This is a genomic window from Enterobacter cloacae complex sp. 385G4, assembly GCF_057320665.1.
Window position 1 is genome coordinate 1 of record NZ_JBXWDD010000017.1, and the last position, 40,618, is coordinate 40,618.

At 50.0% G+C, this 40,618-nt stretch carries 46 protein-coding genes and 1 pseudogene; 8 read left to right on the top strand and 39 right to left on the bottom strand.

Going from position 1 to position 40,618, the window contains the following annotated elements; translation table 11 throughout:
- Window positions 1-92: 92 nt before the first annotated feature.
- Window positions 93-527 (bottom strand): annotated as a pseudogene (locus tag AC2FAJ_RS22495) (CPBP family intramembrane glutamic endopeptidase); the annotation flags it as partial.
- Window positions 528-606: 79 nt separating this feature from the next.
- Here AC2FAJ_RS22495 and AC2FAJ_RS22500 point away from each other — a divergent pair.
- From AC2FAJ_RS22500 to AC2FAJ_RS22520, 5 genes are all read left to right on the top strand, one after another.
- Window positions 607-990, top strand: a complete 384-nt coding sequence (locus AC2FAJ_RS22500; protein ID WP_019725042.1) for a DUF1496 domain-containing protein — start codon at window positions 607-609, stop codon at window positions 988-990.
- Window positions 991-1,214: 224 nt separating this feature from the next.
- On the top strand, window positions 1,215-1,490 hold the full coding sequence (locus AC2FAJ_RS22505) for a lytic transglycosylase domain-containing protein (protein WP_004206888.1): 276 nt from the start codon (window positions 1,215-1,217) through the stop codon (window positions 1,488-1,490).
- A gap of 44 nt (window positions 1,491-1,534) precedes the next feature.
- The gene (locus AC2FAJ_RS22510) at window positions 1,535-2,797 is read left to right on the top strand and encodes a secretion/conjugation apparatus DotM-related subunit (RefSeq protein WP_004206887.1); all 1,263 of its coding nucleotides are present in this window, start codon (window positions 1,535-1,537) and stop codon (window positions 2,795-2,797) included.
- A 10-nt stretch (window positions 2,798-2,807) separates the two neighbouring features.
- Complete coding sequence (locus AC2FAJ_RS22515; RefSeq protein ID WP_004206886.1) at window positions 2,808-3,758, top strand: DsbC family protein; 951 nt, start codon at window positions 2,808-2,810, stop codon at window positions 3,756-3,758.
- A 12-nt stretch (window positions 3,759-3,770) separates the two neighbouring features.
- Window positions 3,771-5,858: a P-loop NTPase family protein gene (locus AC2FAJ_RS22520; protein ID WP_004206885.1), complete on the top strand. Its 2,088-nt coding sequence runs from the start codon at window positions 3,771-3,773 to the stop codon at window positions 5,856-5,858.
- A gap of 50 nt (window positions 5,859-5,908) precedes the next feature.
- Here the strand turns inward: AC2FAJ_RS22520 and dqlB are convergent, their stop codons facing one another.
- The 16 genes from dqlB to AC2FAJ_RS22600 form a co-directional block, all read right to left on the bottom strand.
- Window positions 5,909-6,004, bottom strand: a complete 96-nt coding sequence (gene dqlB / locus AC2FAJ_RS22525; protein WP_004206884.1) for a DinQ-like type I toxin DqlB — start codon at window positions 6,002-6,004, stop codon at window positions 5,909-5,911.
- Window positions 6,005-7,226: 1,222 nt separating this feature from the next.
- Entirely contained in the window at window positions 7,227-8,282 is a 1,056-nt protein-coding gene (repA, locus tag AC2FAJ_RS22530) for a plasmid replication initiator RepA (protein ID WP_015060006.1), read from the bottom strand.
- Window positions 8,279-8,329, bottom strand: a complete 51-nt coding sequence (gene repB / locus AC2FAJ_RS22535) for an IncL/M-type plasmid replication leader peptide RepB (RefSeq protein WP_011154478.1) — start codon at window positions 8,327-8,329, stop codon at window positions 8,279-8,281. The genes repA and repB overlap by 4 nt, the downstream gene beginning before the upstream one ends.
- A 248-nt stretch (window positions 8,330-8,577) precedes the next feature.
- Window positions 8,578-8,820 carry an IncL/M type plasmid replication protein RepC gene (repC, locus tag AC2FAJ_RS22540; RefSeq protein ID WP_023893611.1) on the bottom strand — a complete coding sequence of 81 codons (243 nt, stop codon included), beginning with the start codon at window positions 8,818-8,820 and terminating at the stop codon, window positions 8,578-8,580.
- A gap of 68 nt (window positions 8,821-8,888) precedes the next feature.
- Entirely contained in the window at window positions 8,889-9,542 is a 654-nt protein-coding gene (locus AC2FAJ_RS22545) for a hypothetical protein (protein ID WP_015060005.1), read from the bottom strand.
- Window position 9,543: 1 nt separating this feature from the next.
- The gene (locus tag AC2FAJ_RS22550) at window positions 9,544-11,739 is read right to left on the bottom strand and encodes a DotA/TraY family protein (RefSeq protein ID WP_015062834.1); all 2,196 of its coding nucleotides are present in this window, start codon (window positions 11,737-11,739) and stop codon (window positions 9,544-9,546) included.
- Window positions 11,732-12,328 (bottom strand): hypothetical protein, encoded by a 597-nt coding sequence (locus AC2FAJ_RS22555; RefSeq protein WP_015060003.1) that lies wholly within the window; start codon window positions 12,326-12,328, stop codon window positions 11,732-11,734. Before AC2FAJ_RS22555 ends, AC2FAJ_RS22550 begins: the two co-directional genes overlap by 8 nt.
- The gene (gene traW, locus AC2FAJ_RS22560) at window positions 12,325-13,533 is read right to left on the bottom strand and encodes a conjugal transfer protein TraW (RefSeq protein WP_011091082.1); all 1,209 of its coding nucleotides are present in this window, start codon (window positions 13,531-13,533) and stop codon (window positions 12,325-12,327) included. Before traW ends, AC2FAJ_RS22555 begins: the two co-directional genes overlap by 4 nt.
- The gene (locus AC2FAJ_RS22565; RefSeq protein ID WP_031942490.1) at window positions 13,530-16,580 is read right to left on the bottom strand and encodes a plasmid transfer protein; all 3,051 of its coding nucleotides are present in this window, start codon (window positions 16,578-16,580) and stop codon (window positions 13,530-13,532) included. The genes traW and AC2FAJ_RS22565 overlap by 4 nt, the downstream gene beginning before the upstream one ends.
- Window positions 16,577-17,071, bottom strand: a complete 495-nt coding sequence (locus AC2FAJ_RS22570; protein WP_011091080.1) for a hypothetical protein — start codon at window positions 17,069-17,071, stop codon at window positions 16,577-16,579. The genes AC2FAJ_RS22565 and AC2FAJ_RS22570 overlap by 4 nt, the downstream gene beginning before the upstream one ends.
- Before the next feature lie 45 nt (window positions 17,072-17,116).
- A complete protein-coding gene (locus AC2FAJ_RS22575) occupies window positions 17,117-17,506 on the bottom strand; it encodes a DUF6750 family protein (RefSeq protein ID WP_011091078.1) in 390 nt (129 codons plus the stop codon).
- Between the two features lie 16 nt (window positions 17,507-17,522).
- Window positions 17,523-18,053, bottom strand: coding sequence for a conjugal transfer protein TraQ (gene traQ, locus AC2FAJ_RS22580; RefSeq protein ID WP_104011266.1), 531 nt, complete (start codon window positions 18,051-18,053; stop codon window positions 17,523-17,525).
- Window positions 18,054-18,076: 23 nt separating this feature from the next.
- Window positions 18,077-18,781, bottom strand: a complete 705-nt coding sequence (gene traP / locus AC2FAJ_RS22585; RefSeq protein ID WP_031942491.1) for a conjugal transfer protein TraP — start codon at window positions 18,779-18,781, stop codon at window positions 18,077-18,079.
- An 11-nt stretch (window positions 18,782-18,792) separates the two neighbouring features.
- On the bottom strand, window positions 18,793-20,142 hold the full coding sequence (gene traO / locus AC2FAJ_RS22590) for a conjugal transfer protein TraO (protein ID WP_004187474.1): 1,350 nt from the start codon (window positions 20,140-20,142) through the stop codon (window positions 18,793-18,795).
- An 11-nt stretch (window positions 20,143-20,153) separates the two neighbouring features.
- Window positions 20,154-21,305 carry a DotH/IcmK family type IV secretion protein gene (locus AC2FAJ_RS22595; RefSeq protein ID WP_004187471.1) on the bottom strand — a complete coding sequence of 384 codons (1,152 nt, stop codon included), beginning with the start codon at window positions 21,303-21,305 and terminating at the stop codon, window positions 20,154-20,156.
- Between the two features lie 8 nt (window positions 21,306-21,313).
- Window positions 21,314-22,027, bottom strand: a complete 714-nt coding sequence (locus tag AC2FAJ_RS22600; protein ID WP_004187467.1) for a DotI/IcmL family type IV secretion protein — start codon at window positions 22,025-22,027, stop codon at window positions 21,314-21,316.
- A 67-nt stretch (window positions 22,028-22,094) separates the two neighbouring features.
- On the opposite strand from AC2FAJ_RS22600, the gene AC2FAJ_RS22605 reads away from it, so the two are divergent.
- Together AC2FAJ_RS22605 and AC2FAJ_RS22610 are read left to right on the top strand one after the other, a co-directional pair.
- Window positions 22,095-22,505 (top strand): H-NS family nucleoid-associated regulatory protein, encoded by a 411-nt coding sequence (locus AC2FAJ_RS22605; RefSeq protein ID WP_004187465.1) that lies wholly within the window; start codon window positions 22,095-22,097, stop codon window positions 22,503-22,505.
- Between the two features lie 28 nt (window positions 22,506-22,533).
- Window positions 22,534-22,689 carry an Hha/YmoA family nucleoid-associated regulatory protein gene (locus AC2FAJ_RS22610; RefSeq protein ID WP_172693602.1) on the top strand — a complete coding sequence of 52 codons (156 nt, stop codon included), beginning with the start codon at window positions 22,534-22,536 and terminating at the stop codon, window positions 22,687-22,689.
- Here AC2FAJ_RS22610 and AC2FAJ_RS22615 read toward each other — a convergent pair whose 3' ends face one another.
- From AC2FAJ_RS22615 to mobA, 8 genes are read right to left on the bottom strand one after another with little or no spacing between them, the layout of a single operon-like run.
- A complete protein-coding gene (locus tag AC2FAJ_RS22615) occupies window positions 22,690-23,202 on the bottom strand; it encodes a hypothetical protein (RefSeq protein ID WP_011091071.1) in 513 nt (170 codons plus the stop codon). It abuts the gene before it with no gap.
- Window positions 23,168-26,515 carry an LPD7 domain-containing protein gene (locus AC2FAJ_RS22620; protein WP_223807062.1) on the bottom strand — a complete coding sequence of 1,116 codons (3,348 nt, stop codon included), beginning with the start codon at window positions 26,513-26,515 and terminating at the stop codon, window positions 23,168-23,170. Before AC2FAJ_RS22620 ends, AC2FAJ_RS22615 begins: the two co-directional genes overlap by 35 nt.
- Before the next feature lie 24 nt (window positions 26,516-26,539).
- Window positions 26,540-26,800: an IcmT/TraK family protein gene (gene icmT / locus AC2FAJ_RS22625; protein WP_004187310.1), complete on the bottom strand. Its 261-nt coding sequence runs from the start codon at window positions 26,798-26,800 to the stop codon at window positions 26,540-26,542.
- On the bottom strand, window positions 26,790-27,953 hold the full coding sequence (gene traJ, locus AC2FAJ_RS22630) for a plasmid transfer ATPase TraJ (RefSeq protein ID WP_004187313.1): 1,164 nt from the start codon (window positions 27,951-27,953) through the stop codon (window positions 26,790-26,792). Before traJ ends, icmT begins: the two co-directional genes overlap by 11 nt.
- Before the next feature lie 10 nt (window positions 27,954-27,963).
- The gene (locus tag AC2FAJ_RS22635; protein ID WP_004187315.1) at window positions 27,964-28,743 is read right to left on the bottom strand and encodes a type IV secretory system conjugative DNA transfer family protein; all 780 of its coding nucleotides are present in this window, start codon (window positions 28,741-28,743) and stop codon (window positions 27,964-27,966) included.
- Complete coding sequence (locus tag AC2FAJ_RS22640; RefSeq protein WP_004187320.1) at window positions 28,740-29,240, bottom strand: DotD/TraH family lipoprotein; 501 nt, start codon at window positions 29,238-29,240, stop codon at window positions 28,740-28,742. Before AC2FAJ_RS22640 ends, AC2FAJ_RS22635 begins: the two co-directional genes overlap by 4 nt.
- Window positions 29,241-29,253: 13 nt before the next feature.
- Entirely contained in the window at window positions 29,254-31,233 is a 1,980-nt protein-coding gene (gene traI, locus AC2FAJ_RS22645; RefSeq protein WP_004187323.1) for a TraI/MobA(P) family conjugative relaxase, read from the bottom strand.
- On the bottom strand, window positions 31,220-31,747 hold the full coding sequence (gene mobA, locus AC2FAJ_RS22650) for a plasmid mobilization protein MobA (protein WP_172740549.1): 528 nt from the start codon (window positions 31,745-31,747) through the stop codon (window positions 31,220-31,222). Before mobA ends, traI begins: the two co-directional genes overlap by 14 nt.
- A 34-nt stretch (window positions 31,748-31,781) precedes the next feature.
- Between mobA and AC2FAJ_RS22655 the strand changes: the two genes are divergently transcribed.
- The gene (locus AC2FAJ_RS22655) at window positions 31,782-32,177 is read left to right on the top strand and encodes a hypothetical protein (protein ID WP_019725163.1); all 396 of its coding nucleotides are present in this window, start codon (window positions 31,782-31,784) and stop codon (window positions 32,175-32,177) included.
- A gap of 501 nt (window positions 32,178-32,678) precedes the next feature.
- Here the strand turns inward: AC2FAJ_RS22655 and AC2FAJ_RS22660 are convergent.
- From AC2FAJ_RS22660 to AC2FAJ_RS22725, 14 genes are all read right to left on the bottom strand, one after another.
- A complete protein-coding gene (locus AC2FAJ_RS22660) occupies window positions 32,679-33,215 on the bottom strand; it encodes a hypothetical protein (RefSeq protein WP_004187332.1) in 537 nt (178 codons plus the stop codon).
- A gap of 132 nt (window positions 33,216-33,347) precedes the next feature.
- On the bottom strand, window positions 33,348-33,659 hold the full coding sequence (locus AC2FAJ_RS22665) for a DUF5983 family protein (RefSeq protein WP_004187333.1): 312 nt from the start codon (window positions 33,657-33,659) through the stop codon (window positions 33,348-33,350).
- Between the two features lie 55 nt (window positions 33,660-33,714).
- Window positions 33,715-34,149, bottom strand: a complete 435-nt coding sequence (gene ssb / locus AC2FAJ_RS22670; RefSeq protein ID WP_019725164.1) for a single-stranded DNA-binding protein — start codon at window positions 34,147-34,149, stop codon at window positions 33,715-33,717.
- Window positions 34,150-34,220: 71 nt separating this feature from the next.
- Window positions 34,221-34,442 (bottom strand): hypothetical protein, encoded by a 222-nt coding sequence (locus AC2FAJ_RS22675; RefSeq protein WP_004187336.1) that lies wholly within the window; start codon window positions 34,440-34,442, stop codon window positions 34,221-34,223.
- 154 nt (window positions 34,443-34,596) lie between these two features.
- Window positions 34,597-34,881 carry a hypothetical protein gene (locus tag AC2FAJ_RS22680; RefSeq protein WP_004187337.1) on the bottom strand — a complete coding sequence of 95 codons (285 nt, stop codon included), beginning with the start codon at window positions 34,879-34,881 and terminating at the stop codon, window positions 34,597-34,599.
- A gap of 43 nt (window positions 34,882-34,924) precedes the next feature.
- Complete coding sequence (locus AC2FAJ_RS22685) at window positions 34,925-35,365, bottom strand: antirestriction protein (protein WP_015059999.1); 441 nt, start codon at window positions 35,363-35,365, stop codon at window positions 34,925-34,927.
- A 200-nt stretch (window positions 35,366-35,565) separates the two neighbouring features.
- The gene (locus AC2FAJ_RS22690; protein WP_004187339.1) at window positions 35,566-35,871 is read right to left on the bottom strand and encodes a hypothetical protein; all 306 of its coding nucleotides are present in this window, start codon (window positions 35,869-35,871) and stop codon (window positions 35,566-35,568) included.
- 61 nt (window positions 35,872-35,932) lie between these two features.
- Window positions 35,933-36,343 (bottom strand): DUF1380 family protein, encoded by a 411-nt coding sequence (locus AC2FAJ_RS22695; RefSeq protein WP_004187342.1) that lies wholly within the window; start codon window positions 36,341-36,343, stop codon window positions 35,933-35,935.
- Between the two features lie 84 nt (window positions 36,344-36,427).
- The gene (locus AC2FAJ_RS22700) at window positions 36,428-36,664 is read right to left on the bottom strand and encodes a hypothetical protein (protein ID WP_011154457.1); all 237 of its coding nucleotides are present in this window, start codon (window positions 36,662-36,664) and stop codon (window positions 36,428-36,430) included.
- Window positions 36,665-36,961: 297 nt separating this feature from the next.
- The gene (locus tag AC2FAJ_RS22705) at window positions 36,962-37,192 is read right to left on the bottom strand and encodes an Hha/YmoA family nucleoid-associated regulatory protein (RefSeq protein WP_004187345.1); all 231 of its coding nucleotides are present in this window, start codon (window positions 37,190-37,192) and stop codon (window positions 36,962-36,964) included.
- A gap of 97 nt (window positions 37,193-37,289) precedes the next feature.
- Entirely contained in the window at window positions 37,290-37,628 is a 339-nt protein-coding gene (locus AC2FAJ_RS22710) for a hypothetical protein (RefSeq protein WP_004187354.1), read from the bottom strand.
- 189 nt (window positions 37,629-37,817) lie between these two features.
- Complete coding sequence (locus tag AC2FAJ_RS22715) at window positions 37,818-38,678, bottom strand: DUF4942 domain-containing protein (protein ID WP_015059998.1); 861 nt, start codon at window positions 38,676-38,678, stop codon at window positions 37,818-37,820.
- A gap of 72 nt (window positions 38,679-38,750) precedes the next feature.
- Window positions 38,751-38,930: a hypothetical protein gene (locus tag AC2FAJ_RS22720; RefSeq protein ID WP_004187364.1), complete on the bottom strand. Its 180-nt coding sequence runs from the start codon at window positions 38,928-38,930 to the stop codon at window positions 38,751-38,753.
- Between the two features lie 607 nt (window positions 38,931-39,537).
- Window positions 39,538-40,533 carry a DGQHR domain-containing protein gene (locus AC2FAJ_RS22725; RefSeq protein ID WP_228146417.1) on the bottom strand — a complete coding sequence of 332 codons (996 nt, stop codon included), beginning with the start codon at window positions 40,531-40,533 and terminating at the stop codon, window positions 39,538-39,540.
- Window positions 40,534-40,618 lie beyond the last annotated feature (85 nt).

The following is a 40,618-nucleotide window of genomic DNA, read 5'->3' on the forward strand; positions in this document are numbered from 1 at the left end:
GAGAAAGAATTGCTGGCGGCCTGGGTATTATTCGCCAATCAGTTGCTCAAATATGGCTATGCTATGGCTGATTTATGAGGGGATCCTTCAGCGTTCAGCATGACACCACGGAACAGGATTTCCTCATTCAGCGGGGCAAGGATAAAGACGGCCAGCAACGTCAGGATCACATCGGGTATGGACTTATCGGCAAAAAGTTTCGTCATAAATGGCTCAGCGGGCAGGTCCAGCACTTTACCCAGCAGAAATTCACCGACATACACCACGGCCATCGCGCCAACCAGCCACAGTGCGCCAACGTTGCTCAGCTGGCCAACGACCGGTAGCGGAGCAACCCAGCGGCGGTATACCAGGAAAACACACAGGAGGTACACCAGTACAGCACCATGACTGAAGAACAGCGTATTTTTCCCCAGCCCATAGAGCAGAACAGCCTGCCCCATGACAAACATGGCCCCCCAGGCTATGGCCCAGGCTGCCAGCAGAACCAGCATAAACTGCAGATATTTATTACGTGACTGAATCATTTTATCCCCTGTTAATTTTTAAACAGAATCGGCTTGACACTCAGGCCGGTTTTCAGACCTAATTTAAATGATACAGAAAATGATTGCCGATTTTTTTAATGGAGAAAGTGAAATGAAATTCAACACGAAGATTGCTCTTATTCTGGCTGCATCCGTAATCAGTTGCAGTGCCTTTGCTCAGAGCGTATCCGCGCCGAAAACCGATTCTTTACTGAGCAGCATTCTGGGTGAGCAGGTACAGACAAACCAACATCTTGTACAACTGCTGGCAAAGGATCAGGATGCCGGTATTACACTGACCCCGGAACAAAAGAAAACCTCTTGCCTGTATGAAAGTCATTACTACAGCAGTGGCGCACCACTTACCGTCGGAAAAGAAACACTCCGCTGCACGCTGAGTGGCGAAATCCCGACATGGGAAAATGTGAACGAGGGCAATATTGTCTCTGTCGAAGGCAAATAAAATCCCTTTGACAGCCTCTCAATTATCCGCACCAAAATGATTTAAAAAAATCTCCTTTTGATGGTATATTTTTTACTCGAAATAGAAATCATTAGGAGATTGTTATGGTTGATGCCCCGCCCTCAATCCCGCTGCCAACTTGCATGGTTGAAGCAGCACAGATTTATCACATTCCTCTCCGTGGATTCCTCGCCTTGTGGCTGACTGAAGGCGGAAAACCGGGAATGAAAAATAAAAACAAAAACGGCACTTACGATTACGGCGCATTCCAGATAAACACCATCTGGGCGAATAAGCTGGCGTCCGATTTTGGCGTGAAAGCGGAGCAGCTGCAGCATGACTTCTGCGCCTCTGCAATGGCCAGTGCCTACATCCTCAAATACAACATCATTCTCGAAGGGGGGGATTTCTGGCAGGGTGTCGGCCGCTATCACTCCAACACGCCGGCGCGTAAGGCCTGGTATATCGGGAAGGTTTACCAAAATTCTCTGAGGTTCTGATGCAAAACCAGCCACAACGGAAAGGGGGAGGGGATGATGGCCTGATGATTATCGGGGCCCTTCTCATCATGATCACAGTGATGTGGTTTGGCTTTCGTGATTATGTGATTTACGGAGTCTGTCGCCTGCTTTACTGGATCTACGGTGTACTGCCGGACGCCATTACGCCGGGTAATGCGGCCGAGCGCCGGGACATGCTGCTGTCGGCGGCGCGGTATAACCACCAGGTTTCGCTGTGGGACTTTATCAGCGTGATGAACGACACGGCCAGCGTGCTCTTTCCCCTGTTCATTTTAATCATCGGGTTGTTCGTCTGGGTTATCTCGCGCAATCCTTACTACCGTCTGACCCGTAAACTGACCATCCGGAACCTTCCCTGGGTGATGGTAAAAAACTATCCGGGGATAGCTCATATCCTCGCCCGGTTTGGCCACCTCGATCAGCTGCTGCTGAATGAAGATCCGGAAGAAGCACGCAGCGCGCAGTCACCCGTTGAGTTTGCCCAGGAACATAACCTGATTGATACCGCTAAGCGCCGCCTCCGTAAAAAAGCCGCACATAAAGTCTTCCTGTCACAGGTAAACCTGGCCCCCGAAGGGGCGGCCCTTTCCCTGGCGCCCTGGGAAAAAGCGCTCGCAGCCTCGTTTGTACATCTGCGGTTTATGGGCGACCGGCCAACGGCTAAATCCATTCTCGACGATCTCAACCGTTCCTGCCTGCGGACTAAAGACGGTTTCCCTGATTATTCGCTGGCCGCCGGGTTCTGGACCGTCGCCAGCCAGTGTGAAGCGTTCCGAGAATTTGCAAAGGGGCGCCGCAGCTCCCGTTCGCTACTCTACGCGCTGTTCGATGATGACCTGCAGCTGCCATCCGCTAATTTCCGGTGGCTTAAAGGTGTGGACCGCACGTTATGGTATGCACTTTCAAGCGCCGGCCGCGGGAAGTTCTTCATTGAGGGAGGTGGTGTTATTGCCTGGAGTCAGTGCGAAAGTTACCGGCTGACGCTCGATGAAGAAAAGGCGGCGAAATTCCCGCCGACCGTGCGGGCGGCCGTGCTGGGCCTTGAGCTGGATCTGCTCCATTACCGCCATATTGACCGCCGCGATCCCGCCATTCCGGTCGCTCACTGGCAGGAAGACGTTATACCGCCATTTGCATTTGAATCTGACGCTGAAGCGGAAGACGAGCCGGCTACGCCGCCTGCAGCTCCGCACGACACCCCGAACAACAGTCTGCGACTGACAGACGATGAACCGACGCCGGCTAAACCTCAGCCGGCAACCCGACCCGATCACCTGGAACTCTAAGCGAGGAAGTATGAAACTCACCGTAAAAACCGATCGCAACACACTTTATCTTTCCGCTGACGGAAACTACCAGGAACAAGCCCTGCACTCCTTCCCCCTGTCAGCCTGTCATTTTGGACTTGGCCATGATGCCGGCAGCGGCCACATCCTGACGCACAATACGTTTTCTGGTGAAGCGGTGCAGCTGTTCCGCTTTGAAAACGAATATCAGGCCATCGAGGCGCTGAACAATATCCGTAAAAAGCTGAAACAGCAGCGCGGACTCAATGCCGTGCGCCGGCTGTCTAACTTTATCTTCTGGCCAGTCGCCGCGCTGGGCTTTATCGTCTCCATCAACGGCGCGTTGATGAATATGCATCAGCCGGCACAGCCACTGCAGGCAAACTCGTATGCTCCCGCGCCGGGTCTGCAGCAGCCTGCCACTGCGCCGGAGCAGCTGCAGGTTCAGGCAGCACCTGAAGCCCCTAAAAAACTGGCTGATAACGACTTGCTGTCACTGAAAGATGCCGTCACCAGCGGACGCTTTACAATCTCGCTTTCAACCGGGCATAAACACACCCTGTATGTGTTTTCCGATCCGATGTGCCCGCACTGCCGCGCGCTGGAACCCCGACTGCAGGAACTGAGCAAACGCTATAACGTCGAGATTTTCCCCGTGTCCGTTTATGGCGACCTGCGCTCGATGGTCCGCGCCGCTCCTGTACTCGATACCGGGAAAGATACCCGACTGAAAAGCTGGGAAGACACGATTAACATGGGATACACCACCATGAACCCGAAAATTGACGATCCGAAAACAGCCCCGGATACCACCGGCGCCCGCCTGGTTGACGCGAACAATATGGCATTTGCGAAATTCGGGTTTATCGGTACCCCGTCCATCGTTGCCGATTCGGGTGATGTGATCCCGGTTTCCGTCGTCAAAGACGATGCCCGCCTGCAGCAGGCAATAGGAGAATAACCCGGAGCCGCTATGCAACAGGAATCTGTAGACAGTAAAAAAGTCCTCCGCCCGGATGGTTCGTTCATGGAGTGGTTCCTCACTCCGAACGTACAGTTTGGCCTGCTGGCCATACTGACCGTGCTGGGTCTGTTTCTCCCCTTTACCATGCTGCTGAGCATCCTCATCCTTCCGCCGCTGATGGTGGCATTCACGGATCGTAAATTCCGGCCACCGCTGCGAATGCCGAAAGACTGCGAAATGTTCGACGACACCCTGACCACGGAAACCCAGGCGGAATACCGTCTGGGGCCCATTCGCATCCCGCATAAGGTCCGGGAGCGAAAGAAAGCGAAGGGAATTTTATATGTCGGGTATGAGCGGGGACGCCTGTTCGGCCGCGAGCTGTGGCTGAACATGACGGACCTGCTGCGCCACATGGTATTTTTTGGTACCACCGGGTCGGGTAAAACCGAAACCTTCTATGGGTTTATCGTTAACTTCCTGCTGTGGTGCCGTGGCTACTGCCTCTCAGACGGTAAAGCAGATAACAAGCTGGCCTTCGCCACCTGGTCGCTGGCGCGCCGTTTCGGCCGTGAGGATGATTATTACGTTCTCAACCTGCTGACCGGCAGTATTGACAGGTTCGTGAACCTGGTGAAGCAGGAAAGCATCCCCGCGCAATCCAACTCAGTCAACCTCTTCAGCGTTGCCCCGCCGACCTTCATCATCCAGTTGATGGAATCCATGCTCCCCCAGGTGGGCGGGGATTCGGCACAGTGGCAGGATACGGCAAAAGCCATGATGTCGGCGCTGATCAATGCCCTGTGTTATAAGCGCGCCCGCGGCGAACTGCTTTTGTCACAGCGCACTATTCAGAAAAACATGTCGCTGCCGGCAATGGCCGCGCTGTACGTGGAGGCAAAGAAAAACGGCTGGCACAGCGAGGGTTACGCCGCGCTGGAAAGTTATCTGGAAAATACACCAGGCTTCCTGCTGGCCAACGCGGAATACCCGGAAACGTGGGAAGCCCGCGCCTTCGAACAGCATAACTACATGAGCCGTCAGTTCCTGAAGACGCTCTCCCTGTTCAATGAAACTTATGGCCATGTTTTTCCGGAAGACAGCGGCGATATCCGGATGGACGATATTTTCCACAATGACCGCATTCTCATCGTCATGATCCCGTCGCTGGAGCTGTCACGCGGTGAAGCGGCCACGCTTGGCCGTTTATATGTGACGCTGCAGCGAATGACCATCAGTAAGGACCTGGGCTACCAGCTGGAAGGGAAAAAAGAGGAAGTCCTGCTCACTCACGCGCTGAATAATCAGGCGCCATACGGGCTGATTTATGACGAGCTGGGCCAGTATTTCACCAGCGGTATGGATACGCTGAGTGCGCAGATGCGTTCACTGGAAAAAATGGGCGTATTTTCCTCCCAGGATCACCCGTCGCTCGCCCGCGGCGCGAACGGCGAGGTGGATTCGCTGATCGCCAACACCCGCGTGAAATATTTTGAGTCGATTGAAGACCGGAAAACCTTTGAAATACTGCGCGAAACCGTCGGCCAGGATTATTATTCTGAGCTCTCCGGGCAGGAAGCCGAACACGGCACGTTTTCCAAAACGGTCCGGGAAGGGGATCTGTACCAAATCCGTGAAAAGGACCGCGTGAACATTCGTGAGCTACGTAAGCAGACCGAAGGTCAGGGGGTAATTTCTTTCCAGGATGCCCTGGTACGCAGCGCCGCGTTTTACATTCCGGACAATGAGAAGTTTTCCAGCGAACTGCCGATGCGGATAAACCGCTTTATCGAGGTATTGCCGCCATCGCCGGCAACGCTGTACAGCATTTATCCGGAACGCAAGGATGATGAACTGGCGGAAACCAACCCGGATGCAATGCGATTCCCGCCGATCAAGCTGTTCGGCTACGACAAAGCGGCCAACAGCCTGCTGGAAAAAATTGAGGTCTTCTACGAGCTGCAGTGTGGCGCAATTTCACCGGAGGAAATGTCGGTGTGCCTGTTTGAACTGTTCGCTGAATGGCTTGATGGAACGGAAACGGACGACGTGCTTTACCACCAGGAAGACGATCTGTTCCCGATGATCGAGATGTAACCCTGTTAAAAGGCGGGGAGTGGTCCCCCCGCCTTTAGTTACGTTTCCGGTCAGTCAAAATACTGCCGGATCAGCTCCAGGACCGCTATCACAGCGTTAGACACTGCAACAACTGCCCGCAGAACGACGATTAACAAGTTAATCATCCGTTTGCTCCATACAGAGCAGGAACACCGCTGATCGCCCTTACATTGCCTGTCACAGCGGCTACCTCACGTCAATTGTTTAGATGTTCCCACTCCAGCCAGGGCATTGAAACAGCACCACCTGTTTTTCAACCAGGGCTTTAAACCGTTCACGCCGCGTAAGCGGGGGCTGGAGAAGAACGTCAACAGATTGACCCGCGCAGTATACCCTATTCCCGGTGGTTTGCATTTACTGCACTCATGGCGTAATATTTAACCGTCAATTGTTTAGGTGTTCCCGCCTCCATCCGGGGCAAAACATGAAAACCCGATCTCACCAGTCGGGTTTTTTTGTGCCTCCACCCTGGCAGAAATCGCATTTCCTCAAATAAGCGCCTGAAACGCTCTCTGTGGCCTTCACTGCAAAAAGAGCAACATTCCCCTGCCTTCACCCTTTTTAACGCGCCTGCGAGCGGCTGACGTGGATAACCGCGGCTAAATCGATCCTCTTTTCCCTGTTAATTTTAAAACTGACAGCAGACACTGGCGTTGATTGCCTGAAAGGCATTGCACGCCATAGCAGATGATTTTCCTGCCTGACTGCCCTGCAGGTGACGCTGTGGCCACATTACCCCCTGGCTACTGCGAGCGGGCGGTGTGACGTTAGCGGCGCACCGGGCGCGTGGGTAGTAGCGTTGACGTCAGGGGTGCGGGTCGCAGCCCTTCCGTCTTACGGGGGTGTTCTTAGTTACATCATCCATCATGCTTTTTTCTGCCGAGCCGTTGGCTCGGCGGGGAAAAGCACGGTGGGGCAAAGAAAAATCTACAGTGGTGGTTTCTGCTGGCCACCCTGCCCGGCATTTGCCGGGTGCTAACCTGGGAGCATAGCGACCATTCTGGCCGTCGTGCCGCGTAGCGGCGCTGAAAGGCCAGGCATATTCCCATAATCCACAGAAAATTGAGCCTGAATAACAGTGATCTCTTTATTGAATAAACATCTTTTTAAAGAAGTTAAGAGTGTATTGCAGCTTGCTTTGACCACGATTGCAGGTGACTTTATTTCCTCCTTTGCGGATAACTGTGGATAGTGGTGATCTCGCTGCCGGTTATCCACCGGCGGCGCCAGAACGTCAAAAAATCACGATGGCCACACGTTAAAACTGGAGGAAATTTGAGCAGGTCGCGCCGGCTGGCGAGCACGAAAACCGCCAGGCGGCGGTAAGAGAATTACAGGGGGAGAAAATCAGTGATAATCAGGGGGACCGGATTCCCTCTCCAGCCCCAGATCGAGCTGATACAGGTGGCTGCGTACTCGCTGGGTAAACTGCTCAGGCGACAGCGCGTGCAGTTCGTCTTTCGGCAGCGTCCGTATCAGATGAACGGACATGGCGTAAGCCCGGTCGTCATAGGGCTGTTCTGCCAGCGCTTTCAGCTTCTTCTCGCGCTTACCCTTCAGGGCGGCTTCACGCCGGCGAACCAGCGTGGCGTGCATCATTTTTTCATACCAGCGCCGGCGCGCGGCTTTAACAGAGATTTCTTCCGCCTGGCCATGTTCATCACGGGTTATCCAGCCTGCAGCTTCAGCGGCCACCTGTTCGGCCTGCTCCGCATACAGCTTATCGAGATCAACACCGATCATCTTCCAGAGGCGTTCCGTCAGCACGACATGCTTGGGGAACCACTTGCGGTTAAACGGGTCCCATGTGACGCCTTCAGGCAGCGCCAGTAACCCGAATTCCATCATGTGCTGCAGCAGCCGGCAAACCCGCGGTACCGTCACTTTCCGGATCACGTTCCCTTCGCTGTCCTTTTCGCTGAGCTGCCACGCCATTTTACTGAGGTTGATAGTGTCGATATGGGTAGCCCGGTCAACGGTGCTGACCAGGAGCGGCACAATCGCATCGAGTAATTTCTCCCGCTCCGGGCGGAAGTCGCGCTTCCGGCCAGCCTGCTCGCGCAGCTGCACGAAGTACGGGTGGCGGCTGATCCGCATACGCAGACTTAACGCGCCCGTTTTGCGATCGCGGCGAACAAGGCGGTTGTAGGCATGGCCAAGCTGGCCAGGGAGCTTTTTGAAATTGTCCGGTCGGTACCAGCTGGGCTCCGGGCAGAGACACGCCGTTGAGTGCGTACCGCGACGACGGCGGGTTTTGCGCACGGGCTTGGTGCCTTCATCGAGAAGCAGCTGCAGGGGCGATTCTTTAGGGGACTGGCTTTCAAGCCAGGAGATGAACTCCGGCGAAAGACCTTCTACTGACTCAATGTCAGAAAGCTGTAGGTATGGATTCTTTTGATTCACCAGCCCCTGCACATATTGGCCGGGCTGTATTGCAATAGGTTACGCATTTGCTATAATCCTTTCTGCCAGTGGGCAGTTTGCACCCCCTGATTCCTGAGAGACCGGCCAAAGTTTCCAACAGGGATCAGGGGGTTTTACTTTTTGTGGCTCCTGCCACTCCTAAGCGGTACATCTCCGGGCCGCTCTTCCCGTGCTAAATTCAGTAATAACCCCGTAAGGTTATGTAAACGCCGCTTAACATATCATGCGTTTCTAAGCGGGGCAATACCTGCGAACCCGCTTTTACATAGTAAGATCACTCTTCAGAATCGTCAAATTTCAATCCGTCGTAATAGCTTTTGACAAGAAATTCAATGACTTCAGCCTGAGTGAGTTTTTTAACTTTTGTGATCTCTATCAACATTCTTTTTGCATCTTTGGGGAGATAAAGGTTTAACTGGTCGTGTGTTTCCCGGATACGGTTCCGGTACTCTCTCTGGAACTCCGGGTTACTCTTCTGTTCCTGGCGCTCAGTAACTCTGTTCACTCTTCCTCCCACAGCATACGACTATAACCACCTGAGTATACATGAAAAAACCGCCTTTTCAGGCGGTTTGGAAGTAAACATCAATACGTTCGTGGTAGCATCCAACCTTCATCAAGCATAGTCTTTCGCCACTGGAGATATTTTTCACCCCTGTATTTTTTATGTTGCTCATGCATCCTGGTTAACATTTCCAGCTGGCGATATGCTAGGCCGGCATTGAGCAAGATTATTTCAACAGTAGGCACATGTCGGTTCCGAATATTTACGACAAGTTTACTATCAGTATACTCCCAAGACTCAATTGTCTCGGCCTCAAACAAAATTCTCTTTTGCTTAATAGAGGCCTGTACAGCATAAAGGGCAGCAATACCAACAACACCGGAGTCCATATCTATACCAAAATATGTTTTCTGAGCCGGCATGTATTGTTCCTCTTTAGCCGATGGATTAAAGCATCCATAAACTCTCATGCCTGCAACGACCTTTTTGACTCCCTTACTTTTTACCTGGCGTACAACATATGTGATCAGCATGGCATCGAAAACAAGTAGAGCAACAAACCACGCCAATGCCAGGCTTCCACCTAAAGTAAGAAAGCCAGAATATACAGTCAACGGAAGACTTATTGTTAAAATAACTATACTTATGGCTACAGACAGGCGTGACAGATAGTAGCCAACACCTTTTGATTTAGCCATGTTGTTATCGACAACAGTATACGAATATCCTTTCATATCACGCCCCCGCTATACCATCTTTGTCTTTATCAACCGTATTGGTTGGGTTGAAGTTCTTCGGCCCAGAAGGACGTCCACCTGTATTTTTAGCTCCACGACCAAATGCAGCAAACAGGTCGTGAACATGATTCTGCATATCACCAAGAATTGAATCGTTATGCTTGTTACCAATCCAGCTGATGACGTAGTTAGGCATCCTTGCAGGTAATGCAAATACCCTAGCGACCATACCTGTACACATCCTTGCATAGACAAAAAGGATACCTATCATTGACCAAAGGCCAGTTGTTGAATCTGCCTGTACATTTTCCATTGCTGTTTTGAAAATATAGTTAAGCGCGGTGCCAAGAGCCACAATGGCCAATGATGCAAAAATGAACCCCATTACCATCAACAGTGGTCGAATCATCACATCTATCAGGAAAATATATCCATACGTTGACCGGTCCTCATTAGTTTGGCCAATGTTAATATGGGTAGCGGCCCACAATGAAGATGCAACGATACCAGTCAGCAAAGTAACTAACCAATCCGCCATTGCGACAAACCAATAGATAAATGGCACAAATGGAAGCCAAATTGAAAGCGTTAACCCTATACAGAACAGAGCGACTAAAATCATGTATACGATCGGAGCCGCAGTTTTAATTACACCCTTAATAATATCCTTACCTGAAGTGAAGAAATTAAGTAATCCCGCCCCCATTCCAGCAGCGTTATTACCATCTGCAACACTCATTGCGACATTAACAGCTCCCCAAGCAGCTAGACCACTCTCAGCAGTAAACATCGTGTAATCACCAATGGCTTTCATTTTCAACAAGGGATTCGTTACATCGCTGTATCCATCGCCAGTGCCGTAGTTTCTAGTGGCAAGCCATGAAGTAACATTAAAGTTGAAAATTTTGGTAATCAACGAATCTGCATCACCACTTTTTGCCGCTTCTTCGATGCCTTTATTGTCAATGTTCTGAGCTAAAGCATTATCAGCAGTACCTAAAGGGGGAGTGTAGGTACTGTTTTTCAGTTGTGAATGATATGCCTGGAACAGACCTTTATAATAGTCCGTAGAACCTACATCACCATCACCACTTATCCCTGATACAATAGGTTTCAGATTAGCAACGTCCTTCAGCTCAGTGTTAGCAGTTGCCAGGGTATGATAATAAATACCAAGATATAGCCAGCCTTTTTCCTTTATATCCGACTCCATTTTCTGGAGCATATCATTGCTTCCGGCAGCATTGTCTGCAGCTTGCTGTACTTGTTGTTGGTAATCTCTTGCTGCTGTCTGAATTGCAGTTTCAACGTCAGGCAGCTGCCCATCTCCGGAACGCATTTTAGACATATAAGCAGAGTTAAATTGCTCTGCTGTATTCTTCATCTTACTCCAAAGCGAGTCTGTAGCCTGCTGTTGAACTGCATAAACAGAATCAGCGTAACCACTGGAGAATACCGAAGTCCAACCTGTAGGTTTTTGTGGTAATTTAACAGTCCCACAAACAGCAGAACCATTGTCAACTGAAATTGAGTAACTAGAATCACCAGTATTAAACTTCATCTGGCTATTACTTTCATAATGTTGGCCTGAAGCCTCCATCTGAGCTAACCCTTGATTGACACCAAGAGCGCACAAGTTCATTTCGAACATTCCTTTAGCCACAGAAGCCATTTCTGGCATAACTGGCGTTATATAAACAGCTTTGCCACTCGCTAGTTCCGACGCTGTTTTATCTGCAATAACATTGGCAGAACCTACACCTATGATTGACCCACACCACAGGAAGAGCAGTTGTGCAACGGACCATCCAACAACAGTTGGAACCAAAAGGAGCCAGCCGAATGTTGTTTTAACAAAATTGAAGGCATTATTCCCATCACCCTCTATAAACTTCCCAAGTTGCCCTGCCTGATGTAGTTTTTTAATACTGATTATCGCCATATAAATCAGCGCTAATATGGCGATAACCTCATTCACTGTGAAAAATACGTTATTTAACAACCCATCACCTGACGGACTGAAAGGATTATTTACCACTTCACCAAAAACGGTATGCAGCATCTGACGTGACAAATCACCAGACCGTTTAGCAGCCTCTGTAATACTATCAATTCCCAGATCTGCAGAATATGCCGGGGTAATGAAAAGCGATAGCGGCAACAATGCGACCAATGAGTTTCTTGACTTATTCATGCGCCCCCCGAATCTGGCCAGCTTGTTCAAAATTAAATGTATTGCGCACACCGTTATCGTTAATAAAATGTCTCAATGTACCGAATTCTTCTTCAGAATGGGCCTCATTGCGTAATTGCCAACCTAAAAATTCATAAGTCATTGCTTTTACGAACGAGTAGATACAAACAGCAAACATTAAACCAAGTGTTAATGTCACCTTCAGAAGGCTTACATTGTATTCAGTATTAACAATCAATTTTACACAGCCAGCGATTAAAAACAGGGCAACAAAAACAGCTATAAAGAAGCAACATAACCAATATTTTTTATACTTACCGGCTTTAGCTAGATGCTGTTCTAAGGGGATAGAACTCTTTTTAACAACATCCTCAAACGACTGATTCGAAGCTGATTTTTCGTCCGGAGCTTCCAAATTTTTGATTTGCTTCTTAACGAAAGAAGCCCGCTCATTGAGCAGGCTGATAGATTCCCTTAGTGATTTCCACATAAACTGAATATCACTAATTCCGGTAATATGATAAACCGCTTTTTTCATGCGGCCGGGGGATTTTGTAACTTCTTCCCCTGTTTTATTTTCGTCTGTCATTTTCTGGATACTCCCGCGTTCACACTCTCCAGCTGTGCTGCCAGCATCGGTTTGTATGTTTGATATGCGTCGTTCGCCAGGATCTGGCCAAGCAGCACATTTTGTTTCTCCAGCTGCTGTTTGGTTTTCAACACTAACCAGTTGTTCAGATTGGCGATATTGATTTGCTCACGCATCAAATCTTCGGTGTTCTTGTTGGTCAACGTCGCCTGGTAAGCAGGGTTGCTGTAACGGCGACCTACTTCGAATTCCTCAAACTCTCTGGCAGACATACGGTTAAGCTGTTTCGCCCTGTTACTGGCCGTCGCCTGGAAATAGGATTCGACTTCCGGCACTTTGCGCGCATCTGCAAGCGCGGCATCAGTGGCCGGGTTCGGTTTAGAGTTGGCGATCATTTCCATCTGAGGTTGTGCGGCCGCGTCGGTGAGCGCCTGGTATTGCTGAATCATGCCCAGGTAAATTCGCCCGCTGGCGCCTTTAACTTCCCCACGACTCAGCTGACGACCAGCACTGCGCAACGCGGTATTTTTCATATAGCGCAGCGCCGCATCTGTCTGCTCATCTGTAAACGTCAGATCAGGTGCCTTGCCTTCTTTGCCGGCGCCATAAAGCAACGAGCTCAGCGACGTATCTGCCCGCGGCATGTCAGATACACTTGGGCAGAATGAAGTCCCGCCAAATGCAGCATAATCCGAACTGTCGCAGTACTGGCTGTGAACTTCGGCCGTTGAAGATGCGTCCACGTCGGTTGCGCGTGCCGGCACTTCAAAAATGGCCTTAACATCTTTCGCAGAACTGGCGCTTCCCAGCGTTCGCTGACCGCCAGCGGCCGCTGAGGATACCCCCGCGGCGCCACCGCCAATAGACTGCGCACAAATATCATCCGGAACACGGTACTTATCCTGTGCCTGCAGCAGCCGGTCATTACGTTTTTGCTCGACTTCGAACTGTCGGTTAGTTTCGGCCACCTGCTGCATTAATGCTGCCTGGCGATCACCCTGCTGGCTGATTGCCGTACCAATGTTAATCAGCGTGGCCTGGATGTTACCTAACAGGCCATTAGCTGTGCTCAACGCCGGCATAACCTGCGTTGAGATGGGAATGCTGCTGTTAACGTTGACCGTATAGGCAAATGCTGACTGTACGCTGAAGGCCAGAATTGAAACAGCCATCACTGACCGTTTTGCTTTTCCGATTTTTATCATCTGAATCCCCTTCTCACATCAGAAATGATTTCTTTAGCGAGCTTCATCGCCATAGTTTGTGATTCTTCTTCAGAATCACGCTCACCACCCTGATTGACCACCATTTCATCAATGATACTTGATGCACTTCCCATAGGGAATCTATTTGCTAATTCTTCCCTTGCTTTTTTCGTTCCCAGCTCTTCATAAAGCACATCTCTGAGAGCTCTGTCTTTTGCAGATGAGTTCAAAGCCCAAAGCAGTTTTGGTCCTAATGTGTTTTTCAGAATGTGGCAAATAAGACCACGTTTTGTTTTAAAAATACCGAGGAATGCAGTACCACTTCCGTCCGGATAAACCCCTTGCGGAAGCTGTCTGAAACGACGCAGGATATCGGCCGGGATGTTGATCTCTAATTGCTTCAGATACTCTTCATCCCCTTCCGTCAGGCGCATCATAAACAGGCTGTTCATGGTTTTAAGCACACTCGAAGGCATATGGCTCAGATACTGAGACGAGAAGGCAGTACGGACGTTGAATTTACGATCTTCAAGGTCAGCGGTGTTCAGCGCATTTTGAATAAAGTCGATGCCGGCAAAGTTATGACACTCATCATAAAAGGTATGTTTAACCTCTTCTGAAAGCTCCCTGATGCGCGCCTGGTGATATGCCCTGTACTGCTCCGGTAAAGCAGGAATGAAGGTTTCTGCGGACTGAGGCAGGTAGTAGTTACGCACAGCCATCTGGCGCGCAAAAAGATACATAATGCCGGACTTGAGCTTACCTGCAGGTGTCGTTCTGTCACCGAGGACGTTTTGCATATCCAGGATCGCAATGCGAGTCTCCGGGCTGAAATCGTAAACCGTGATCCCTGAGAAAATGGCATACTCAGCTGCAGCAGCCTGGAAACAACGTGCAACGAAGCCTACTACAGGCTCACTCCCATTAACTTTTACGTCAGCGTATTGGTTTTTAAATGATTCAGTTTGTAGTTCAGCAATAAAATCGTGAATGGTTGGCACAGCATAACGCTGAGCAACCGTCGCAGCATGAAGATATTTTTTGGCAAACAGCTTATCAACGACTTCCCACCATGTAGCTCTTTCAAACCAGTCTTCACCGAGCTCTTTATCCAGACCTGATTCTTTCAGAGCTTCATTAATCACCGGGTCGTTATACTTAAACAAGTTAGCACTTGAATGCGCTTTTGCTTTGTATACGTTTGATACAACTTTACTGACGATTTGCCCAACGCTCATTGCATCTGGCGGCTGGCCAATTGCCGGATCAATACAGAATGCGTTAAGCATCTGCTTTAAGAATACTTCCTCAAACTGCGTCAGATACCTTGAACCTAACTGCGTATCGCAGATGTTAATACAGTGCGATTCGTCATTGTTCAGGGTGATACTGGCAATCTGGTGACGTTTCTCTGCCGGCAGCTCAGCGCTAATCAGATCGGCGATACCTTTTGCACTGTAGCCCTTATCAATGATGGTCAGATAAGGCAGTTTTTTATCAGCCCGGTAAATCGAACTCAGGTTAAGGCGGTTGGCCAGCACGCTTTTACCGGAACCTGGAACACCGGTGATGACATCGGTAAATTTCTCCTGCAGGGGACTGGCGATTTGATAGGGGAACAGCTTGCCATCGAGCGTGATGAAGTTGATATTGCCTTTACCATGCCAGGGACTGGCCGGACGTTCAAAAGGTAACATCCGCAAGCCTTCACTCAGCGGCGGATAATGCAATGAGCCAGGCGTGGCCGTGGTCAGCCCCGGAACGGATGCAATCAGTGCGCTACCTGGATTGCCATATGTCTTGGACACACCTGATACACCCCAGCCTTCAATCGCCTTAGTTAAAGCCGCCAGGTTGCGTTTGGCTTCATCCTTAGTGTCGCCCCAGGTGGCAAAGTTGATGGCCATGATAGCCGTTGGATCGGTTTCGCTCTGGGCCCGGACATAATCCATATCACGCGCGATATTACCGAGTGAGGGAATGAAACGAAGGAAAGATATGATTACTGATGGCCAGAACAGTGCTTTTTTGCCCCCGCCTATAAAGTCATATTTTATCCGGTACGGGATTTTCCGGTTAATCGCGTTGAATAACTGCTTAAATTTGACAGGGTGAAGTGGTGGTAACTCAAGGGCAACAGAGCCGTAATACTTACCATCACAGTAAATCAGGCCACCATCTTCTTCCAGTTCCCCTTCCATGATCTGGATATTCAGCCGCGGCGGCAGCACGGAGTCGATATTGTCTTTCCGTGGGGCGCCATAAATTCGCAGATTTTGGTCAAACGGCGTGCGAGGGTACCAGTTTTCTGATGTTGAATTCCGGAACAGCATCTGACGCATCATTGCGCCAGCGTGTTTGACATCGAGGACATCAACCAGAAGCCCCATTCCCGATTCATCATCCCCCTGAAGCATACCAATCAGGCGCCACAGCATCGCGTCATGCGTGATCTTCAAACCTTCAAGCTGAAATTCGATTGGGTTCTGACTGAAGCGCGTCTGCGGGATATCCTTCAGTACGCCGGCAGCTTTTGCCTGTTCGTTTTTAAGTTCATCCTTCGCAATCATCCCCTTCGAGGTATACAGCACGATGTAAGCGCGTTCACGGCTGTAATGAGCGGCGATTTTTTTTGCGTCATCGGCGATCAGGTCTTTAATGTCTATCTGCAGACGCTCTATTGCTGCTACCTGCGGTTTATAAACATTATTCAGCTCTTCCTGGTTCTTGGTAAAGTCGCGTTCGAACACCACAGACAACTTATGGCCGCTGTTAATAAAGGAATTCGACAAGGAGTTTGATAGGTGCATGATGAAGTCATTAAACGACTTCTCGTCAAACGATGATTTAGCGCCCTGAACCTCAATAACGGTAAGAAAATCGTTGTTCTTAGTGGTCAGAATGTACGGAGCCCTGATTTCAGGATGCTCAACGCGATCCTGCGACGTAAGCCCTACAACCGTTGTCAAATCACAGTATTTTAACGAGTCATTTGATGTCAGATTGCGTGAGATACCTTCGATCACATCCTCAAAGAAAGAAATCATTTAAAACCTCTCTTACCCTTGTAAATTTCATTCCAGTCACTTACATCCGGCAATTCGTCTGACTCTGCAACAGAAGCGACAAACTCATCGTCAAAATTCATGGGAAGTAACTGATGGTGTTTTTTTATCAGGTGCAGTAAATCGTATCCATCATCACTGCCGGTTTCGTTTAGAACTACGTCAGTTGTGCTGAGCAATATCTGTTTAAGTTTCTGCGCCTTTTCACGGTAAGAATCGTCCGTTGACTTTTCCGCCTTTGCAATTGAACGAAACAGCAGGCTGTAGAGTTTTCGGTTTGTATTTCTCTTCAGCAGAAGTCCGGTTTGAGTCTCTAGTTTCATTTTCTCCGGATGTTCGAGCGACAGGCATACAGAGCAAAGCATTCTCTCTTTCTGTCCATCTTCTGCGAGGGAGAAAACATCTTTGCTCTTTATCCCGCACACATGGCATCTGGCAGGTTGTTCATTCCTGGTGAGCTTAAAATCTTTCATGAGGGAACTCCGGTATTGGCCCCGCAAGGCGGGGCCGAAGGGACATTACAGGGTTGCGTCAACGCCAACAGTTGAACCAACAGAAGAGATCCATGCGGTCAGGCCGACCAGGCAGGCACCAACAACCATTGACCAGAAGATGAAGCTGCCACTGATATCTTTCCCGCGTTTGTTTTTAAGGAAAAGAGAAACAAGCCCGACAATAAAGAACACAACACCAATGACTTTACCGCCGGTAATCAGACCAGGCTGGGTACTGGCAAGACCTTCCGTGAAGGTATTGATTTTCTCCCAGACAGTCGTTTCAGCCGCAGCCTCTTTGCTCAGTAATGCCAGCGGCAATACCACTAACGATTTTGCCACCGTTCCGCGCAGCTGATACGCTGCGATGGATGCAGATAATGCCTTGTCTTTGATAAGTTTAACAATTTTCATAAAGTATCCTTTTTGATTACCAGTGAATGTTTAATGTGCTCTGCAACGCATCGAGCGTTTGTGTATCGAACATCAGAAGTAGTCCACATACAATTTTCACAATGGATGCCCCTCTCGTACCCGAAGCTGACAGCTCCGTATGGCCCTCAAGGTAAGAGTCTTTCAACCCCTTTATACCCCTGTAAAAAAAGTATGCGCCGAGAATTCTAACAATCCCCAGCACTGCGTTGACTGCTGCGGCTCCCATGCCAAACGTAGATTCGCTCGCATAACTGACGGGTCCGAAGCTAACATCGCCAAATCCTAAAGTGGCACCGCCTGAGTTCATCTGTGCCTTCAACGTGATGAGGCATACACAGAAGATGATACCGGCAAAAATTCTGCCAACTTCCACACCTTTTGTTGAATGCCTAGCCTGCTTCCGCAGGCTCATCAGATATCCAATAACACCAATGATCCCAACGACTGCAGCGACACCTATGATTAGCCTTGCCAGCGGCTCCTGACCACCGTTAGCAACCTGAATTAATACCGATTCTAAATCCATAGTTTCGCCTTTTTAGGTCCTGTTTAGCGGATAAGGCCTTTACTTGTAGTAACGATTCTATTTTCAGTATCGATACCCGTAATGGTGACTCCGCCAAGTTGACTACCGACCTTCACAGCATACGTCTGGTTTTTGTATTTTACCCAAGCAAGATCGCCAGATAAATCATTAATTGAAAAACCTCTCAACAAAGGTAATGCCTGCGACGTTGCCCCCGAAATTGTTCCACTCTGATTACCAAATGAAGGCCCATAACCAGCGGCTTTCATTTTCAGTTCCTGAACCTGATTGTTCAGATTTTTGATTTGTTCATTAGCGCTTTGTAACTGACTGGAAAGGATCATCATTCCATTTTTAGAAGTTGATTCTATCGCGTCCAGCCGTTCCTTTTGCTGCAGCAAAATCCCGGAAATTTGCTCGCGGAAGTCACCAGAATCCTGCCCGGCAGGGGCAGCCTGTACGTTCTGACGTTGCCCTGAAGACTGGATCGTGCCATTCCCGGCCGCAGGCGCAGTGTCACTATCGGAGCCCCCAAACAACCAGACTAAAAGCAGGATAGCTATGACAGCGATACCACCAATCCATGCATAGTCACTAATCTTAAGCGGCTTTTTGTTTGCTTTTGCTGCTGGCGTCACTGTCGGTTTTGGCTTTTCAGCAGGCTTAGCAGACACCGGTTCCTGGGCAGGAGCTGCTTCGTTTTTATTGTCATCTTCAAACAGATTCATTATCAATCTCCTTAACGGTAATACGGGTTATTGGTGCCATACCCGTAGCCGGGGTAGCTTGGAAAGTTTTGCTGAGGGTAATTAGGAGCCGGAGGCTGAGGCATCTGCTGAGGTTGCACACTAGATAGTGTGGGAGTTGCTTGCTGCTGCACCTGCTCTGCAGAAGCATTTTCCATATTCTCGCCACAGTCGCTTTCATACACAGGCGCGACAAACTGGATGCCTATGAGTTGGTTACGGTCAACCGTAACCTGCTTAATCGGCAGGCGGGCTGCATCGTCGGCCAGGACACGCCCTGCTTGCTCACCCATCCCGCCAATAATGGTACCGGCAACCGCTTTGCCATCAGGTGTACCAGTTGAACGATATGCATTCCCGCCGTCAGTGATAATCATCTGCGAATTGCTGTCCGCATACAGCTGACCAGTTCGGCCTAATCCGTTAGCAACAGCCGGCAGAATAATACGGCTGAACCAGCGGTTATTTACATTTGAGGAAACGGCCGCGCGCAACGAGTCGGAAGCCACGCCATACGCATCGACCTTACACTGCACTCCGTTCAGCTCCATGCCGGTGAAGTGAATTCGAATACCATCGCCGGCAAGACGGTTTTGGCCAGAATAGAATTTGGCGCCGGCCTGCGCTCCAGTTGGAACATGGGCAATAGCAATACTGTTCTGATCGTCACTGTCCATCGCCGTATCCATTACTGCCGGCACAAGCGTGTAAGCCGATACAAGCCGGGCTCCTTTATCTTTGACCTTATTCTTCGCCCCCTGTTGTTTTTCAGCATCCGGCTTTTTGTTCTGCGGATAGACCGAATCGGTCCACCCTGAGAAGGTGCCGCCGTTCTTGTCATTACCCTCTGCTCCCAGAGGGGTTGCAAGAGCAACACCCGTGACAACCGGTGTTCTGGCCTGGTCTATTTTCTGCAGTAACGTAGCCACAGCTTTAGCCTGACGCTCACGCTCTTTCTGCTCAGCATCATTAGCCTTACTGTTATCGCCCGACTGTTTTGCTGACGATTCCCACGAATATTTTGGTGGCGGTGCTTTGGTGCCGTAATCAACGGCCACCGGGTTACTGGCTGACAACGTGGATATGAAACTATCCCCCGTGAGAGCCGCTTTTTCTGAGTTATCAGCATTCCACTCATTCAGCAGCTTGTTGTATTGGGGATCATTAGCTTTTTCCCTGCCAGTTTTCCCTTCCAGCCCCTGGGCCTTCACCTGCGACCCGCCCGTTGCCGGCTCATCTGATGAGCCAAACAACCAGTACCCTCCCAGAAGCGCCACAACTGCAGCGGCGCCACCGACGTAGAGCATCATTTTTCTGGTTTCTTTACCTTTATCTGTAGCCATCGTCGTTCCCCTTAATTCAGCTCAACTTCAACGTCACGCGCCTGACCGTTAACCGAAAAAGTCAGCACTGGTGTTGCCGGCAGCACGTAAACATGTGTGCCATCGATAGCGGAAAGCGTTTTTTCAAACTCATCCTGCAGCTGCATGTTACTTCTGACGTAGAGCTCATCACCGATCTGCCAGACTTTGGTACTCCCTGGCGCGTTTTTAAGTTTCAACCGCTGAGCATCTTCAGGCGGGATGCCATCGAGCACGCTCTGCAGCTGCTTGTCATACAGTGAGATTTTTTTCTCAGGAGTAGCGGTATAAACCGGTGTGTCAGGACTGCGCTTCGGGATACGGAGATCCAGACGATAATCAACATCAACGGTTTTTGATTTAACGGAGGGTTCTGCCCCCTTCACGTTAATAATGACCGGCGTAGCCAGCCCCTTCAGAAGCACTGTGATGTTCCCGCTGGCATAGGCATTGGTCGGCTGGATTGTGAATACCGCCGATCCTGGAATATAGCCAACACACAGTTCACCACCAGATGCACAGGGACTCGAATTATATGGAGGGGCGCCTAATACCCAGGGGTGTCCGGTTGCATCTGAAAACGTCACTGTGGTTGCCTGGTTTGGAAATACCCGTACCTGCGGAATGGATGCACCAGCTGACAGTGATACCGTCTGGCTTGAAATTCGTGGGATCGGCGTTAATGGTGAGGTTTTGGCCGCCGCGCTCATATCTTCCATTGCGCTGCGGGCAGACCGCACCTGACCAGGGGTAATAGGCTGGATCTGCTGCAGAACAGGTGCAGGTAACTCTTCCAGTGTCTGCGGATTAACATGAGTAACCTGCTGCTGTGGTGGAGGAATCTGCGGCATGGGTGCAGGAGGCAGTGCAGTAGTTGGCTGCTGTTGGGCCTGTGCCTGTGGTTGTTGGCCTTGCGCCTGCTGCTGACCTTGTTCCTGTGCTGTTTGCTGTGGAGGCTGTTGCACCTGTGACTGCTGATTTACGGGCAACCCGGAACTGGCCTGCTGCCATTGAGCAATATCACCACCAGGCACAGCTGGCGCCGTTTGCTGCGGCGCTCCATTACCAGTCGGCGCATCAGCTGCAGATACAGAATTTGCCGAAAACAGTGCGGCCATAAGTACAGTTAACAGTTTAATCTTCATGATTGACCTCAGTAGTTCCGGGGTTTGAGAATGGCCTGTGCTACTTGAATACCCCGTGGATCTTCGTCTTCTTTTACGCGGCGTACCTGAACCATCAAATCGTAAGGTTGCGGTCTGTAGTCCTGAGCCTGCCCAACAAGCTGAACAGTCACCGGAATGCGGTATTGCCAGGCATAGGTTTTGGTGCCACGGATAAGACCTTCCGTGATCAGGGTTCCAGGAGTTGTGGAAAGTTTTACGTTCAGACGTTTTTCACTGATATCTTTCAGCAGCCCACTATCGGACAGCGCTTTACGGAAACTAACGTACCCTTCAGCGCTAAAATCGCCGCGGACGCTGGTTAATTGGTTTTCGTAATTCACAAAGTTCAGTGAAAGCGATTTGATCATTGTACGGTTGGCAAAGTCCATCACCTCTTCCGCCGTGTAAGCGGGTTCATCGGTTGGATGAACTTCTGTGATCATGCCCCCATTCGTTGCAATATATTTGGTTTTTTTCTGGTGAAGCCAGTAACCCTGAAGACCAATGATAATGATTGCGACTAATATGATTAGCGTTTGAATCAAAATTACTTTTAAACCATGTTTCGATACGATTTCTTGTACCGTTCGGTTACTCTCTTCAGCCAGAGCTGGAGCAAGGGCGTTGCTGTCATCATCAACGACTGAGTTTTGATCCGAGTCAGTTTGATCCATAATATTTTCACCATTTTGTGTTTTCATAGAGTTTCTCTTTTCAAAAGTTTGTGTTAGAAAATCACGCAGATCGTTAATGAACAATGAGGTATACATGAGCGAACATAATGATTACGAATCCTGTGCAGTTATCATGTGCGAACGACGAAAAGCCACCGCCGTTTTGCGCAAAATCCCGCCAGAAAACCTTGAACAACTCATTAATATGTGGTCCGACATTGCACAGGGAATGATCGAGAAATTTAAGGAAGAACAGAAGGCCACTGAAGAGAAAGCCGCAGCCACAAAGCGGTTCATGGAAGAACACAATATTACGGCTGATGAAGCTCTCCAGATCTTCGAAAATCTCTTTGGTCCGTCCACGAAAAGTAAATCCACTTTTGGAAAAGTGAAGTACCGGATCGAAGTTGATGGAAAGTCCATAACCTGGACAGGAAAAGGTCGCCGACCTGCAGCGTTTGCCGAGATGAGCGACGATGAGCTCAAAAAATATGAAATCAGCTGAAGACTGGCTGCATACTGTCAGACGTTTCATGAATGAAGATTCGCTTGATACGTATGTAGACTCAAAACGTGATGTTCTACCTGCCACAGAATTTATGCGTTTACTAACCGCGGCGGAACACCGCCGCGTTGAAATACGAACCGGCAAGCTATTCGATAAAATCCCGAAAGGACTCTTCCGGTAGTTACAAATGGAACGGGAATGCATCACTGTTTGCATCCTCACCACTTCCACTCGCAGCTGCCGGATTGTTTAATTGCACATTTTTAGAAGATGCGTTGGGCAGGATACCTGACGTATCTGGCAGTCGGGATGAAATCGTTGACCACGGGTCCAGCGTCGTATTAGTCAGGCTCCCCCACTTCTCATTAATCTTCGATTTAACCGTATTGCATACCTCATCCTTCACCTTATCAATAATGTCGCTGATAGACGGAAACTGTGGGATTTTAAGTGATACCGATAGCGACCCCAGGCACTGTCCGAGAGAATCAGACGTACTGGATTCGCTTTTTGCGGCGTTGTTAATCCTTTCCACTTCCTGCTTATAGGCAGCATCTGCACCAGCTTTTGCCAGTTCGTATGCTGCACAGGTCTGTGTTGCCGCAAATGAGCTCACAGAAATGCAGGAAAACCCTACTGCAACGAGTAGGGTTTTTGTTTTATGGCCGAGGCGCTGACTTTGCGACTGGTGCATGAGTCTGTTCTCTCCTTTCATCATCTTTTCTTTTTGCAGAATTTGAAGGATGAAAAAGCTGCTTCATTACTGTTTTGTTTTTTACCTCATCTGAGGCCGCTTGTAAATGCTGAGGCTGTTTTTCATTTGCAATTGTGTTTTTGTAAAGCAAATTTTTACCCCCCTGATCTACATGTCCATAACCATGCAAAACAATTCCACTTTCGGCATTTTTATTGATTGCTGAAAGAGTCATATACGTTTTCCAGTTTCCGTCTTTATCAATACGCTTGTTCACTTTTCCAATCACGCTATGGTACTCACCGGACTCCTTATCCTTTGCGATCCCCTGCATGAATCCTTTACGCGACTCAACAAGGAAATAATCTGGGCGTTCGCCTTTTTTATGCGGTGCGATCAGCAAAGGTGTACCCGCGGTTTTTGACTCTTGAGGGAGTTTATAGCCTGTGGGCTTTGTCATGCTTTCTGGAGCTGGCTTACCATTAGGCAAGAACCAGTACAGTTCTTTTTCAGGCACGGCCTCACGGCTGAGATCAACACCGGTAATCTGCTGAATTGTTGTGCGGAGCTTCTGGAAGGTTGCAGCATCATACGGAACCAGTTCAGAAGGCTTATAGGCCTGTTCATTCCCTGCTGTTGGCTGTGGGTATACAGGCTTTACTTCCCACTCATTACGTTTGGTCTGGATAGTTTCATAACGAACGATCTTGTTGCTTTCATCACGGACAGGTGCATTCACCTCAACATCCACAAATCCCAGCTTTCTGACTGTAACAAGACGTTCTGTGTCTACACCAGCATCTTTAACCGCTCTCTCAAGGTCTTTCCCCCAGAGTGTCTTCTCTCCATGTTCATTTTTGAGGGTGACAAAGTAGTTCATGGATTCATCTTCTTTCCACTCATACTTAGCACGTCCATGCGCGACGATAACGCCTTTCTCCCAGGGTTCACCTGCAGCTTTATCTTCCTTTTGAGTATCAGATGCATTCTGCTTCTTCGGCTGCACAGAGGCCGATTCTTCCCAGCGCATTCCATTCTGCTGAACTGATGAATTTGTCTTTTCGTTTGCCCCTTCCTGCTTATTCGCATTTGAATCAGCAACATTTTCTTTTGCCGTTTCTTTTGCTGTTTCATTTGCTTTTTTGAGTTCGAGCAATTTAACCCTTTGTTCTGGGTTAGTCAGTTTCACCTCAATGTTGTATTCACTGATAAGGTTAAACACTCGCTCTTTAAATTCGTCACTGCCGGTGATTTCAATACCACGATGATGTTGCTTATCCGCGGTTAGAACGGCCGCCAGGATCATCTCGTCACTCTGGCTGGCTTCAGGGGTAGCCATACGCAGATGTGAGCCGTAATCGTAAAACGCATCCTGTCCATCAAGCGTATACGCCGTATAGTCTTTCTCTGCTCTGTACCCAAACCGGGCAATTAACCCTTCCAGGTCTATACGTTCTTTTGGGGGCGTTTCTGCATTATCGTTGGTTGCCCAGCGTATGCCGTTTTCCAGTTCTTCGTTTGTTTTTTTCTTCTCCTCGGTTTCATTTTCAGCCGGGGCGGTATTAGCTACAGATTCGCTGGGCGCTATCCTTTCAGGCTTTTGCTGAGCGGAGTCAGTTGTTTCACCGCCAAAGGCCATCATAGCGGCATACGCCTCAAGATCACTGGCGCTATTACTCTCTTCATCATCGCCGTCTCGATCTGTTGGTGCGGTGTATTCCGGTTCAGCAGCTGCAGGGGTGCTGGACACCGGCACAGCTTCCTCCGGTTCGGCAGCTGCAGGGGCGCTGGCCACCGGCGCGGTTTCCTCCGGTTCAGCAGCTGCAGGGGCGCTGGCCACCGGCGCGGTTTCCTCCGGTTCAGCAGCTGCAGGGGCGCTGGCCACCGGCGCGACTTCCTCCGGTTCATCAGCTGCAGGGGCGCTGGCCACCGGCGCGACTTCCACCGGTTCATCAGCTGCAGGGGCGCTGGCCACCTGCGCGGCTTCCACCGGTTCATCAGCTGCAGGGGCGCTGGCCACCGGCGCGGTTTCCTCCGGTTCGGCAGCTGCAGGGGCGCTGGCCACCGGCGCGGCTTTTTCAGGATCTGCAACGGCAGCGCTGTCAGTCGAGCTGTGATTAACGTCAGTAATGTTCGGGTTATCAGTCGGCATAGTGTCTACCCTGTTCATTTGATTAATGGCTCCTTCTACCTGCAATCTGACTTGCTCCAGCCCTTCAGAGACATGCAAATCGTTGTAGTCAGTAAGCCCTTCTTTCGGGTTGCTAAAGGCAGGGACCAGAACATGGCCGGCAGTCAGCTCTGCAGCTTCTGTCGCTTTTTCTAGCCCAACGTTCTCGTCTTTATAAATGTCATTGTCAGCAAGGAAGTAATGAGTGCTGTTTGGAAAGGTGTCTTTCAGGCGGCCAGCAACTTCCACCATGTTGCCGGCATTAACCGTCATGATCACAGGCTGATTGATGGCTTCGCTGATACTGGCTGCTGTCGCATATCCCTCGGCATAAAGCAGGTTGTCACCATCCTTCAGTTGACCACCCACAACGAAAAAACTCCCCCATGCCTGGCCGTCTTTTTCAAGGTGTTTACTACCGTCGGACCAGATGCGCTCAAGGGTCCTGAACTCGCCATCAGCATTAAACAGAGGGATCACAACGTTGCCCCGCTCATCAGCTTTAAGGCCGTTAGCGGCAATGACCTGTTTGTTTTTCAGGTATGCCAGATCTCCCGTGGCATCCGGAAGCCGGTTATATTCTTCCATCAACCGGTTAGCGGTCTGATCAAACTTATCCGCTTGCGCTGCAGCTCTTTGTTCACGCCTTGCCGCAGCATCAGCACGGAGCATGGCCATTTGTTCAGGGTTAGGGGCTGCGCCGGTAGATACCCATTTCTGAATTTCACCACCGTTCTTATAGTCCCTGTACCACCCTGCAGGTCGGCCATCCAGAAAGGCGGCATACACCCCCTTTCTTGAACCAGCTTTACCGTCCACGGTATCGACATAATGCTTCTGGCCATCGAACTCTATGGGGTCTTTGATAATGGCACCGCGCTCTTCAAGCCACGCCGTAAATTCATCTTCAATGGCCTGAATATCCAGGGGCGGTTCTTCGATCACTTTATTGGGGTCAAAAATCCACTCTTTCAGCCGGCTCAGGTTGGCCCCCGGCTGTGCATACCACACCTTTTCTTCCTTCACGTAGTCCAGAGCATTACTGCCATCAGCCAGTTTGCCGGCCGCACGTATTGCACGTTGGCGATCGTCAAAGGGAATACTCAGACGGGTTCTTTCAGTTGCAATTTCAGGTTTCGCCATACTGTCTACCCCTGTAGTTATGTGTTATCGCTGAGAGCGCCGGTACCACCACGGCCGCCCGGTAAGTTTTTTCCCGCGGATAACCCGGAGAATGACCTGGTACAGCACCGGTAACGTGTAGCCCATCATGGCCAGCAGAAAGTAAAAGAGAACCACACAGGTGCAGATAACAAAGGTTTTTACTGACGGGAACGGAAACCAGATGAAGTACACAAGAAACGAGATAACAGGCACACCAAAAACCGTCAGTGGCCGGCCGGCATAACGCCATTTGTTAATGTCCATACTTGCCCTCTTTTAACGCCAGATAGTCCATATATCCTGCGACCTCGATGACTTCCGCTTCGTCGATCAAACCTTCCTGGTGCATTGCCCAGGCGTTCTGAATCAGACTGCGGTTTTCAGCGATCAACAGGTCGTCGATGTAGCGGCCCCACTTGCTGTAATCAACGTCATAGAGTTTGCGGCGCAGGCTGTTATCAATGACGAGATATTCACGGACAGCCTTGCGCCGGCCGTCTTTTGTTTTAAGCAAGCGTTGCACGATGATGTAAGAAAGGATACTCAGCAGGTCAAAGGCGGCAGCTTCACGCATTTCCGGCGGATAGTTCTGCAATGATCGGGAAATGGCTTCTCCGACCGTTTTGACGTGCAGTGTGCCAAGACAAAAGTGGCCGGATTTACCTGCCAGTACAGCAGCTTCAAATGACAGGCGGTTAAGGAGCTCACCAACCCCCATAATCTTCGGAGAACGACGGAGCCCGGAGAGAGTGATAAAATTGTGGAAGGAATCAATATCGCGCCCAATCTGTGACTGTGCCGGCGCCGGCGCAATCCAGTCTCGACTTCCCAGGCGATACTCGATGGGATCTTCAACCGTGATGATTTTCCGGTCCTGGTACGTTTCACCGCAATACTGGAAGATGCTGGCCATCAGGGTTGACTTGCCCGATCCCGTCTCGCCGCATATCAGTCCGAGGCCGGCAGCCGGCAACAGAGAATTAAACAGGTCCGGCTCAATACCCATTTGTTTAAGCTGAGGAATAACCTCATTCAGAACACGGAGTGTCAGAGACATTGCCGCTTCTGTTTTATAAATATCGGCCTGAGTAAAGTTCGCGCGGAACCGGCGGGTTTCGCCGCGGCCGAGTCCAATCGTGCCCGCTTCATCACCTCTTAGCTGGATAGCGGTATTAACGACCGCAGCACTTTTCAGCGTCCCTTTGATCTCCTGACCGAACACCTTATCAACGGTACGTTCCAGCTCCAGGTTGTCGAGCGGGTAAGATGTCATGGGCAACTGGCGCCCATGACGTTCTACCCAGATTTTATCTCCGCCCTGCAACAGAATATCGGACACTTCATTGTTTGAGCAGTGTACGAGAAAACGTTCCAGCGTCTGGGGCGTCAGCGTTGGACCAAAATTGAATGCTTCCATCTACTGCCCCTTAACGTATGGTCGGTTTCCAGCTGCGTTTGTTGATGTCAAACTCAGCTTGCTGCTTCATACGTTTCGTTTTATCGCCCAGCATGAGGCGGTTTTTATCCCCTGTAACTGTTTGCTGCTGCTGTGTGATGACTGGAGCCTTAATCATGCCCTGCTGCAGTAGCGTGCTGTAGCGCAACATGCCGGTGTAATCCCGTGTGAGGCGATTGAAATTAGCAGTGAATATCTCATCAGCTTTTTGGCGACCGTCAGACCAGCCCAGCGCGACAGCTTTTTTCCAGATATCACGTTGTTTCCCGTCCTTCGGCATTGCAGCCGGTTCAGGCAATTCGATCCGCTGCGCCATCAGCCCGGTCAGAAGATAGCTTTTCCAGGTCGGCGGGTTACTGACAAAGCGCGCCGGCACCACAATGTCATAGGCACGGTTGGCCGTTCGGATTTGCTCATTGGTAATGTGTGCAACGTCTTTAGCTTCAGCAATGACCGGAGGCAGGTAGCCTTCAGAAGAGATCAGCGGCTGGAACGAATACATGTAATCAAGGTTGCTGCGCTGATTTTCCAGCGCGGCGCGAATTTCTTTAGCGCGTTCTGCCTTTCCGCCGCGAAATCCAATGGTGTGCGCTGCGTCGTTTAGCATACTGCCAGTAACATCGGCCTCATCGTCACTTTGGCTTGGCGGGTCCATGTAGTAATCCAGGCCTTTAACATCGGAGTCGTCCGCGCGTGCAACGTTCGCAGCAAGCAGCGGTAACGTCAGAAGCACGATCAGTTTAAGTTTCATGGGCGGGTCCCTCTGAGGAATGAACCTTTCTTCGATGGTGTGAGGTAAAGCAGCTGCAGTTCACCGGGTTTCTGGTTGATGGTGGCACGGTACTGCGTTTGTTGTCGGATCAGGGTCAGCAACTGTTCAAACGTAACCTTCGAACCACCAACATCGATATTGAGTGGAAGCGGTAACTTGATCCCCTGACTGGTGAATTGAAGGCCACGCTGTTTAGCCAGTTGCTCCAGTAATTCGTAAGCATCACCCTGCCAGCTCACACGAACATACTGACTGTTTGCATTGATAATGGTAGGGAATTTGTAACGGGTCCTGTTAATGGCTCCAGCCTGGTAAAGCTCATCCTGTGCGAGTTTTATCTTAATGGCTTGCTCACGCAATTCCTGATCTACCAGCTGCTGTGCAGAGATTTGTTTTTCCTTTTCGCTTTGAGAGGCACACCCGGCAAGAGCTAACACAGAAACGGCCGCGAGGACCGTTTGCATTTTGATTTTCATTTCTTACTCCATTTTACTTCGGATTGAATTTGTCGTCGCTTTCACTTCTGAATTGCATTTCATTTTTACTATTATTTTGCTCACGAATCAAACGATGTTTCTCGTTTTGAGCATACGCCTGCTGAGCGGCATCTGTGAAGGTAATGCCCTGCGCGACAGGGTGATTGTGGTTCACAGCTGCATCGACGATACGATTACAGCACAGTTCCTTAAACTCGCCGTCACCATCAACACGAACAGATTTGGCTTTACCAGCAATCGTTAATGCAATTGCAAGGTCAGCCGTTTTCTCTTTGTCGATTCCATTACTTTCTGTCAGCACAATATGACCACGATCAGCCGCTACCGGTTTACCGTCGCGCTCAAAGATAACAGTACCGTCTTTCAAAAGCCGTGGCTTGACACCATGACGTGCTGAGGCCATTACGGCCACATCATCACGATCATGACTGGTGATGGCGTTAAAGGTACGGTTGAACCCGATCTGCTCAACCAGTTGCTGTTTATACTTCTCCTTCTTCCTGGAGGAATAGGCAAAGCCCCTCATTTGGCTGAGCGCTGCCTTATCACCCTTCAGTGCTTCCTGTTCGACCCACTCCCGGTAAGAAAGCCGTGGGTTAGCCGCCCTGAAGCCGTTGCGTTCTTCACGCAAGCTAAGACGCAGATTGGCAACCGCCTGCAGGCGTTTGAACTCAGCCAGGTTGTACATCAGCTTTCTGGTATGAGGATCTGAAACAGAATGCCGGACGTTATTTTTCACCAACCGGGTATGTTGGGCAATTTTCCGGTATTCATCGGCGATGCGATCCTTATCCGGAGAATATATCGGTAAATTGTTTCGGTAGGCGCGATAGCGACCCTTGAGCAGCATTCTTTCTTCTGCGCGCTCAATTTTACGCTGCAGACGTTTATTGGCATCTCGACGATAAGCACCAGGGGTATATGCGGTTTTAAATACCGATACTTTGGCCGGTTCAATATGTGAAGGCTGGTATTCACCAAAGCGCTCTTCCATCGACTTCAGGGTATATTGCGCCTTGTTAAATACCAGACTCGCCTTAACAGCCGTCTTCTGGTTTTGATGTTCGTGGGTAATGACGTAGCCCTTTTTCCCCTGTGCTTTTTCGACACGAAGACCGATGTCTGCAAATGTCTTATGCACATCATCCCAGCTTTTGGCTTCACGAAGCCCAGCTGAAACATGGATCAAGTTTTGACGACTACCGCCTACCTGTTCATCACCAACGATATAGCGATAGAGCGTTTCAACCCCCTCTTTATTCTCCATCTTGTTGATGCGATCGAGTGAGCGCCAGTTGCCCCGCTCTTTCTTGCTGTGAGGGTTCCGGACAATCTGTTGACGGTCATTAACCACATATGCACCGTTTGAATGGGACCAACCATTCTTCAATTCCAGTAAGCGGCACGCCTGATGAAGAGTGTCTTTGGTAAAGCTCGATGAGGCTGCTTTATATGTCTGGGGATTGATGCGGTTAACAGCAACATGCACATGCAGGTTATCTGTATCCCGGTGGATGGCAGCAACATACTGGTGATCGGACATGCCCATCGATGCCAGTGTAAACTTCACCGAATCGAAAACCTGATCATCATTCGGCTTTTCATAGTCAGGCCATGAGAGAACATAGTGCATAACTGGATCTTTACAGCGTGTGCTTTGCTGAGAAACTGAATTCATTTCCTGTGCTGCACCATCGAGCGAGAAGGTATTGTACTGGCAGGTAACATCACCAACCACAACACGCTGTACACCTGGCTCAACATCCACCGGTGTGCTGATCACTTTCTGCTTACGGGTCAGGTAATTGTTTAACCCTTCGAACATATCTGATTTAACAGCCAAAGCCGTCTCAGGAGTAGGCTGAACTGTATCAGTCAACTCCTGAGACGGCTTGTCTGCCATGTACTTAATCAGCTGACCAAAGCTGGACTTTTTGTCCCTTCGGCCCTCAATGATTTTAGGTATCACCATCCATCTCCTGTTGCAGTTTCTGTGCGGCCTTTTTGACCTCGATCAGAATCTCTGAATACTCCTTGCTATGAACTCCGGCACCTTCGTTAAACAGATGTTTTTGAAGGGCTGTTATCTTTACAAGAGCGGCAAGTGCATTGTAATTGCCTTTCGATTGAATGCGCTTTCCAAGCCCAGATTTGATAAGATATTGACTAAGACTAAGCCCTGCTTCATGGGCCTTTTCGGTGAGTTTAGCTTTCACTTCTGTGGAACATCTCACCTGGATTCGATCGTCTGTTTTTCTGCTCTCGCTACGGCTCATCAGATAGCTAACCTCGTTAGGGGGTGTCGGGGCTTGCCCTGACCAAGACGTTTTTGGACGGCCGCCGCGTGTCGGCGGTACTCCAAAAACACATCTTGTCCCGTACTTAAATACCTCATTGAATTCTACCATCGGCGAGGTTTGAAAGCCAGCAGCGAAGGGCCTGGCAGGCAGAGCAATTGAATCGTGCCGGGCATCATGTAAAATCACCCGAATAGCCTGGGTCGATTTTCTCCGGTTCGGCATGGCGATTTTGACATTATTGGGAGGGCATATGCCTGCAAAAAAGAAAGCATTTTATAGCAGTGAGGACATCGGAAAATTCAAAAGCATTCTCGACGACTTGCCTGATGTGACGTCGGAAAGGCTTGAGAAAAAGCACGTACTCGACGAGCTTAAGTCTGACATTAAGAAGCTGAAAGATTCGAAAGGATATGAAGATAAAGAGATACTGAAATTCCTCAACGATGCGGGTTTTTCAGACGTTACATTACGTGATATCAAGGACATTACTGCCGGACGAGTTGGAAAAAAAAGAACCAGCAACAGCCGAAAAAAAATCACTGGAGTTGACGAAGAGCAGCGCACACAAAATAGCTCTACCGCTCAGAATCCTGACGCTTCAGGTCCGCAGTATTAACCTTCACCTTTCACATATAGCATCCCACATTATGATATAGCTCCCGGCCTGTCAGGCCGGGCATGGGTGCTGCCTGTTCGTGTAATTGTGCGTGCATACTTGTCACCGTTCCGGTGACAAGGGCACTCATTGGCCGGAAAAAAATTTTCCGGTTCCGCTGCGATGCAGCGCTCAATGGTGCGCACGTTCAGGGCCACGATCCGCCCTTGATCCCGATAAATTTACAGGGAAAGGAGTCCGGGCAAGGATATTAAAAAGGGGCGCATACAGCGCCCCTGAGACAGTTACAGATTACATTGCGGCTTCTTTAATCCGCCGGAACACTGCCAACCAGAAACGGAAGTGATCCCATTGCGCTGCGTTCATCGGATGCGACTTTGTTTGCACTCCGTTTGCGACATCTTCAGCATAGTGTATAATCCACAATGGCATTTTGAACCTCACAATTTAAATTGCCTACCCAGCCGGATTGTTGGCGCAATCCGGCACCTTTTCTGGATTTCAATGATTCATCACCTCCTTCACATCCAGAACCAAAAAGTTATCGTTAGCGTGACGCTGCCCTACGATGAAAACAGCATCAAAGCGACTTACTGCAACTACGTTTAGTTTGCCTGTAACCTCCTTTCCGTTGATGTTGATGGTTTCATAGAGCACCTCGTATTCCTTCGCAGAATCGGAATACTTCTGCTCTTTCCAGTTTTCTATCTGTGCGATCAGCTCCGGGGCCAGCTGCTGACGAACACGGTTTAGTTCATAGTCACGATTGAGAATCAGGCGGTAATCTTTAATTAGCTGGTTGATAACCTTGTTCTCATCCCACTCGGATAGCAGTGGGCACTGTTCGCACTGTATAACACCATCTTCAATCAGTTTTTCTCTGATGCCATTAACTACCTGTACAGCACTTAATTCACTGTCGTAGTTCTTTTTAATTTCTTCGCTTCCCGGATATACCATAGCGACATCATTAAAATGGCTTACGATTAATTCTGACACAATAAGGGTATAAACCTCATAAGGGTATAAGGCCGCCATAATATTCTCTCCACGTTATTTACAGAGCGTTTTAATCAATATCCACTTTTAAACTTCACGATTATTATACGTCTAATGAGCCATTGCAGGCAAGAAAAAAATGCCCCTTTTCGAGGCAAATTTTTAACCGGTTTACCACTCCCAAACGGTCAGTTCTGGCACCTGTTCCGCATCCCGGTCAAACCAAATCCAGTCGAACCCGGCACCATTTAACGCGGCTATATTATCCAAAGCACTTGCACTGATCCCCGCCCTGGTTAATTCCACTCGCCATTGTTCAGTAGCAGAAATACGCAATATCCACCCATAGCGATTTTTCTCGATCCAGAACAAACCTTGACCGGACAAGTCATCGTTACAGACCTTGTCCAGTAGTTCCGCGTCTTCTTTTTTTACATGGCCGGTACTGACGACCGCCACCCGATATTGTTCACTGATATTCATACTCCCCCCTCTGGATTGGCGGCCCGCGTCCTGCGGGCCGTTCTAACTCAAATACTCACTGCGGGTAATCATTCATATCCGGGAACGGCGGTTCATCATGATTTTCAATGCCTCCCTGGCCTTCTGCACTGGTGTTACGTGGCCCAGCTCCCGGCAGCATCTGCATTTCGCCGTTATTATCGATCACAATTTCCTTATTGCTGCGCATTTTGCCGTCTGTCCCTTGCCATTTGTTATTACGAATGCGCCCGACAAAATACAGCATCATACCCTTTTTGAAGTACTTCCCAGCTGCTTCGGCTTTCTTTCCAAAAATGACAATATCATGCCATTCCGTTTCTTTTTGCTCCTTCCCTTCGTTGTCGCTGTAGCTGATTTCTGTAGCCAGCGTCAGGCTCGCAATGGCCGTTCTGTTTGGGGTGTAACGCACTTCTGCATCTTTGCCAGCACGCCCCATCAGAATCACTTTGTTTTCGCCACGTTTCCACATAATACACCTCATATATTTGATGTTTATCAGTAAAAAATGGGAGGATTAAGGGGGATTTCTCCCCCTCTTTTTCAGTAAAACTTCACGTTCGATTTCAGGGCTTTTTCAAAGTCTTTTACAAAGGAATTTGCAAAAGTGTAATCACGATGAATAAGCTGTTTTGTTTTAGGATTTCGCCACTCAACCTGCACTGATTCGGCTGAGTATTCGATCACCTCGATTTGATTTTTCACACCGAGATAATCAGCAATTGCCATTACGGCATTCACTTTTTTTTGGTCTGCTTCTTTCATTTCAACTCCTTCGCCAGTCGGGGCGCTACCGCGAAAGACTCAACTGCCTTTCGATGTAATAATTATACGTCTAATGAGCCATTTTATCAACTCATCAGACGTATTTTTTTTATTTAATTTTGTTCAAATATGAACATCAAATGATGCCAGACATCTAACCTAATGGCTTGAATTTGGCCTTGTTGTAGGTGATCCGGTAGTCTTTGCACTTCCCGTTCTGCCGCAGGAACTCCAGCGAGACAACGTTAGCAGCGGCAAAATTGATGCACATAATGCTTTCCAGCGCCTCGAACAGGTCGGCTCCATTGGCAAGCGGAAACCACAGATCGTTGTCGCTACCGCTTAATTTTTCATGCAGACAGAAATGCACAGCACGCACGCCGCCAAATTCCGTAACCAGCACCGTATTGCTGGCGCGAATATCAGTTAGTGTTAACATTTTTCCCCCTGTCAGTATTGGCCCCCTCACGGGGGCCGCCGTTTCAGTCAATCGCGCGGTAAATCAAACCGGCTTCGGCGTGCTGGTCGGCATATAATTTGAGCTTTTCCTGCTGGGTGATCAGCATGTCGCAGATGTGCTGATAGCCTTCATCATGTGCGTGCCAGATCATGTGGTTCAGGGTGAACAGGGTCAGCACGATACCGGTAGCTTCTGCGGACAGTTCCCCTTCGAACCAGTTACCGCTAACCGATACCGTGAAGCGCTCTGCGCTCAGTGGGTACATGAAGCCGCTACCGCAAGACAGTTCGACGAACTCCCAGGAACCGCCTTGATAATCGACGCAGAGAGAGCGTGCGAGGTTGTAGACACCGGCCTCACCTGTGAGATACCAGGCGCCGAACAGACGTGGCAGAAAGGCCATGCGGCGGTTATTGGGGATAATGCGTGCAGTGATGGCGGGTTGATTCAGTTCAGTAGACATTTTCTGTACTCCTGCGCCAGTCGGGGCGCTACCGTCGAAAGACCGGATTGCCTTTCGATGTGATTATTATACGTCTAATGAGCCATATTAATCAAGCAAAAAATTCCCGCCTGCCTGAATATTTTCAGGCGGGAGAACTCTTTCCCCTGTCCATTTTTGGGGGCAGGATCACGCCTGCCCCCTTCTGATTCACATGATTACTATGACTTTGTTTCAGCGTTAAAGTGTACGGCGGCGATCCTGACCAACGGGATCACCGCGCTTTCTTCATCGAGCACACGAAAATTTATCGCTTCCCCCAGGTGCATCAGGTTAGCGATAAAATCAACGATGATTTCGGAAACCGGGTGTCCGTCGCAGTCCTGCTCATTCAGGCGCGCAAACAGCGCCAGCGCCTTAGCGGCCTTGATTGCCCGCTCTTCGTTTTCTTCGTCCATACTGCCGAAACACCATTGCCCCTTTTCAATCAGGGCCAGCGTGTCGTAATAGGCTTCATTCTGGGACATGTTTTTTCCTCCTGCGCCAGTCGGGGCGCTACCGTGAAAGTTCGCTGCGTTACTGCGTGAATTAGCCGTTAATCACCTTCGTGATGCACTCCAGCGCCTCAGACTCCTGCGGATAAAGTCGGCGTGCAGCTCCTTCACCAGACTGGATTTCTTCCAGCCGGATAAACTGCGCCGCCAGCGCCACGACTTTTTGCAGCGCCTCGGCATTGACCTCTATTTTTCGATCGCGGGCGGCATCTTCGCGCACCTGCTTTGCCAGGCTCCAGACGGTATCTTTTCCGACGCCATAACGGCTGTGTGAACTGCATTCCGCGATTTCTGCCAGAACGGCTTCGGCCTCATCGTCAGTGAGGTTCATATCACTGGTGCAGTCATGGACATCTTCAGCAGTCCAGATCAGCAGGCTGATCCGCTGCTGTGGATCAAAACTATCGAGAAGCCTTGCGCAAATTTCATTTACGTTACCGTGCATTGTAAAACTCCTGCGCCAGTCGGGGCGCTGCCGCGAAAGACCGGATGCCTTTCGATGTGATAATTATACGTCTAATGAGCCATATTAATCAAGCGATTTTTCACGCTCATAGCTGCTACAGGCAACGCTGTAGCCGTTTGCATCCAGTTCTGAAGGCCAGTCGTCACGCCCGCAACCTGACAGCAGGCAGGCGCTGAGGTGCCCAGGGCGATAGTCGAGATGCTGGCATGAGGCGCAAAGGTCATCATCTGAGATTGAGCGGCCTGCACAGATAGGCGGCGCTCCATCAGTGGGAATTTCTCGAATATGCAGCGTTGTCACTTTTTTTACTCCTGCGCCAGTCGGGGCGCTGCCGGTTAGGGATGCAGGGGGCTGTCGCCCCCTGCGGCGGTTCAGTCCTTACCTTTATCCTTCATGACTTTAATCAGCCCGGTAATGGCTGTAATGAGGGCGGCCACGGCCGTGATAATCTGAGGGAGGTTATGGAGGATTTCAGAAGAGGTCATAATGCACCTGTAAGGCTGTTTAGGAAGGTACTGATTTGAATCAGTAAAAACATTATACGTCTAATGAGCCATATATGCAAGCAAAAAAACGCCCCGTGTAGGGGCGCTGTGATTATTTTACATACTGCCAGACATGCGGCGGGATCTTATCCCAGATGCGTCCCGATGCCAGCTCTGCGCGGCGATGGTCGGCGGCAGCCTCAAAAGCCTCGGTGTCCTCCGGCGGCACCTGTCCACGATCCCGCATGGATTCGTACATTTTTTCCAGTGTGTCCGGGTTACGACTGCGCCGAAAACGGAGAAGGTAAAAACGCCTCCGCGCCTGATAAACTGTTTCCGCCATGTATCTGCGTCCTGAGCGCCTTGTTATTTCGCATAGTATTCACGTTTTGGTTGAATAAGTCTTCGACTATACGCCCCTTGCGGGGCGTAGCAGGCGGTCAGCCCCAGGTGCTGTAAAAATGGCTTTCGTTAGGATCGGTCTTATAAGCCTGTTCGTACTCGTCAATGCTGACAGACGGATGCTCATGGTTTTCACAGATGCGACGGGTCACGGGTTCGCCTTTAAAGTCGTTCAATACCGGCTTTAACTCGCCAGACATTGCACTGTCTGCTTTCACCTGCTGCGCAGCGATGCGGCGCAGTACGGCGGTTTTCTTACCGCGCAGGGCGATCACCTGATAAAAACAGGTATTTGTCTGCTCATAACCCCAGCTGGAAACAAAAACATCACCAAGAGAAACGGAGCCGTTACGGAACTGAAGGGATTGAATAGCCATATTTATTACTCCTGCGCCAGTCGGGGCGCTACCGCGAAAAGCCTCATTGCCTTTCGATGTGATTATTATACGTCTAATGAGCCATATTAATCAAGCAATAAATACATGCCCGGCATGATTTTTTCAGGCCGGGGAATACTTCCTTTCCCTGTTTATATTTCAGGCCGCAAATGCGGCCTGCCGTCTGCATTACACGCGAGGGGGTAACATTCCGGGATAGTGACTGGCAACCAGATTATTGATCTTCTCAACCAGCTCCGGGCGTTTAAACGTAATGTGCGCGCTGCCCTTTTTGTAATATCGCACGCTGAAGTAATCACACTCGAACACCTTACCGTTGAACTGGTTTTCACTGAAAAAGGCATCCAGTTTGGCACCGTCAGAAACGCGGTAATCAGGCACGTTACGCCCGTCCAGCACGTAGAACGGCCGCGCCAGATCGTCAATTTTGGTGTGCCCGTCTGAGCTGAAGCGCACCCAGCTACTGCGCCAGACATCGAGCAACGGCGCGATGATGATACGCTTGCCAAACATGCAGGGGTTATTGGTTTTATAATCCCACGACAGGGATTTAAAGATATCAATCAGCCCTTGCGTGAAAGTATCGGCCTTGCTTGCGTTCAGGTGCCGGAACGTACTCATAACGTTCTCCAGCGTTATCGGCGGCATTTCCTCGCCTGCCACCTGCCGATCCCATTCCTGACGTTGTTTGTTGCTCATCAGCGTATACATGCCGGTTTCCGACATCAGCCGATCCCAGATTTTTCCGTCGATAACGCGGGAAATAGCCGTTTCGGCCTGGTCTGGTCTGGTGTCGCTCCATTTGATCGCGCTCTCTACGGCTTTGTCGTAGTCATACAGGTACTGACAGCCTCCGGCCTGCTGCATCAGATCGCGCGCTTTTCGCAGCTTGTCTATGCCGTCGAGATAGACGCGAATACCTTCATTCCGCAACGAGATAATGCGCTCAATAGCTATGGACGGGATCACTTCACCGCCATGCTGGCAGGACATCAGATCGACCGACGGGAGAGTTTTTTCAGATGACATTTCAGACTCCTGCGCCATGCGGGGCGCTACCGTAAGGGGTGAACAGGGCTGGCAATGCCAGCCCATCAATGATTATTTGCAGCGCTGAAGCAGTTTACTGACCTGCTCGGCCAGCGCATACGTGGACGCATACGGGCCACTTAAACGACGGTTAGGGATTTCGTTGAGGGCATACAGGCACGCCTTCAGCAGCGCATCTTTCTGCGTTTCCAGTTCAGCTTTAAGCTGGGAGGGGGTCAGTGCTTTACTCATAATTTGTTACTCCTGCGCCAGTCGGGGCGCTACCGCGAAAAGCCTTATTGCCTTTCGATGTGATCATTATACGTCTAATGAGCCATAACAATCAAGCGTTATCTGATTAATTTTCTTTGTTTTTTCCTGAACTCCTTTCCCTGTAAATTTTGCTTTTCAGATCCCCATCAGCCCGATGAAGGTGCTTTGCCGGCATGGTGCAGGGGTTCAGGCATCAGACACTAGCGATAGCCCGAAACCCCGCAGGGGGTTCGGCGGAGCTGCCAGGCTTTGCCTGGCTAGCGGAGTGTGGCTGACGACTGCCCGACGGGCAGGAGCCGAAGGGGCCCAGAGGTGTTTTAGTACGACAGGCCAGCCAGAAAACGCCGGCAACTGAGCAGAAATGAACAGGGAAGACACGCTGTGCGGGCGTCAAAATTAAGTTAACTTGCAGACACCAGGGCGGGATCACATCAGAAAAGGCCAGAATAGGGGGCAGGACTCGTCAAAGACATAAAAACGATGATGGGTACAGGTTTTTTAAATGCGCGCCCAGAGAGCGGCTCAGCGCGTTTCAGGGCAATACGGGTTCGATGCCCGTATTGCCCTGCAGGCGGCAACCACCGCGTCAGCCTTCAGCCCCGGCCAGATAGCGGCTTAGCCCCTCACGGGAAGCCAGCACCGACGCTCTGAACTGCGGTTCGCCGTCACCCAGCGCCTTCAGCTTCTCCACGATATTGATCATCGGCACGGCTGTGCGCTGCTTATAACTCTCGATGTCAGCAGCATATTTCAGTAATGCCGTATCACTCGCCTCTTCAACTGGCAGATAAGCACGCAACCACAGCGCATCTGCGAACGGGTCTATCAGCTTTTGCAGCGCTTCAGCCGTTGCTTCAAGCGCCCGCCGGTCAGTTTTAATGGTGCCAGTCTCCGGATCAACACACTTCCCTTCCCAGCACTCAGGTACAAACGACTCCCGATAATGAAAACCGTTGTCTCCGTTTTCCGCACAGGCCAGAAGGTTCTCGATGCTTTCAGGTGTTCTGTGCCGTAACATCCTGGCCGTTGCCATACCGATCGCATTTATCATGATGCCATGCAGTCCCAGCGCCTCCTGACGGTACTCCGCAGCGATATCATCCTGGGCAATATCATTCCAGCGCATCGCCTGTGCCCAGGCAGTCCAGAGCTTTTCTGCCATATCACGCTGTTGCGTCGAGGGAATGCTGTTGGCCCGCAGGTTGAGCATTTTTTTCGTCGCATCGTTCAGTGCTTTAAAGCTGATCAGCCGTGAGCTTTTCGCCGGGACCACGTTGTGTTCAAAATCCACTGTGCCCGCCAGCCCGGTGACGGTTCGGGCCAGATGCATTGCCAGCTGGTTGACCGGATCATTGTTGTTATATGCCATACTGATCGCCGCTGCCGGTTTGCTCGCGTTGTTATTAATATCAGCGAAAAACTGCTGGCGTAACTCAAGTGGCAGGCCAACGGTAAGCAACAAGCTGATCGTATCTTCCGTATTGGAATAATCGCGTACAAATTCAAAAATACCCAGCGCACGGTGCTGGCCATCGAATAATTTTAAATCAGCGTCCATCGGAATTTTAAGAATCCCGGTGATGCTGCCAACTTACTGATTTAGTGTATGATGGTGTTTTTGAGGTGCTCCAGTGGCTTCTGTTTCTATCAGCTGTCCCTCCTGTTCA

Coding starts and splice junctions, on each gene's coding strand:
- AC2FAJ_RS22555 (WP_015060003.1), bottom strand. CDS start 12,328: ATGACAGACGAAAATAAAACAGGGGAAGAAGTTACAAAATCCCCCGGC.
- AC2FAJ_RS22520 (WP_004206885.1), top strand. CDS start 3,771: ATGCAACAGGAATCTGTAGACAGTAAAAAAGTCCTCCGCCCGGATGGT.
- AC2FAJ_RS22510 (WP_004206887.1), top strand. CDS start 1,535: ATGATTATCGGGGCCCTTCTCATCATGATCACAGTGATGTGGTTTGGC.
- AC2FAJ_RS22675 (WP_004187336.1), bottom strand. CDS start 34,442: ATGAAAGAAGCAGACCAAAAAAAAGTGAATGCCGTAATGGCAATTGCT.
- AC2FAJ_RS22615 (WP_011091071.1), bottom strand. CDS start 23,202: ATGCACCAGTCGCAAAGTCAGCGCCTCGGCCATAAAACAAAAACCCTA.
- AC2FAJ_RS22620 (WP_223807062.1), bottom strand. CDS start 26,515: ATGGCGAAACCTGAAATTGCAACTGAAAGAACCCGTCTGAGTATTCCC.
- AC2FAJ_RS22575 (WP_011091078.1), bottom strand. CDS start 17,506: ATGAAAATTGTTAAACTTATCAAAGACAAGGCATTATCTGCATCCATC.
- AC2FAJ_RS22595 (WP_004187471.1), bottom strand. CDS start 21,305: ATGAAGATTAAACTGTTAACTGTACTTATGGCCGCACTGTTTTCGGCA.
- AC2FAJ_RS22665 (WP_004187333.1), bottom strand. CDS start 33,659: ATGAATATCAGTGAACAATATCGGGTGGCGGTCGTCAGTACCGGCCAT.
- traO (WP_004187474.1), bottom strand. CDS start 20,142: ATGGCTACAGATAAAGGTAAAGAAACCAGAAAAATGATGCTCTACGTC.
- AC2FAJ_RS22715 (WP_015059998.1), bottom strand. CDS start 38,678: ATGTCATCTGAAAAAACTCTCCCGTCGGTCGATCTGATGTCCTGCCAG.
- AC2FAJ_RS22505 (WP_004206888.1), top strand. CDS start 1,215: ATGAAAAATAAAAACAAAAACGGCACTTACGATTACGGCGCATTCCAG.
- ssb (WP_019725164.1), bottom strand. CDS start 34,149: ATGTGGAAACGTGGCGAAAACAAAGTGATTCTGATGGGGCGTGCTGGC.
- AC2FAJ_RS22705 (WP_004187345.1), bottom strand. CDS start 37,192: ATGGCGGAAACAGTTTATCAGGCGCGGAGGCGTTTTTACCTTCTCCGT.
- icmT (WP_004187310.1), bottom strand. CDS start 26,800: ATGGACATTAACAAATGGCGTTATGCCGGCCGGCCACTGACGGTTTTT.
- traJ (WP_004187313.1), bottom strand. CDS start 27,953: ATGGAAGCATTCAATTTTGGTCCAACGCTGACGCCCCAGACGCTGGAA.
- traW (WP_011091082.1), bottom strand. CDS start 13,533: ATGATAAAAATCGGAAAAGCAAAACGGTCAGTGATGGCTGTTTCAATT.
- AC2FAJ_RS22500 (WP_019725042.1), top strand. CDS start 607: ATGATTGCCGATTTTTTTAATGGAGAAAGTGAAATGAAATTCAACACG.
- AC2FAJ_RS22610 (WP_172693602.1), top strand. CDS start 22,534: ATGAATGAAGATTCGCTTGATACGTATGTAGACTCAAAACGTGATGTT.
- AC2FAJ_RS22680 (WP_004187337.1), bottom strand. CDS start 34,881: ATGTTAACACTAACTGATATTCGCGCCAGCAATACGGTGCTGGTTACG.
- AC2FAJ_RS22600 (WP_004187467.1), bottom strand. CDS start 22,027: ATGAAAACACAAAATGGTGAAAATATTATGGATCAAACTGACTCGGAT.
- AC2FAJ_RS22515 (WP_004206886.1), top strand. CDS start 2,808: ATGAAACTCACCGTAAAAACCGATCGCAACACACTTTATCTTTCCGCT.
- traQ (WP_104011266.1), bottom strand. CDS start 18,053: ATGGATTTAGAATCGGTATTAATTCAGGTTGCTAACGGTGGTCAGGAG.
- AC2FAJ_RS22545 (WP_015060005.1), bottom strand. CDS start 9,542: ATGAAAGGATATTCGTATACTGTTGTCGATAACAACATGGCTAAATCA.
- AC2FAJ_RS22660 (WP_004187332.1), bottom strand. CDS start 33,215: ATGGCGGCCTTATACCCTTATGAGGTTTATACCCTTATTGTGTCAGAA.
- AC2FAJ_RS22640 (WP_004187320.1), bottom strand. CDS start 29,240: ATGAAAATCAAAATGCAAACGGTCCTCGCGGCCGTTTCTGTGTTAGCT.
- AC2FAJ_RS22605 (WP_004187465.1), top strand. CDS start 22,095: ATGAGCGAACATAATGATTACGAATCCTGTGCAGTTATCATGTGCGAA.
- AC2FAJ_RS22695 (WP_004187342.1), bottom strand. CDS start 36,343: ATGCACGGTAACGTAAATGAAATTTGCGCAAGGCTTCTCGATAGTTTT.
- traP (WP_031942491.1), bottom strand. CDS start 18,781: ATGAATCTGTTTGAAGATGACAATAAAAACGAAGCAGCTCCTGCCCAG.
- AC2FAJ_RS22710 (WP_004187354.1), bottom strand. CDS start 37,628: ATGGCTATTCAATCCCTTCAGTTCCGTAACGGCTCCGTTTCTCTTGGT.
- AC2FAJ_RS22720 (WP_004187364.1), bottom strand. CDS start 38,930: ATGAGTAAAGCACTGACCCCCTCCCAGCTTAAAGCTGAACTGGAAACG.
- traI (WP_004187323.1), bottom strand. CDS start 31,233: ATGGTGATACCTAAAATCATTGAGGGCCGAAGGGACAAAAAGTCCAGC.
- AC2FAJ_RS22690 (WP_004187339.1), bottom strand. CDS start 35,871: ATGTCCCAGAATGAAGCCTATTACGACACGCTGGCCCTGATTGAAAAG.
- AC2FAJ_RS22570 (WP_011091080.1), bottom strand. CDS start 17,071: ATGAAAGATTTTAAGCTCACCAGGAATGAACAACCTGCCAGATGCCAT.
- AC2FAJ_RS22655 (WP_019725163.1), top strand. CDS start 31,782: ATGGCGATTTTGACATTATTGGGAGGGCATATGCCTGCAAAAAAGAAA.
- AC2FAJ_RS22565 (WP_031942490.1), bottom strand. CDS start 16,580: ATGATTTCTTTCTTTGAGGATGTGATCGAAGGTATCTCACGCAATCTG.
- dqlB (WP_004206884.1), bottom strand. CDS start 6,004: ATGATTAACTTGTTAATCGTCGTTCTGCGGGCAGTTGTTGCAGTGTCT.
- AC2FAJ_RS22635 (WP_004187315.1), bottom strand. CDS start 28,743: ATGAAACTTAAACTGATCGTGCTTCTGACGTTACCGCTGCTTGCTGCG.
- AC2FAJ_RS22685 (WP_015059999.1), bottom strand. CDS start 35,365: ATGTCTACTGAACTGAATCAACCCGCCATCACTGCACGCATTATCCCC.
- AC2FAJ_RS22550 (WP_015062834.1), bottom strand. CDS start 11,739: ATGAATAAGTCAAGAAACTCATTGGTCGCATTGTTGCCGCTATCGCTT.